41 protein-coding genes and 1 pseudogene are annotated in these 45489 nt (G+C 35.7%); 3 read left to right on the forward strand and 39 right to left on the reverse strand.

What is annotated here, in order from left to right; genetic code table 11:
• Positions 1-938: 938 nt before the first annotated feature.
• Together U859_RS0119620 and U859_RS0119625 are read left to right on the forward strand one after the other, a co-directional pair.
• Positions 939-1637 carry a ComF family protein gene (locus tag U859_RS0119620; protein WP_025145020.1) on the forward strand — a complete coding sequence of 233 codons (699 nt, stop codon included), beginning with the start codon at positions 939-941 and terminating at the stop codon, positions 1635-1637.
• Between the two features lie 56 nt (positions 1638-1693).
• Complete coding sequence (locus U859_RS0119625; protein WP_025145021.1) at positions 1694-3067, forward strand: hypothetical protein; 1374 nt, start codon at positions 1694-1696, stop codon at positions 3065-3067.
• A gap of 423 nt (positions 3068-3490) precedes the next feature.
• Here the strand turns inward: U859_RS0119625 and glmS are convergent, their stop codons facing one another.
• The 3 genes from glmS to U859_RS0119645 all read right to left on the reverse strand — a co-directional run bounded on the left by glmS (position 3491) and on the right by U859_RS0119645 (position 7558).
• On the reverse strand, positions 3491-5329 hold the full coding sequence (glmS, locus tag U859_RS0119635; RefSeq protein WP_025145023.1) for a glutamine--fructose-6-phosphate transaminase (isomerizing): 1839 nt from the start codon (positions 5327-5329) through the stop codon (positions 3491-3493).
• 150 nt (positions 5330-5479) lie between these two features.
• Positions 5480-6751: a serine hydroxymethyltransferase gene (glyA, locus tag U859_RS0119640; RefSeq protein ID WP_025145024.1), complete on the reverse strand. Its 1272-nt coding sequence runs from the start codon at positions 6749-6751 to the stop codon at positions 5480-5482.
• 63 nt (positions 6752-6814) lie between these two features.
• A complete protein-coding gene (locus U859_RS0119645; protein WP_025145025.1) occupies positions 6815-7558 on the reverse strand; it encodes a segregation and condensation protein A in 744 nt (247 codons plus the stop codon).
• A gap of 201 nt (positions 7559-7759) precedes the next feature.
• Here U859_RS0119645 and dxs point away from each other — a divergent pair, with 201 nt between their 5' ends.
• On the forward strand, positions 7760-9688 hold the full coding sequence (gene dxs / locus U859_RS0119650; RefSeq protein ID WP_025145026.1) for a 1-deoxy-D-xylulose-5-phosphate synthase: 1929 nt from the start codon (positions 7760-7762) through the stop codon (positions 9686-9688).
• 367 nt (positions 9689-10055) lie between these two features.
• On the opposite strand, the gene U859_RS0119655 is transcribed toward dxs, so the two are convergent.
• The 36 genes and pseudogenes from U859_RS0119655 to U859_RS0119825 all read right to left on the reverse strand — a co-directional run.
• The gene (locus U859_RS0119655) at positions 10056-11672 is read right to left on the reverse strand and encodes a hypothetical protein (RefSeq protein ID WP_029985980.1); all 1617 of its coding nucleotides are present in this window, start codon (positions 11670-11672) and stop codon (positions 10056-10058) included.
• 3 nt (positions 11673-11675) lie between these two features.
• A complete protein-coding gene (locus U859_RS0119660) occupies positions 11676-13616 on the reverse strand; it encodes a polysaccharide biosynthesis protein (protein WP_025145028.1) in 1941 nt (646 codons plus the stop codon).
• Positions 13617-13661: 45 nt separating this feature from the next.
• Positions 13662-14210, reverse strand: coding sequence for a transferase (locus U859_RS0119665; protein WP_025145029.1), 549 nt, complete (start codon positions 14208-14210; stop codon positions 13662-13664).
• Complete coding sequence (locus U859_RS0119670) at positions 14203-15180, reverse strand: MraY family glycosyltransferase (RefSeq protein WP_029985981.1); 978 nt, start codon at positions 15178-15180, stop codon at positions 14203-14205. The genes U859_RS0119665 and U859_RS0119670 overlap by 8 nt, the downstream gene beginning before the upstream one ends.
• Positions 15181-15274: 94 nt before the next feature.
• Complete coding sequence (locus U859_RS0119675; protein WP_084153116.1) at positions 15275-16333, reverse strand: mannose-1-phosphate guanylyltransferase; 1059 nt, start codon at positions 16331-16333, stop codon at positions 15275-15277.
• A gap of 16 nt (positions 16334-16349) precedes the next feature.
• The gene (locus tag U859_RS0119680) at positions 16350-17285 is read right to left on the reverse strand and encodes a GDP-L-fucose synthase family protein (RefSeq protein WP_025145032.1); all 936 of its coding nucleotides are present in this window, start codon (positions 17283-17285) and stop codon (positions 16350-16352) included.
• Positions 17286-17337: 52 nt separating this feature from the next.
• Positions 17338-18465 carry a GDP-mannose 4,6-dehydratase gene (gene gmd / locus U859_RS0119685; protein WP_025145033.1) on the reverse strand — a complete coding sequence of 376 codons (1128 nt, stop codon included), beginning with the start codon at positions 18463-18465 and terminating at the stop codon, positions 17338-17340.
• A gap of 11 nt (positions 18466-18476) precedes the next feature.
• Positions 18477-19391 carry an NAD-dependent epimerase/dehydratase family protein gene (locus U859_RS0119690; RefSeq protein ID WP_025145034.1) on the reverse strand — a complete coding sequence of 305 codons (915 nt, stop codon included), beginning with the start codon at positions 19389-19391 and terminating at the stop codon, positions 18477-18479.
• A gap of 2 nt (positions 19392-19393) precedes the next feature.
• Complete coding sequence (locus tag U859_RS0119695; RefSeq protein WP_025145035.1) at positions 19394-20503, reverse strand: glycosyltransferase; 1110 nt, start codon at positions 20501-20503, stop codon at positions 19394-19396.
• A complete protein-coding gene (locus U859_RS0119700) occupies positions 20500-21537 on the reverse strand; it encodes a glycosyltransferase family 4 protein (RefSeq protein ID WP_025145036.1) in 1038 nt (345 codons plus the stop codon). Before U859_RS0119700 ends, U859_RS0119695 begins: the two co-directional genes overlap by 4 nt.
• Positions 21534-22526, reverse strand: coding sequence for a glycosyltransferase (locus U859_RS0119705; RefSeq protein WP_025145037.1), 993 nt, complete (start codon positions 22524-22526; stop codon positions 21534-21536). The genes U859_RS0119700 and U859_RS0119705 overlap by 4 nt, the downstream gene beginning before the upstream one ends.
• A gap of 8 nt (positions 22527-22534) precedes the next feature.
• Complete coding sequence (locus tag U859_RS0119710; protein WP_025145038.1) at positions 22535-23638, reverse strand: EpsG family protein; 1104 nt, start codon at positions 23636-23638, stop codon at positions 22535-22537.
• 6 nt (positions 23639-23644) lie between these two features.
• Positions 23645-24937 (reverse strand): hypothetical protein, encoded by a 1293-nt coding sequence (locus U859_RS0119715; RefSeq protein ID WP_051584739.1) that lies wholly within the window; start codon positions 24935-24937, stop codon positions 23645-23647.
• The gene (locus U859_RS0119720) at positions 24937-25812 is read right to left on the reverse strand and encodes an alpha-1,2-fucosyltransferase (RefSeq protein ID WP_025145040.1); all 876 of its coding nucleotides are present in this window, start codon (positions 25810-25812) and stop codon (positions 24937-24939) included. Before U859_RS0119720 ends, U859_RS0119715 begins: the two co-directional genes overlap by 1 nt.
• Positions 25812-27038, reverse strand: coding sequence for a glycosyltransferase (locus tag U859_RS0119725; RefSeq protein WP_025145041.1), 1227 nt, complete (start codon positions 27036-27038; stop codon positions 25812-25814). The genes U859_RS0119720 and U859_RS0119725 overlap by 1 nt, the downstream gene beginning before the upstream one ends.
• Positions 27028-28344, reverse strand: a complete 1317-nt coding sequence (locus tag U859_RS0119730; protein ID WP_051584740.1) for an O-antigen translocase — start codon at positions 28342-28344, stop codon at positions 27028-27030. The genes U859_RS0119725 and U859_RS0119730 overlap by 11 nt, the downstream gene beginning before the upstream one ends.
• Positions 28338-29438 carry a DegT/DnrJ/EryC1/StrS family aminotransferase gene (locus U859_RS0119735; RefSeq protein ID WP_025145043.1) on the reverse strand — a complete coding sequence of 367 codons (1101 nt, stop codon included), beginning with the start codon at positions 29436-29438 and terminating at the stop codon, positions 28338-28340. Before U859_RS0119735 ends, U859_RS0119730 begins: the two co-directional genes overlap by 7 nt.
• Entirely contained in the window at positions 29435-29986 is a 552-nt protein-coding gene (locus U859_RS0119740; protein ID WP_029985983.1) for an acyltransferase, read from the reverse strand. Before U859_RS0119740 ends, U859_RS0119735 begins: the two co-directional genes overlap by 4 nt.
• A complete protein-coding gene (locus U859_RS0119745) occupies positions 29976-30389 on the reverse strand; it encodes a sugar 3,4-ketoisomerase (RefSeq protein WP_025145045.1) in 414 nt (137 codons plus the stop codon). The genes U859_RS0119740 and U859_RS0119745 overlap by 11 nt, the downstream gene beginning before the upstream one ends.
• Before the next feature lie 4 nt (positions 30390-30393).
• Complete coding sequence (locus U859_RS0119750; protein ID WP_025145046.1) at positions 30394-30801, reverse strand: sugar 3,4-ketoisomerase; 408 nt, start codon at positions 30799-30801, stop codon at positions 30394-30396.
• A gap of 86 nt (positions 30802-30887) precedes the next feature.
• Positions 30888-33233, reverse strand: a complete 2346-nt coding sequence (locus tag U859_RS0119755; RefSeq protein ID WP_025145047.1) for a GumC family protein — start codon at positions 33231-33233, stop codon at positions 30888-30890.
• Between the two features lie 14 nt (positions 33234-33247).
• Positions 33248-34054 (reverse strand): polysaccharide biosynthesis/export family protein, encoded by an 807-nt coding sequence (locus U859_RS0119760; protein ID WP_025145048.1) that lies wholly within the window; start codon positions 34052-34054, stop codon positions 33248-33250.
• 168 nt (positions 34055-34222) lie between these two features.
• Positions 34223-34963 carry a tyrosine-protein phosphatase gene (locus U859_RS0119765; RefSeq protein ID WP_025145049.1) on the reverse strand — a complete coding sequence of 247 codons (741 nt, stop codon included), beginning with the start codon at positions 34961-34963 and terminating at the stop codon, positions 34223-34225.
• 291 nt (positions 34964-35254) lie between these two features.
• On the reverse strand, positions 35255-35686 hold the full coding sequence (locus tag U859_RS32695) for a GDP-mannose 4,6-dehydratase (RefSeq protein ID WP_410477231.1): 432 nt from the start codon (positions 35684-35686) through the stop codon (positions 35255-35257).
• Positions 35658-36171: pseudogene (locus U859_RS32700) on the reverse strand (GDP-mannose 4,6-dehydratase). The gene U859_RS32695 and the pseudogene U859_RS32700 overlap by 29 nt, the downstream one beginning before the upstream one ends.
• A 79-nt stretch (positions 36172-36250) precedes the next feature.
• Complete coding sequence (locus U859_RS32705; protein ID WP_410477232.1) at positions 36251-36343, reverse strand: GDP-mannose 4,6-dehydratase; 93 nt, start codon at positions 36341-36343, stop codon at positions 36251-36253.
• Between the two features lie 39 nt (positions 36344-36382).
• Complete coding sequence (locus U859_RS0119775; RefSeq protein WP_025145050.1) at positions 36383-37660, reverse strand: nucleotide sugar dehydrogenase; 1278 nt, start codon at positions 37658-37660, stop codon at positions 36383-36385.
• Between the two features lie 284 nt (positions 37661-37944).
• A complete protein-coding gene (gene rfbA / locus U859_RS0119780; protein ID WP_025145051.1) occupies positions 37945-38805 on the reverse strand; it encodes a glucose-1-phosphate thymidylyltransferase RfbA in 861 nt (286 codons plus the stop codon).
• 60 nt (positions 38806-38865) lie between these two features.
• The gene (gene rfbD / locus U859_RS0119785) at positions 38866-39726 is read right to left on the reverse strand and encodes a dTDP-4-dehydrorhamnose reductase (protein WP_025145052.1); all 861 of its coding nucleotides are present in this window, start codon (positions 39724-39726) and stop codon (positions 38866-38868) included.
• On the reverse strand, positions 39723-40271 hold the full coding sequence (rfbC, locus tag U859_RS0119790; RefSeq protein ID WP_025145053.1) for a dTDP-4-dehydrorhamnose 3,5-epimerase: 549 nt from the start codon (positions 40269-40271) through the stop codon (positions 39723-39725). Before rfbC ends, rfbD begins: the two co-directional genes overlap by 4 nt.
• A complete protein-coding gene (gene rfbB / locus U859_RS0119795) occupies positions 40271-41323 on the reverse strand; it encodes a dTDP-glucose 4,6-dehydratase (protein WP_025145054.1) in 1053 nt (350 codons plus the stop codon). The genes rfbC and rfbB overlap by 1 nt, the downstream gene beginning before the upstream one ends.
• 983 nt (positions 41324-42306) lie before the next feature.
• Positions 42307-43383 (reverse strand): relaxase/mobilization nuclease domain-containing protein, encoded by a 1077-nt coding sequence (locus U859_RS0119805; RefSeq protein WP_025145056.1) that lies wholly within the window; start codon positions 43381-43383, stop codon positions 42307-42309.
• 33 nt (positions 43384-43416) lie between these two features.
• Positions 43417-43800 carry a plasmid mobilization protein gene (locus tag U859_RS0119810; RefSeq protein WP_162800003.1) on the reverse strand — a complete coding sequence of 128 codons (384 nt, stop codon included), beginning with the start codon at positions 43798-43800 and terminating at the stop codon, positions 43417-43419.
• A gap of 194 nt (positions 43801-43994) precedes the next feature.
• The gene (locus U859_RS0119815) at positions 43995-44486 is read right to left on the reverse strand and encodes a hypothetical protein (RefSeq protein ID WP_025145058.1); all 492 of its coding nucleotides are present in this window, start codon (positions 44484-44486) and stop codon (positions 43995-43997) included.
• A gap of 5 nt (positions 44487-44491) precedes the next feature.
• Positions 44492-44662 carry a hypothetical protein gene (locus U859_RS0119820; RefSeq protein ID WP_162800004.1) on the reverse strand — a complete coding sequence of 57 codons (171 nt, stop codon included), beginning with the start codon at positions 44660-44662 and terminating at the stop codon, positions 44492-44494.
• Positions 44663-44715: 53 nt separating this feature from the next.
• Positions 44716-45489: hypothetical protein (locus tag U859_RS0119825; RefSeq protein ID WP_025145060.1), on the reverse strand; the 774-nt coding region annotated here is incomplete at its 5' end.

Below are 45489 nucleotides of genomic sequence, written 5' to 3' on the forward strand. Positions count from 1 at the left end.
GTTAAAAATAGTCTTCTTTTTTGTTATGTTGTCTGTTAGACACCACCTTTAAAATAAAGCAAAATAATCATGTACTTTGATCAGTACTCCATTACCCCGCTACGCTACATTGACATCTCTTTTAAGAACTTATTGATCTGGTAAACCTCACGGTCGATCTTTATATATCATTTGAACCTCAGTTGCAGAAAGTCTTGTTCGTCTCTCCTGTGTTTCGGCCAATTTCAATCTTGTTTTTGTTATCTTTCCGACATCCGCCGTTCTGATTTTTTTGCCCTTCCTTTAGGTTGGGAGTGCAAAGGTAAGGATCTTTTCCGAACTTCCAAATAAAATAAATTTTATTTTTTCATTCTCTTTTTCTTCTTTCCTCTATTTCAATATGCCAGATTTAACTGGCTTTCCGTCCTTCCGAACCGGGCTGCAAAGGTAGCAATCTTTTTCTCTTTAGCAATATTTATTTTAAAATAAATCCTGCCCTCTTTATCACTAAGCCATCTTTTCAACTAAAACCCTTCCTCCGAAGCGGGATGCAAAAGTAGGAAAAATATCATTGCTTCCAAAGGTTTTTTATAGAATACCATAACGTTTAACGTAAACGCATGGTTTACAAGCAGAAAAAGTTTTGCCTAAAGCAAAACTTTTTGAAAGAACAGGTGTTTAGTGCTGGTTTACCAAACCTATCAGGTTTCGAAAACGGGATAGGTTTAGGCACAATAACCTTTAAAACTTCCGAAATACCTGCCCACCTAAACCCGATTGAAATGGAAAGCCCAAAGCGAAGCGAGGACCTGGAATGAAAAGCGGGAACAAACTTAGATAGTAGCACAATAACTGCTTTACTGAAAAATAAAATAAGAGCATACTAATACTATATATAATACTGAATCGGCTTTGCTAAACCATATGGTATCCTCATAAATATTTTATAAATTAGTTATATGTTACAGGTTAAACAATGGTGTGATGATTTATTTGGTTTGTTATTTCCAAACCTCTGCAATGCCTGTGGTGTATCGTTATACCATAGTGAGCATTTAATTTGTACAAAATGCCTGTACGATTTGCCTTTTACCGATTATCACCAGCATGCAGAAAATCGAGTAGCCAAACAATTATGGGGGAGGGTGCCGCTTAATGCTGCCATGGCAATGCTGTATTTTAGAAAAGGCGCGAAGGTGCAAAACCTGATCCATAACCTAAAATACAATGGAAGAACGGATGTTGGTGTACTATTAGGTAATATGCTTGGCGAAAAGTTAAAGATAAGTTCTCTTTATGGGGATGTTGATTTAATTATTCCTGTGCCCCTACATCATAAAAAGTATAAACACAGAGGATACAACCAATGCACTTCTATTGCAGAAGGGATAGCAGAAAAAATGGAGATCGGGTTTAGTGAAGAAAATTTAGTGCGTAATAATGCAACTGAAAGCCAGACTAAAAAGAGCCGGTACAATCGATATGAGAATATGCAGAACGTTTTTAACGTAAACGACCAGGCCCACATTGCTGGCAAACACATTCTATTGGTTGATGATGTAATTACTACTGGTGCAACTTTAGAGGCCTGCGCAAATGAATTATTAAATAGTGGCGCGGCAAAAATAAGCATTGCCGCACTGGCCTTTGCCGAATAGGCTTATTATGTGCTGATATTATTGTAAGTACTCAAACATTTTTCTAAGTTTGATTTATGCGTTCAAATATTAGTTTAGTGCTATTAATCTTGTTTCTGGTTTCTGCTTGCCGGAAAGGGGAACGTATAACAAACGATGCAGACGCAAAGCTAACCATTGCAAATCCGGAATTGCTGTTCGATACCATTTTTACATCAATTGGTTCTATAACGAAGCGGTTAACCATCGTAAACAATAATAAGGATGCGGTAAGGGTTTCAGAAATTATGCTGGCCGGAAGGAGTGGTTCTGCATTTAGTATTAATATTAATGGAGAAAATACATTTAATAAAAATGACCTGGTTATAAACGGACAGGATTCTGTTAATATTTTTGTTAAGGTTACCATTAACCCAAATACAGAGAATTTGCCATTTTTAGTGCAAGATTCTATCATATTGAATACCAATGGGAATAGACAGGTTGTAAATCTTTTAGCTTATGGCCAAAATGCGGTCTTTATTAACAGCCAAACAATTACGACCAACACCACCTGGACAAAATCTTTACCTTATATTATCAATGGAGCTTTAACAGTTAAAAGTGGATCATCGCTAACCATCCAACCTGGTGCTAAAGTTTATTTTCATAAGGATGCCAGCTTAAACATAGAAGGCAATTTATGGGTTAATGGAACGGTTACCGACCCGGTGGTATTTTGTAGCGATAGACTGGAAAAGCTATACGCTGAAGAGCCAGGCCAGTGGAAAGGAATTTTCTTGAAAAGGGCCGGGAACGGGATAGTCAAAAATGCAACAATCAAAAACGCTTCAGTAGGCATTACTTCTGATTCGTTATCATCAACTACCGAACCTAAATTAATTTTGAGCAATAGTATCATCAAAAATATGCAGGTAGCAGCCTATATTGGTTACCATTCGGAACTGTTGGCCTTTAATAATCTGATGTACAATTGTGGCAATTACCTTATATATGCTGTTGGAGGAGGAAACTATAATCTTAAACAAAATACATTTGCCGGTTATAATTTAAATTTTCCCCGTAAAACAGCTTCACTAAGCTTTTCAGATTATTTATCTACGAATGCCTACAATAAACTCCAGTTAGATTTAACAAATAACATTATCTGGGGCAGTTTAACTAATGAATTGGACATTCAAAAGAAGACCTCCGCAGCAGTTCAGGTTAATTTATGGAGCAATTTAATCCGATCTACCAACAGTACTTATAACAGCAACGGTAATATTTTGAATATTGACCCATCCTTTATCAACAAGGAAATGGAAAATTTTGAGCTCTCGGCGAATAGTCCGGCCAGAAAGAAAGGTGCTGATTTAAGTAACGATCCTTATTTTACCAGTTACCTTAATAAAGATATAAAAGGCAACGCAAGAATTTCTCCCTCAACCTTAGGGAGTTATGAGAAATAATCAGTTTTTTTTATTTTCCGAAAACAAATCGTCGAGAAATCTCGTTTATATATATGAGAGCGTTAATTTAGATGGTAAGGGTCGATATTTCTTCTAAAGAATATCGGCCCTTTACTTTTTACCAGGATTTTAAGATTGCAGGATTACCGCTCGATCCTTTCAGTTTAGTTTTGAATATCCATCTATTTCCATTAGTATTATTTTTGAAAGTGAACATTACTGCCCGTGGCGGCCTACATTCCCGCTTTTGCTCCTGCCGTTTTAATTTATAGGTATTAAAAACATAAAGTTCAAAACGGCATCCGTTCATCCGATACCTATCGGATCGGGCTTATTTAACAAAGTCAGTATTTAAATATTCTCAAAACGAAAAAAAGCAGCTACAAATTAATGCAACTGCTTATCTATTTGTTTTGTTGTAAATTATTCTACGGTTACCGACTTGGCCAGGTTTCTTGGCTGATCTACATTACAGCCACGCATTACTGCAATATGATACGATAATAACTGAAGAGGAATAGTAGCCAAAAGCGGTAAGAAAGCTTCATTAGCATCCGGGATTTCGATACAATAATCGGCCATTTTCTTTACTTCTGTATCGCCTTGTGTTACAATGGCAATTACTTTCCCTTTTCTTGCTTTTACTTCTTGTATATTGCTGATCACTTTTTCGTATGATGAGTTCTGCGTAGCGATAAACACTACTGGCATTTCTTCGTCAATTAAAGCTATTGGACCATGTTTCATCTCTGCTGCCGGATAACCTTCTGCATGGATGTATGAAATTTCCTTAAGTTTTAAGGCTCCTTCTAATGCTACAGGGAAACCACTTCCTCTACCTAAGAATAAACAGTTGGTAGAATCTTTGATTTTTTCTGCAACTTCCTTAATCAAATCGTTCGATTCTAAAGCAACCTGTATCTTTTCAGGAATATGATCCAGCTCAGTTAAAAGCTCGATTAATTTTGAAGTGGTAATTGTTCCTTTTTGCTGTGCCATGTAAAAAGCCATCAAAGTTAAAACGGTTACCTGTGCAGTAAATGCTTTAGTTGAAGCTACGCCAATTTCCGGACCAGCGTGGGTGTAAACACCTGCATGGGTTAAACGCGGAATTGATGCGCCGGCAACATTACAAATTCCAAAAATGGTTGCACCACGTTCCTTAGCCATTTCTATAGCGGCCATAGTATCGGCCGTTTCTCCAGATTGTGAAATCGCGATAACGACATCCTTCTCCGTTATAATTGGATTTCTGTACCTGAATTCTGAAGCATATTCAACCTCTACAGGGATACGGGCATATTCTTCGATCAGGTATTCTCCAACCAAACCAGCGTGCCACGAAGTTCCACAGGCTACGATGATAATCCGATCTATATTTTTTAATTTCTCTGCAAATTCTTTAATCCCACCAAGCTGCACTTTACCTTCTTCAGGGTAAATACGGCCACGCATACAATCTTTGATTGAACGCGGTTGCTCATAAATCTCCTTCAACATAAAGTGATCGAAACCACCTTTTTCCAGCATTTCGAGTTTTAGCTCTAACTCTTGTATAAGTGGTGTTTGGATAACATTATCCAATTGTTTAATTAGAAGATCCTGCCTGGTCATCAATGCAATTTCACCATCTTTTAGGTAAATTACATTTTTGGTATACTCAATAATAGGTGTAGCATCAGATGCAATAAAGTATTCTCCTTGTCCCACACCAATTACCATCGGACTGCCTTTTCTGGCGGCGATTAAGCGATCTGGATGATCTTTATCCATAATAACAATGGCATAAGCACCATTTACCTCGTGCAAAGCCAATCGAACGGCTTCTAAAAGATCAATCTGTTCAATTTTCTGAATTTCTTCGATCAGGTGGATCAATACCTCTGTATCCGTATCACTTTTAAACTCATGCCCACGGTTGATCAGCTCTTCCTTAAGTGTTGCATAGTTTTCGATGATCCCATTATGTATAATAGAAAGTCTACCGTTATTTGAAGTATGTGGGTGGGAATTACGGTCAGAAGGAACACCATGAGTAGCCCAACGGGTATGCCCCATACCACTTGTGCCAGATTTGTCTTCGTTTTCAGCAAACTCTTCCAAAACAGCAACTTTTCCTGCTTTTTTATAAATATGCTGACCACTACTATTCATCAGTGCAATACCAGCACTATCATAACCGCGGTATTCTAATCTTTTAAGACCTTTTAATACGATTGGCCAAGCTTCTCTATAGCCAATGTAGCCTACTATTCCACACATAAATTATATCACATTAATTCATCAAATATATAAAACAAACGTTTGTTTTATAGCATTACCATATAAAGAACTTTGACTAAATAAAAAAAAGCAGCTACAAATAAATGTAACTGCTTTTAGTGTATGAGTACTAAATCGAATTAGGTATTTTTATTTATAAAGTGGGAAGGCACTTACCAATTGAATAACTTCTGCTTTTACGGCATTTAAGTTAGCTTCATCTTCAGGATTGGTTAAAACCCTATCTATTAATTCAACAATCTGTTCCATTTCAGCTTCTTTTAAACCACGGGTGGTAATTGCAGCAGTACCCACACGGATACCAGAAGTTACAAACGGAGATTTATCATCAAAAGGAACCATGTTTTTGTTCACTGTAATTTCTGCTTTTTCTAAAGCATTTTCAGCTACTTTACCAGTGATATTTTTGTTGCGGAGATCGATCAGCATTAAGTGATTATCAGTTCCGCCCGAAATAATACCGTAACCTTTAGCTACAAATGCTTTGGCCATTGCCTGTGCATTAGCAGCAACTTGCTTAATATATATCCCGTACTCTTCGCTTAAAGCTTCACCAAAAGCAATCGCTTTAGCAGCAATAATATGCTCCAAAGGACCACCTTGTGTACCAGGGAAAACTGCCATGTCCAATAAGTTACTCATCAAACGAATTTCACCTTTTGGTGTTTTTAATCCCCATGGATTTTCGAAATCCTGTCCCATCATAATCATACCGCCACGTGGACCACGCAAAGTTTTGTGGGTTGTTGTTGTTACAATATGGCAGTGCGGAAGTGGATTGGCCAACAAACCTTTAGCGATTAGGCCTGCAGGGTGAGAAATATCAGCTAAAACCAGCGCACCAATTTTATCAGCTACTGAACGGATAAATGCATAATCCCACTCACGTGAGTAAGCAGATGCGCCGCAGATGATTAATTTTGGTTTTTCAGCTAAAGCTACTTCTTCTAATTTTTTATAATCGATCAATCCGGTTTCTCTTTCAACACCATAAAATAATGGTTGATATAATTTACCTGAAAAGTTAACTGGCGAACCGTGTGTTAAGTGACCTCCATGAGAAAGATCAAAACCCAATATTTTATCGCCTGGCTGTAAAACAGCAAGCATTACAGCTGCATTGGCCTGTGCGCCAGAGTGCGGCTGAACATTTACCCAAGCTGCACCGAACAACTCTTTTGCCCTATCGATCGCAATCTGCTCGACCACATCTACTACCTGGCAACCGCCATAGTAACGTTTTCCAGGTAAGCCTTCAGCATATTTATTGGTCAGTACCGATCCGGCAGCTTCCATTACCTGCTTACTTACAAAGTTTTCTGATGCAATAAGCTCTAAACCATGCTCTTGGCGGTTTAATTCTTTATCGATAAGTTCAAAAATTTGGTTGTCGCGTGTCATCATTATATGAGGTTTGTATTTTTTTGGCAAAAGTAAGAATTTCAAATTTAATATGTGCCGTATTTAAGATAATGCTTTCACATTAAAGTTATTAAAGCCGCTCCCAATGGTGATCTCTACGATTTGTTGTTGCAGCATTTCTAAAATAGCCAGGAAATTATAAACGAAATGCACTTTGTTTTCAGAATTTTTAAGTACTAATGCAAAATCGATCTGCTTATTGATATCGAGTAAATTGGCAATAAAGTGCTTTTGCTGCTCAATGGTATAAGGGTACTGTACCACGGTATGTTTAACTTCCTCACTACGCAGTTCATATTTCTGCATCGTTCGGTGGTAAACGGTTAGAAGTTTATAAAGATCCAGCGATAAAAGTTCATCCTGATGAGCGGAAGAGGCAGCAGCAAGGGTTAAATCGAATGTAATGTTTCCCCGATTATCCTGTTTTAAACGCTCCCCTTCAAAAATCTTCATCTCTTCTGCAGCAGATTTAAACTGTTTATAAGCAATAAGCCTCGCGATGAGGTCCTGTTCGGCATTGATTTCGTTTCCGGCTTCGTCAACCTCAATCCTCGGCAAAAGCATTTTAGATTTAATGCGCATCAGGGTTGCAGCCACCAAAATGAACTCGCTGGCTACTTCTACATTTAAGGCAAGGAGTTGATGAATATAGGCCAAAAAGTCGTTTGTAATCTTTGCAATCTCTACATCCTGGATACTAAGTTCGTCGCGCTCAATAAAGAACAACAATAAATCGAAGGGGCCTTCGAATACCGGAAGTTTTATTTCAAAATTCTCTGCCTGCATGTGAAGGCACAAACATAACGAAAAAATCGGGCCTTAAGGATATTTAACCCAAATGTAAATAGATCTTCCCAATTTATCTTCAGGCAATATAAACCGCTAAACATTAACCGCTTAACCATCAATAATAAACCAACATTTTTCTTTTCTATTTTAAAACAAAAATACCTTACTTTGTACCTTGTTTTTTACCATAAATTTCGAATGCAAGTAAAAGCTGGCCCCCTATTATCTAAAATCAACTATCCTGCTGATTTAAAGCAATATAGCGAATCTGACTTAGAACAAATAAGCCAGGAATTACGACAATACATTATTGATGTAGTAAGTGTTAACGGAGGCCATTTCGCTTCCAGTTTAGGTGTTGTTGAACTAACAGTAGCCTTACATTACGCATTGAACACCCCTTACGATAAGTTGGTTTGGGATGTAGGACACCAGGCTTATGGCCATAAAATATTAACTGGCCGTAGAGATTTATTCCATACAAACCGTGTATATAAAGGTATTAGCGGTTTCCCGAAAATTTCGGAAAGTGAGTACGACACGTTTGGCGTTGGTCACTCTTCTACTTCAATTTCGGCTGCGCTGGGTATGGCTGTAGCTTCGCAACTAAAAGGCGAAACTGACAGGCAACATGTTGCTATTATTGGCGATGGCGCTATGACAGCGGGTTTGGCCTTTGAGGGATTAAACCACGCCGGAATCGAAAACAGCAATGTGCTCGTTATTCTAAATGATAACTGCATGTCTATCGATCCAAATGTAGGTGCGCTTAAAGAGTATCTAACCAGCATCACTATTTCAAAATCGTACAACCGTTTCCGAGATGATATTTCTCATGTACTGGCCGGACTTTCTAAATTAGGTCCAAATGCACATAAGTATGTTAAGAAAATCGAGAAAAGCATTAAAGGAACACTACTAAAACAAAGTAATTTATTTGAAGCTTTAAATTTTAGGTATTTCGGACCTGTTGACGGGCACGATGTAAAGCGTTTGGCACAAACCATAAAAGACTTATCTGCCATTCCAGGCCCAAAACTTCTTCACTGCATTACAGTGAAAGGAAAAGGTTTCGCCTTAGCAGAGAAAGATCAAACGATATGGCATTCACCCGGACTTTTTGATAAGATTACAGGTGAAATCAAAAAAAGTGTTCCGGATAAGCCACAACCTCCAAAATATCAGGATGTTTTCGGACATACTATGGTAGAATTAGCTGAGGCAAATGATAAAATAGTAGGTATTACGCCTGCGATGCCTTCAGGATCTTCATTAAATATCATGATGAAGGCAATGCCAAAACGTGCCTTTGATGTGGGCATTGCAGAACAGCATGCGGTAACTTTTTCCGCTGGATTAGCTACTCAAGGATTAATCCCTTTTTGTAATATCTACTCGAGTTTTATGCAAAGGGCTTATGATCAGGTGATCCATGATGTGGCCATACAAAAACTGAATGTAGTTTTTTGTTTAGACAGGGCAGGCCTGGCTGGTGCTGATGGTGCAACACACCATGGTGCTTATGATATTGCCTATATGCGCTGCATCCCAAATTTAGTAATTTCTTCTCCAATGAATGAAGAAGAGTTACGCAACCTGATGTTTACCGCTCAACAGGAAAATGTTGGCCCATTTGTAATCCGCTATCCCCGTGGTAATGGTGTAATGCCTGACTGGAAAAGACCTTTCAAAGCTTTAGAAATTGGCAAAGGCCGTAAAATCTGCGATGGGGAGGATGTAGCTTTATTAACTATTGGTCACGCAGGTAATTTTGCAGTTGAAGCGAGGGCAGAATTGAACAGCGAAGGTTTTTACCCGGCGCATTACGATTTACGTTTTGTAAAACCACTGGACGAAGCTTTACTACACGAGGTATTTGCTAAATATAAACATGTAATTACAGTAGAAGATGGTTCACTGCCTGGAGGTGTAGGTTCCGCAGTATTAGAGTTTATGGCCGATCATGGTTATAATGCTAATGTAATCCGCTTAGGTATTCCGGACCATTTTATCGAACATGGCGAACAGGCCGAACTTTGGGCAGAATGTGGTTATGATAAAAATGCAATTATTGAGGCTGTGAGAAAAGTTGCGGTAAAAAGGACAACTAATACAATGGCTGGTTAATTTTCTACAGTCAAATTCCCGACGTAGTTTTATTTTAGATTATTAAATGGTTAAATTTTTATTGATTTTTCTAAAATTACCCAATAATAAGTATTTATATATGTCATAACTACTCACAGATGACCAGGATCGATTTTATTCTCGCCATAATCTACTTCGATCTGTAAACAATATTTAAGTTACTATGTTTAGTGGTATTATATTTGTTATAATACCACCAAACCCTAATAAAATAGTAATGACAACGTTTAAAAAATCAATCCTATTTACCAAAACTGTTCTTAATTTCTTTGGATATTTATTTAACCAATCTTTAAACAGAGATAAATTAAGCAAAAAGTCTGGATAAATCCAGTAATGCAAATCTTTAAAAATCGTGGTAGATATTTCTAAATGAGCTCCTTAATCCGATAGTTAGCAACCCAGTTTTATTTATACCCAACTCGTTACTTTCTCTTCTATATGTACCCGCCACCTCTAACCTTAAATTGTATTTAGGGTTTAGTAAATAAGCTACCTGTCCTTTTACATAGTAAAGGTCTGTGCCAATACCTTGCCCTATGTGACTACCATACTGGACAGACCTGGTATCATAACTCTTAAAAATATCGCCTCCATAATTCATCCCGGCAGGATCCAGTCCGTATCTTGAATACAGTGCTTCGCCCTGAAGATCAAATCTCTTATAGCTGTAATTTAAGATTCCCAAAAACTCTCTAAAGTTTGCACCACGAGGATGTGCTAAAGATTGATTGTAATTTGCATAGTTCGAAATTCTATCGAAGTGGGCATAAGTATAAGGCCTCGCGGTGTTAAATTCAGCAAGATAATTCAGGCCCTGTACTTTAAAAAGATCAGATCCCCGTACACCAAACTGAACAGCAAACTTATTTGCCCAGTAACCGTTTCCTTTAAAAAACTCTTTCGCCGTAAATTCATCAAACATAAACTGACCATATAACGTTGTTTTTTCCAACAACTCATACTTAAGGTTAATTCCTAAGCGCATTTTATCAGGTGAAGTGGTATTGGTATTTTCGACAGGGCGCAAAAATATAAAAGGATGAACATAGTTAAAATCAAATCCTCTTTTACCTTCTGGTTCAGCATCAGCCCAGGTAACTGCCTGAAAGAATCCAACAGAAAAACGTTTGGTAGCATTCCAGTCTACGTAATGCGCGGCCATCCATTTCCCACGGTCTCCCAGTCTTCTGTCGCTTGCCAATTTAGGCGCTCCTGGATCGAGCATATAAGCAAATATGGTTTGATATTGCACACTTCCTAAAGTTGCCCTAACCCTAAAAAAAGAATAATTAGAGGATACATCAGACAGCAACATTGAACGGTAACCATCACCAATAAAATTCTTATCATAGCCTAAAGCAAAATTTAAATACTTATTGGGTGTGTAAGACAATAAAGCAGTAACATAAGACCAATCTTGTGTATTTGTAGCTAACTTTCCATAGCCCTGACCAGGCACTACCTGATTAGCCACAATAAAGTTATTTACATAATCAACAAATTTGCCCTGGTTTTCGAAACCATTTAAATAGAAGGAAAACTGCTTGCCCACATTTCCACCAACCTGAAAGCCACGTGTATTTAACCAGGTTGATCTATTCCCGCTAAAATCTTTTCCGATCTGAAAATCGGGTAAAAAGTCTGCATATATATTATAATCTTCATTTTTAAACTCTATAAGATGCTCCTGGAATAATTTACGATGCACCCAGCTTCTTCTATTTAAACTATCCGTTCCGGCGTTCATTAATGAATCATAGTGCAGCTGTAAGGCACTGTCATCTCCATAAAAACCTTTAATAGCAGAGTGAAATTTTGATTGTTGATCATAAACAGCCGGATTTAGTTTTTGATAAAATTGATAATCGTATGGGATAATACGGTTGGGAGTAGGGTTTTGTGCAGCAGCAGCTAAAGCAAAAATGGCCATAAAGGCCATTAAAAAGATTCTTTTAATCATATTTTAGTTGTTTATTACCTTATCTAATTCTTCAAATATCGAATTTTTACTCTTAAATTCCGGAACCAGTTTTTTCATATTCATTACTACCTGCCGGTCATTATCAGATTTAGCAGAAGTAATCAATTCGTAAATCTGTTTTTCGACGTCAGCAAATACATATTCCCTTACTTTTCCGATCATAATTTTCTCATGATGGGTAGGCATCGTATTTTCATTATCGTTCAATAGTTCTTCATATAACTTTTCTCCTGGGCGTAAACCAGAATATTCAATCTTAACATCCACATTGGGCTCTAAACCAGCAAGTCTGATCATTTTCTTCGCCAATTCTACAATTTTAACTGACTTACCCATGTCAAAAACGAATATTTCGCCTCCTTTTCCCATACATCCTGCTTCCAATACCAAACGGCAGGCTTCAGGAATAGTCATAAAATAACGGGTAATTTCCGGGTGGGTTACCGTAACCGGACCACCTTTTTCAATCTGCTGCCTGAACCTTGGAATTACAGAACCATTTGAACCTAATACATTTCCAAATCGTGTAGTAATAAATTTAGTGATGGGTTTAACATTAAGATCGTTGATATATTGTAAACCATTACTGAAGATAAATCCATCAGTGCTCAACGAATTATTAAGTGATTGAACATATATTTCAGCAATCCGTTTTGAAGCCCCCATAATATTGGTCGGATTTACTGCCTTATCAGTAGAAATCATCACAAATTTCTGTACACCATATTTAACAGATTTATCTGCAATGGTTTTAGTTCCCAATACGTTGGCTTTAATGGCCTCTGCAGGATTATCTTCCATTAAAGGAACATGTTTATAGGCAGCCGCATGATACACATAATGCGGTTTATAGGTTTCAAACAGTTTATCCATGCGCTGCTCATCGCGAACATCACCAATGAAGGCGTGAAAGTTTTTATTGCCATTCGTTTCTTCCAACTCTAAATACAATTCATGCAAAGCCGTTTCCGATTGATCGCAAAGAATGACTAAACCAACATTAAACTTAGAAAGCTGACGAACAATTTCACTTCCGATAGATCCTGCCGCGCCTGTAATCAGAATCCGCTTTTTATCAAGCATCTCTCCAATTCCATCAATATCAATTTTAATTGATTTACGGTTCAACAAATCCTCAATATTTAATTTTTGAATCTGTGTGGATTTTAGCTGACCGTTTGTCCATACATCAGGAGGCGGGATGTTTAAGATTTTAATATCATTTTCCAGACACAAGTCAACAATTTGATCTTTTTTCTCATCTGGTATGGTGTAAGATGCAAAAATAATTTCATCCAGTTCATGTTCGCCAATCAGATAGGCAAGCTTAGCGGCGTCTAAAATTTTTACCCCATCTATCGTTTTACCCACTTTGCGTGGATCATCATCAACAAATGCAACAATATTTTTATTTACGCTACCATCATGATCAAAAGTACGTTTGGTAGCTAAGCCTGCTTCACCTGCTCCATAGATAATGACTTTCTTTTTATCAAGATTTAAATTTTTAACATAAATAAAGAAATATTTGATCAAAACCCGGTAAGTCATTAAAAACAAAAAGCTGGTTAAGCCATTTGTAATTAATATTGTGATAGAAATTAATGGATATTGAAAAAAGGTGAGTGCAATCAGGTTTAATACAAAAAAAGTACCGTTGCCAATTATAACTGCAATTAAAATACGGAATGAATCCTGAGCGCTGGTGTAACGAATGATGCCCGTAAATGTTCTAATATGAAAGAAAACAGCAATGTTAATTGTACCAATAATCAGGAGATTTCTGGCCAGCTCAGGCAATTCAATTGCTGTTAAATCTAAATTATGCTTAAGGGAGTAAGCAAATATTAAAGAACAGGTGCAAATGGTCAGGTCCAATAGGAAAATGACCCAGCGTGGAACAATATTAATTTGTGTAAACAAAATACAACAGGCTAAATTTCATTAAATATACGCATTATAACAAGATTAATACAAGTCTAATGCAACAACTTCTTCAGGCTCAAAGACCTTAGGGATGGTACTGAGTCTGGGAATCGCTGTGCATGCTTCTATGATTGCACCTGTACCAACTCTGGCGCCGCCCCCTATATAAGAATTTGGATAGACACAGCAGAAATCTTCAATAACCGCATCATGGTCAATCGTTACATTTGCATTAACAATTACATGTTTACCGATAATGGCACCTGATTGAATTACTGCTCCTGCTAAAATAACACTGCCTTCTCCTATAATTACATCATTAGCAACTATAGCCTTTGGATGAATCACTATTCCGAAATTGTGTACAATGTATTTGGCAATATTTCTGCGCACTTCGTTGCTACCAATTCCAATAATCATTTTAGCCTGCTGCTCAACATTTTCGTGGTATGGCTGTACAGGAGTATTATTAATGGATGATAAATCTTTATTATCATCAAAATAAGTGATTAACCGACATTTATTTAATGTAATTGCATTGCCAATTACTCTGGCATGGCCTCCGCCACCATAAACTACCCAATCATTCATTTGTTACTGATTTTATCAATCTCTCTTTCCCCTCCGTTGTGAAACGGACAACAAGGAAAACAATTCCTGACATTACAATCAAAAACAGTGCCGTTAGCGAATCTTTGCCCACAAGTAAAATAAGAAGGGTATTGATGATTAATTGGATTAAAATATAAATGCTCACCACTACTAAATGAGGCCATTTTTTTTCATTAGAAAGAAATTGATAAAAATGGCTTCTGTGCGCTTCAAAAATATTCTCTTTTCTGATTACCCTAAATACAATAGTGGTTACAGCGTCTAATCCATAAAACAATAATAATAGGATGTAATTAAAGTTCTGTGTTTGGATCACCAGCTGCCCCATCAGAAAAACAACAATGAAAGCGATGCTTACACTTCCCACATCACCGGCAAAACACTTGGCTTTTTTTCGGAAATTAAAAAAATTGAATACAAGTAAGGATAGTCCAACAGTAATCAATAAATCGGACGAGGTAAACGAAATAACCTGTTCGTTAATATAGAATAAGGTTGCTATTGCCAATAAACTATAGCCTCCTGTAATTCCATTGATTCCGTCCATAAAATTATAGGCATTAATTGTTCCGATAACAAAAATTAATGCAACCGGAATCCAATACCAACTTAAACTAAAAAGCTGCCACTGATAGAAAATCAAAATCACCGATAAAAGATGAATACCTAATCTTACTTTATTGTTTAGGGTGAAAATATCATCTAAAAAACTGATAAGACTGATTAGAAATAATCCCAGAATAAAATAAGGGTATTGAAGTCCAAAAGTAAAGAAAAAGATCAACGCAGCTAAAGTGAAAATGATCCCTCCGCCACGGATAGTCACTGTATTATGAGAGCTTCTGTGATTAGGCTTATCGATAATATTAAAGTGATCGGCGACTCTGAAATAAAAGAATTCGATAATAAAAAGGCCGGTTAAGGTAATTAGGGCAAAAACCACTGTCATAAATCTTTATTTTGGCGAAGATAGAGAAAATTAGGAGGGAGTACAAAAAAGAAAAAGCAGACTAAAAATTAGCCTGCTTTGTATGAAATGACTATTACAAATATTCATTTCCAAAGTTGCTCACCATTTTAGCCGCAACTTGTTTAATTTCCTGTTCATCAGACTTTGGATAAATCAGCAATACTTTACCGTCATCTACAATAATATAATTTTCCATTCCTTTAATTACAGCTGCTTTATCTGCTGGTATTTGTATAATACAATTCAAAGTATTCTCCAAATGTAAATGAGCACAGTTAACTGCATTCTCATGCTCATCTTTATTTGCAACACTATGTAGCGAAGCCCAGGTGCCTAAATCGGACCAACCAATATCAGCCGGAATGGTATATACATTATCAGCCTTCTCTAAAATGGCATAATCGATAGAAATATTTGGCGATTTTGGATAATTGTCAGCAATAAAACCAACTTCTTTATTCGTATTATAGAATTGGTTCCCTTGTTCAAAAATACTATCAATCTCGGCGGCATGGCTTTGAAATGCTTCTTTTATTGATTTTGCCGACCAGATAAAAATTCCTGCATTCCATAAATATTCTCCACTTGCTAAATACTCTTCTGCCTTTTCTAACGATGGTTTTTCTTTAAAGGCCAATACTTTGCGAATACCATCTTCATTCATCAACGTTTCTTCATATTGAATATAGCCATAGCCCGTATCTGGCCGGCTTGGCTGAATGCCTAAGGTAAGTAAAGCATCATGGGTAGCCGAAAAACTTAATGCTTGTTGAATTTTTCTTAAAAATTCTTTTTCCTTCAAGATCAGGTGATCGGATGGGGCAACTACAATATTTGCTTCCGGGTTGGTCTTTAAAATTTTATAGCACGCGTAGGCGATACAAGGGGCGGTATTGTTTCTGCTCGGTTCTAATAATACCTGTTCTTCATTTAACGCGGGAAGTTGGCTCAATACCAAATCTTTATAGTGCTCATTGCTAAGGATAAAAATATGTGCAGGATCACAAATTTTAGCGAAACGCTCATAAGTCAGCTGTAATAAAGACTTCCCTAAACCTAATATATCTATAAATTGTTTTGGGAATTGGTTACGGCTTTTGGGCCAAAAACGGGAGCCTACCCCCCCCGCCATGATTAAAACATAATTGTTATGATTTCCAGTCATTTTCTTTAATTTCTTGATATACTTGTTCTATTCCCTGATAAAGAGATATTTTAGCCTTCCAGCCCATTGAATTTAATTTTGTCACATCCATTAGTTTGCGAGGCGTACCATCCGGTTTGCTAGGATCTGTTAAAATCTCCCCATCAAAACCAACCACTTTTTTGACTAATTTAGCTAATTCTAATATAGAAAGGTCATCTCCTACACCAATGTTTACCAAACCTGGCTCATTGTAATTTTCCATTAAGAACACGCAAGCCTCAGCCAAGTCGTTAGCATGCAAAAATTCTCTTTTTGGACTTCCGGTACCCCAAATGGTTACCGAAGAATCTCCACTTTGCTTGGCCATAATAAATTTCCTCAACAATGCTGGCAAAACATGAGAATTGTTCAAATCATAATTATCATTCGGGCCATATAAATTGGTTGGCATTACCGATATAAAGTTACAGCCGTACTGGACTCTGTACGCATCACACATTTTGATTCCGGCAATTTTAGCAATCGCATAAGGCTCATTGGTGGGTTCTAATTGCCCGGTTAGCAAATAATCCTCTTTTAAAGGTTGAGGAGCTAGTTTTGGATAAATACATGATGAGCCCAAAAACATGAGCTTAGCTACCGAATTTACATAAGCCTGATGAATTACATGGTTTTGAATCATCAAATTTTCATAGATGAAATCCGCCCGGTAGGTATTGTTGGCTACTATACCGCCAACCTTAGCTGCAGCCAAAAAAACATATTGTGGTTTTTCTTGCTTAAAAAACGCAGCAACTGCTTGACCGTCTCTAAGATCTAATTCTGAAGATGTCCGCGTAATGATGTTAGTATATCCATTAGCCAATAAGTAACGCTTGATGGCAGAACCCACCATCCCACGGTGGCCAGCTATATAAATTTTATCGCTTTTATTCATTATTGTGGTTTGAATATGAAAAGCAACTCAGGTGTGCTCTCCACAAATAATTTTACTCGAACTGGTTTTTAACACTATAACCTGCTGTTTTCAGCATCAATTCTTTTCTGAAGTGATCCACGTCTGATGCCATCATATCTGCAACTAGGCCAGCCAAATCATACTGTGGTTTCCAACCCAATTTAGTTTTGGATTTGGTCGGATCACCAATCAATAAATCTACTTCTGTTGGTCTAAAATAAGTAGCATCCACCGCAACTACTTCTTTGCCAATTTCTATTTGATAATCAGGATTTGAGCAAGAAACTACATAAGCCCGTTCTTCTACGCCCTCACCTTTAAATTTCAGCTCAATACCTACCTCTTTAAAAGACATTTTAACAAAATCCCTAACCGAAGTAGTCACCCCCGTAGCAATCACATAATCTTCAGGAACATCTTGCTGTAAAATTAACCACATTGCCTCAACATAATCTTTTGCGTGCCCCCAATCGCGTAGCGCATCAAGATTACCCAAATAAAGCTTATCTTGAAGGCCCAACGCAATTTTAGCAGTTCCTCTCGTAATTTTACGTGTAACGAAAGTTTCTCCTCTTAGTGGACTCTCATGATTAAATAAAATGCCATTACAAGCAAATATGTTATATGCTTCACGGTAATTTTTAGTAATCCAAAAGCCGTATATTTTTGCTACACCGTAAGGTGAGCGAGGGTAAAATGCTGAATTTTCGTCGTAGAATCCCTTATCGTTTTTATTTTCCGGCATTCCACCAAATAATTCTGATGTTGATGCCTGATAAACTCTTGTTTTCTTTCCTAAACCTAAAATCCTCACTGCTTCTAATATCCTTAAGGTACCAATACCATCTACATTAGCCACGTATTCTGGCGAATCAAAAGAAACTTTTACGTGGCTCATCGCTCCCAAATTGTAAATCTCATCAGGCTGTACTTCTTGCACAATTCTGATCAAGTTTGTGGAGTCGGTTAAATCACCATAATGCAATCTGAACCGGACATTACTTTCGTGTGGATCTTGATATAAATGATCTATTCGATCAGTATTGAATAGTGAGCTACGACGCTTGATGCCATGGACTTCATATCCTTTTTTCAATAATAAATCTGCCAAATAGGCACCATCTTGTCCGGTAATTCCCGTAATAAGCGCTTTTTTCATTTCTTTTTATTTTATTTAAGTCCAGTTTCCTGTTTAAAGGAGTTTGCTGTTTTTAACAATCCCTCTTTAGCTCCAATTGGAAAAGGCACTCCAACTGCTTTTTTTATCTTTTCATTACTAACAACATAACTTTCTGTCAGTTTTTTAAGCCTTTCAGTATTAATAGGTAGTTTTATTATATCACCGATTTTAGCCAGCAACATTAAAAACTTAGAAGGAATTTTCCAAAAAATTGGTAGTCTATTTAAGGAGTTAGCTAGTATTGCGACTACCTCAGTCGTTGATAAAGTTTCGTCATCGGCTACATTATAAATGCCAGATGGTATTGGATTTTGCAAAATCTCTTTAATAACAAAACATAAATTCTCAATACTTAAAAAAGATCTTTCATTCTTGAAAGCAGCTAAAGGATACGGTATCCCATTGCTTACAAACTTATAAAGTAAATTCAAATTACCTTTATTTCCAGGCCCATGAATCATACATGGACGTAATATATAGTAAGATTTTCCTTCAGGAAGAAGTTGTCTTTGAATATATTCTTCTGCCAGTCGCTTGGATTTGCCGTAATGAGTTTGAGGATTCACTTCTGTTTCTTCCGTCAGAACACCAATAATAGTATCAGCTGAAGCCTTTACAGAACTAACAAAAACAAATTTTTTTGCATCTGATTTTAAGAAGGCATCATAAAGTCTTTTTGTAACCTCGAAATTAGCTTCGTAGTAATCTTCAGGGACAGAAGTCTTGTTCAGATCATGAGCTTTACCAGCCAAATGAATGAATGCATAAGTGTCTGTAAACCTATTAAAATTGTCATGGTATAAATCCACTCTAGAAATGACTTGTATGTCATTATTCTTTAAATAGAGAGTAAGATTTTTACCGACAAAACCACTACATCCAGAGATTGCAAGTCTATTATTCATGTTTATTTTCCATATAAATTTAAATAAGATTTCGCCATTTCCACTCTATTAAAATCTTTAGACCGCTGTAAAGCTCCTTGAGAGAAGTGCTCGTACATTTTTTGATTACTTATTATAGTAAGTATTGCATCAGATAATTCATTTACATTCTTAGGTTCTACTGTTAATCCAGAAATATTATGCAATGACACAAAAGGTACACCAGAGTTGAGGTTGGTATTTATTACAGGAAGACCATTACTCATAGCCTCTAATTGAACTACTCCAAATGCCTCAGCCTCGTTTATAGATGGTAAAACAAACAAATCAGAGTTTTTATAGAAAGTCTCAACCTCATTATCTGTTAATTCGGTAAAAAAAGACACTTTATTCGTAATGTCTAGCTTTGTTACCAAATCGATTAATTCTTGTTTGGTTTCACCATTACCAATAATGCTTAATTCAATATCTAAATCTTTCACTGCCTCTATTAAAAAGTTCACACCTTTATAAGCTCGAAGCTTACCAACAAAAAGCAATCTAAACTTGCGCCCTATGGGATACGAACGGTTCTTATCAGCGCTTGAAATAGTAGGCTCAAAGCTTAAAGGAATAACCTTTACTTTATGGGCATATTCACCGAGTAAAGTAGAATTTTCCAGTAATTGTGGTGAGGTCACTATAATATGGGACGCAACATCTAATAACCTTTTAATCATTGGATCGTAGTATTTTGCAATCCAACTCCATCTAGAATTTTTAATGTTTGCATGCCAAGTTATAATCAACTTTTTATCCTTAATTATCTCTAAATTTCGCAGGAGTGCATATTCCATATTTGGAAATGGATAGTGATGATGTATTATATCTGAATCTGAGATAAGTTTTGCTAATAAAGGATATCTGAAATTAAGTGGTTGACTTTTTATTATAATTGGAGTGAATTCTTTAACTGAATTCGCATTTCCTATTCGCGTTATCTGCTTTTTAAATTTTGGTATATGACTATTTGAATAAACTACAAAACTAAAATCGCTATCAGCCAAAGATATCCCTTCAACAATACTCTTGACCACAGATTCCATCCCTCCCTTGGAAGGATCATAGTATTTAACTGTCTGAAGAACTTTCATTTATACTGATTTAAAATATTAATAATTTTTTTTGATGAGGTGTCCCAACTGAATTTTTCGATCTGAGAATATCCATTTTGAATAAGCTCACTTCGAAGAGCGTCATTATTTAACAGATTGGTAAGTTCTTGCGCAATAGACGTCGAAGATAATGGGTCAATGTATCGTGCCGCATTACCACAAACCTCCCTCAAAACTTTTATATCTGAAACAATTACAGGGCAACCATGAGACATGGCCTCTAAAGGAGGTATACCAAATCCTTCATATAATGATGGGTAAACAAAAGCACTTGCATTATGATATAATTTGTTAAGTGCCACATCTCCAACATAGCCTTCAAACTGTACGTTGCTGGTATTTTGTGCTGAAAAGTCTTGCATGAAATGATTTCCAGCTTTACCAACAATAATTAATTTCACATTTTTTAAGGAGTCTAATTTAAATGCATCAATTAAACGCTTAAAATTTTTTCGCGGATCAAGCGATGAAACACCTAATACATATAATCCCGACTCTCTCTCACTAGATATTGGTTCTTTGGATTTGGTAACAGCGTTATAAACAACTTCAACTTTGCCTGCATCGACCTTCATTAATCTAACAATTTCTCCTTTTGAAAACTCGCTTACCGTGATTATTTTCAATGAATGCTTTGCAATTATGGGCGTGGTGATTGAATAAAAAAGAAAATACCACCTTGAAAACCATTTTGGATTTTCAATGAAGGACAAGTCATGAATAGTTACAATTTTCCTATTATACCATAGCGGGCCAAGTCCCGAGAGATTCAATAAAAGAGGTGTACCATTCTTTTTTAAGAACTTCAGTAAGTCTAACTGCTCCCAAAAATGAGATTTAGATGAACCAAATTTTACGATATCAAACCCCTCATCATTATCAAATTCTACCCATTTTGGAATAACAATTTTAAAATCAAGTCCGTTCTTTTTCAAATGCTTGCATATCTCTAAGGAAAATCGACTTATACCATCCATTTTGTTTCCCAGAAATCTCCCATTTACATATATCATTTACTCTTTTCCATTTTTGTATATAAATTCTTGTAGCTAGCAGAAATTGTTTGAACATTAAATCTTTCTACATTCCTTAATCCATTACTCACCAACGAATTTCCTAACTCCGGGCTTTGTAAAATTTCTTTTATTGCGCTTCTCACGCTAATCGGATCTCTGCAGTCAACTAAATAAGCCGCATCATTAGCAATTTCTGTCATAGGAGATATATTTGATGTCACAACAATCCTACCAACTCCGTTCCCTTCAATAATTGGCATTCCAAAACCTTCATAAGTTGAGCAAAAACATACTATATCACAATTCTTATATTCATCCAAAATCTCAGTGTCCGTCAAGTCAATTTTAACTTCATATGATTGATTATTCTCTTTCAGTCTATTTTCAATAATCCCATCAATCTTTCCAATAATAACTAGATGACTTGAAATAGTTTTTAACGCTTCTACAATGAGGAAGAGGTTTTTATTCCAAGCAGTACCAATCTGTAGAATGACTGGTTTTTGTATATTAATTAACTTTGGTAAATAGCCAAAAGATGGATCTATTGGATTGTATACTACCTCGAGATCAGTCCGTTTAGTAATCTTGTATAATTCATCTCTAGTATGTTCAGAGATACAAACAACTTTATCCGCCAATCTTACTGGAAGAGTAAACCAAAGAAATCTAATAATTGCCTTTTTCAAAGGGTTTTTCGCACAGTCTAAAGCACTTAAATCGTGTACTGTTAAAATAGATTTGCAGCCAATTAGACCAAGAATACAGTAGTGAATGTCTCCTGTTATATGATTTATCCCTAATTTATCTCTATTCTTTAATACATAATAAATGTTCTTGCAAACACTAATTAAATCAGACCTACGAGCAGGCACGCTGAGTTCTCTTACAGGAAGCGTTACCCGCATTTCAGATATTAGTGTTGTGAAAACTTTTAGGATACTATATCCAGCAGCTGGGTTTCTGTAAAAATATGTTACTTTCATTCTTTTGTTTACTGATCGTAAGCATTGTAATTACTATCCCATAAAACTGAATTATAGGGCCTATAAATATCGAAACCCAAATCCTCCTTATAAAAATTCATACCCTTTTGAATTGTTAGCATTCCATAAATAGCCACTAAAATAAAAACAAGTTTTCTAGTAAAATCATTTTTAAAAATTGTGAGTATATATGGAATTAAAAATATCTCAGCAATATTAAAATACAATACACCACGTGCAACTACTACCTGTAAAATGGTATTATTAAATAGGATGTAAATTATAGCCCCAATAAAATAAAGGTTAAAAAAGAAATTAAAATGAGCATCCATATTTTTAATGCGACTTCTAAAGGCCACTGCAAGCATTATCCAAATTGAGCGCTTGAGAAGGGCAAGGATTGTCAAAAATACGTTTGTAGTTAAAAAATTGGACTCAGCATAGAAAGTCACTTTGTCGCCTATCGACTCACTAAACAGAAAAAATATATCTAAAGGCAACTTATTCATTAGGCCAAATAGTGAAATTATTAACACTGTACCCAAAATAGAAATTAGGTATTTGTTTTTAAACTCTCTATTTAGAAAATATGCAAAAATAAAAAACAAGGCTGATTTGTGAAACAAAAATGCAATAGCTATACACGCTAAAAAATTAATTATTTTTTTATCAAAAATAAATTTATACGAATAGATACAGATAGCAAAAGAGATATATTGCCTATTCATACCCAAATAAGTGAGCATTATACAGTAAAAGAAGAATATTGAAAATAATGGATTCACTGCAAATCGAAAAATTGATTTGCTAATAAGTCCATATACAATTATCGCATGAACAACTAGAAAAACAGAGTAGTTACTAGTAAAAATCCTAATCGCTTGACTGAGTAACATATAACCAATTTCGAAATTGTCACGGTTATTATCCAGGCAATCTTCAAAATATTCTCTGTAGATGTTCCAATCGGTTCCGATCCCCCATCTTAAGCCATCATGAAAGATAAGTAAGACAATAGCAAAGAAAAAAAAGGCCATAGCATATTTACCCTTTTTCAGAAACACATCATCAATCGCAAACAGCCCCAATAGGGAAAAGGTAAATATATACATAACTGATTAATTCCAGATCTTAAAATGTTTAATATATTCTTTATCAATAAGGTAAACGTGATTTTCCGGTTTGGAATATAGGCGCATCAATCTTGTTAGAAGGAAAAACCTTTGAGCACCGATCAGTTTGAATAGAAGAGTAAAAAATTTATTTATTTTAATTGTTTTACTCTCTATATCTCCAATGTTACTGGCATTCGTCTTATCATTAACCGCCATTTCGCTTGTAAGTAGTTTATGATTAGCTAAGGCTTTATACAATGTTGCACTCTCTTCAAAAGGATTATAGTTAACTTTTCCATCATCGAGCAACCTCCTAAATAAGCGTCTATAAACCAATGAAATACTTTGGTTATTCGAAAAGAAATTATAGCTATAGCTCAGCGAAATGAACTTCGAAATATTACTTGTTTTGAGAGCTTTGGTATAATGAGAAAAAATAATGTCTAAATCCGATGGCATGCCGAGGCCTTTTATGTTTCCTTGAATAACCTCATCTTTTATCAACGCTTTGTAATTGAACCCTGAAAAGTGAACAAATGTTAATGGATATAGCTCATCTTTAGCTAAAATTCTATTTTTAACATATAATTTGTTCTCTACTTGAAAAACTTCCCGCTCATAAAAATTCCATGGAGCCAAGTTCAGTCCCAAATCTGTTGAAATCAATAAGTTTGTCGGAAATAATGAAGGTAAAAAATCCATCCATTTTTGATCAGTAAAATAGTTTTCCATCATATTCTGAAAACACCTATCTTTTAATCGTTCTTCCCACCAATTAAGAAGTTTTATAGCCGTATCTCCATTCCGTAATGCTAAAAAACCCAAATTAAACATGCCCGAATAAAGTAAGTTTCGCTCATTTAAACTTCCTGTATAAATGGTTTCGATCGTTGTTATATGTGGCGTTACTAAAATATCATAATCGTTTAGTTTTTCATAAATTGCATCCAGCGTATTGAACACTAAAATATCTGGATCAAAATAGATACAGGCATCAACGTCGTAATTTTGGAGGATATATTTAAAACATGATGGTTTGATAGATGTACAAAATTCGGTTAGATCATATTTAAAAGCCATTTCATACCACTGTGACTTTGGAATTGCCAATTTCTCTCCAGCAATTATTACATTATCCGGAAGTTGAATTGCTAATCCTTCTCCAAACTCATCAGCTACAAAAATCAGGAAAAGAACATCGTCTTGGATAGCCTTAATAGAAGCTTCCAACGTTTGAGCTAGTCCAATGTAATTCTTGGCACAAATGGTAAAAGCTATTTTCTTTATATCTTCCATTACTTATTATTAATTTTAATCCAATCTTGGGGGTAAACATCTGTGGATTTATCATCGTTAAGAAATCTGTTGGGGCAAATAACAATTTTATCTTCATTTTGATTTAACCACGCTCCCCACCAACTGAAAGTACTATTTGCAATAATATTGTGTTTACAAATGCTCATCAGGTACATATCAATATAAGAATTAGTACCCCTGTTATTGTCTATATAAGTTACATTTTGCAATTTAAGATTTTCTTTAACCCAACCCATATCATTTGAGAAAACAAAATAATGAACGTCCCTTACCCGTTCTTCAATAGCATCTATCGCCTTCTCATAATATTCCTGTGTACATACTCCACCAAACAAATTAATATTTGAAGCATTTAAGTAATCACCCCGCCGAACGTGTACAGCAACACTTTCTGTATTACTAATTTTCTTAATAATTTCTTGATTTACGTTATCTGTTGGGATATTAAATTTAAATTTTGAGATAATCTCTTCTCTGCATTCTGCAAAATATAACTCTGAATGCCATCCCCCATAATAATATGTCAAACCTCGTGAGGGTTGGAGGTATTGTTCCTTAAAGTTATAGTCAAAATTTTCTTTAACTATTCTTATATCAAAAAAGTGGCTAATTCTGTTTTTGATGTTATTCAGCCCCCATCCTTTATCAGTCAGCAAAATGCGGAATAAAAGGTACAGATTTTTTTGAAAAAGAGCTGGTTTAACATTTATATTAAAAACCTTATCTAGTTCCATTCCATTGTGATCACTACAAAAGGAAATAAAATAAGCTTTTCCAAGACTTCTCTTCTGAAGGAAGTAGGCATACTGTGACATTTGGTTACCTAACCCATTGAAAACTACAATTACATCCATTATTTAAATTTGAATTTGTTAGTCATCCAAGTAATAATTAAGGTTAAGTAAGACATTACCCAATTTACCCTAAACTGTAATTTATTAGAAATAGGATTGCTATATGATGCTAATTGAGTAGCGATTTCATCAATGTTATAGTTTTCTATTAACACGTCTTTACTATTGTTAGCCATTAAGAGAAATTCAGAAGGACTTGAATTTATCACATCTTGAATGAGCACGTCAAAGGTCAATAGATGTGAATTTGCATCGAAAATCTCTCCTATTGACCGAAAATTATTATGAAAAAATCCGCTTGAATAATTCGACATTTGATAAGCTACCGCACTAATTACAATTTTATTCTTATTGGCCGCATCTAATATAGTTGTACCCATTCCGACATAAACGTCACATTTTTCTATGTAGCTATTTATTTCACTGTAAGGAACTTGATCTAAAACGTGAATTGAATCCGAATAGGTCTCTCCAAGTTTGTTTACCTCCAAATTAACTTCATCTCTTCCATCTCCATAACCGATTATTGTTAAAGATATATTTTTGTTATCAATACGAAGCTTGTGAAAAGATTTTATTAATCCTATCACATAGCCTTTAAAAGGAAACTCAAATCTCGCAATCGTTAATATATTGAAAACATCATTTTTTGCAGAAGTTAATGTACTATAATCTTTATCAATAAAAATTGGTAATCTTAAGATTTTATAATTAGTATTACTTTCCTTCAATAAATAAAAAGAAGTAAAAGTTTTAACACAAACCTCATCCATGAAAATAAGCGTTTTATTTTTTAACATCATTTTAACCATCCAACGTCCTAAAAATAATATCTTTCTAGAAGCCAGATATGTGGAGTGAGGATGGACAATATAAATGGTATGGGTAAAATTTATATGATATTTTCCCTTTGTTAAGAGTAAAAATGCCTTAAAATATTCCGGGAAAAATTGAGTTATAATCAGAGGATTTTCTGCATCCTTGAAAGACAACATATCACCACTAATATTAAAAAAATTTGACTTTGCTTTTTCATACAAAAAATATTCAAAATCAATATTTTTGATATCTGATATTATTGCGGAGTTCGTAATCATGTTCTGTGTTAACAATATGGTTCGGCAATGCTGCTCACTAAACCATTTCATTAAGCGTAGGATTAACGTTTCAGTTCCCCCCATACCAAAGTTATCACAATAAAATATAATTGTACGCTTAGCGTTCATCTGATGAAGTTGTAAATAATAGTTTTCTAAAGAGAACTAACATACATAGAAAATATATAAAATAATTTATTGCATAAGCTTGTGTAATCCCTAAAATTCCATTTTGTCTAACAAACAGATATGCCAAGCCCATGAAGACAATTGAAAAAATTATTTCAGTAGAGATGAATGACTTTGTCATTGTTTTAGCAACCATTAAATATGCTAATATCCAACTAGTTATTTTAAAAAAGTCTCCGATGAGTTGCCACAAGAACAGATTTTCCATATGTACAAAGTCTTTTGTGAAAATTAATCTAATAATCAAGAATCGACAAATATATAGAGTGAGAAATGCTACAATTAACGTCGGTACGATAATTTTAAATGCCTTTAAAATTTCTACTCTAAGTTGTCTTCGATCTACTAACTCAGACAGTCTTGGGAGATAATAAACACTGAAGGATGTTGTTATAACCATTAAATACATAGTGGAAATACGATTCATCCCTTCCCACCAGCCAGCCTCTATGCTTGAGATATTTGATATTACGTAGCCACGTAAAATTAATTGGGATACAGGAGCTGTAACAGCTGTTACTAAAGTCATAACCGAATACTTCATGTACTTTTTTGAAAGCAATAGGTCAATTTTTCTATTAAAATAATCTAATGAGAACCATGGTAGTTTCCTGATCATCCAAATTGACACGAAAAACATAATACTCTGAAATGTGACAGCTCCGATGAGAGCCCCTTTTAATCCTTGCCATAAAACCAGAATTATAGTAAAAATAAGACCTACGATACTTCCTACGATGCTTATAAAAACATACTTTCTAAAATCCTTAAATCCATTTAAAATTGAAGCGATAAGTGCATTCAGTGCATAGAATACAACGGTAATGCCGAAAATAACGAACAAGTAATCATATTTTTTGTCAAGCATTAACTTTTCACTTAAGTACTCGTTAAAAATAACCATTGAAAGCCCACAGACAAATGAGCAAATAAGAGTTATTTTAAATGCTGTAGCCATTAAGTTTTTAATGGTTTCACTAGATTCTCTATATTCTGCTATATACTTTGTAACTCCATTGTTTATACCTCCACATGCTAAAAGCATAATGATCGTGGAAAAATTATTTAACTGACCTACTAAAGCTATTCCACTGGGCCCAATCAACAAAGCAACAAGTTTAATACTAACTAATGCAGTGAACATCTTCACAACCGTAGCCATTGCTGTAAATGAAAATACTTTAACAATATCAGTTTTTAAAACAGATATTATCACTTTCCACTTATCTTGAATAGTTTTTACCATCGATTCAGTATAGATATTATGGTATCTACTTCGTTATCTTCTAAGACAGGGCTTAAGGGCAAACTTAAAACTTCAGCATGAATATTTTCAGAAATTGAGAAACTTAATTCGCTCCATTCCTTATAAGCTTCTTGTTTATGGGGAGGAATAGGGTAGTGTATGACCGTCTGAATACCTTTATCAAAAAGATATTTCTGTAACTCATATCGCTCTGGAGTACGAATAACAAATAAATGCCAAACGTGTGCCGTCTGTAATTGAATTGTTGGCAATGTAATTTTCGGATTATTAATCTCGCTTAAATATCTGTTTGCAATCTTCCGTTTTACGGCAGTCTCATCATCAAGGGTCATGAGCTTCACGCTTAGCAAAGCTGCTTGTAACTCATCCAATCGACTATTCACCCCCTTATATTTGTTTTCATATTTAACATATGATCCATAATTTAATAGTGCCTTTATGGTCTCTGCTAGCACATTGTCATTTGTAGTAATTGCACCAGCATCACCTAAAGCACCCAAATTTTTACCAGGATAAAAGCTAAAGCCAGCAGCATCACCAAAATTACCGGCTTTCTTGCCCGATAAATCAACGGCACCATGAGCTTGTGCGCAATCTTCAATAACCTTTAAGTTGTTATTTTTTGCAATTGCACATATGGTTTGCATATCGCAAAGTTGTCCATATAAGTGCACAGGCATGATAGCCACAGTTTTATCAGTTATTTTAGCTTCGATCAATTCTGGCGCAATATTATAAGTATCAATATTCGGCTCCACTAAAACAGGCACCAATTGATTCGCAGAAATAGCTAAGATACTCGCTATGTAAGTATTTGCTGGTACAATGATCTCATCTCCATCCTTAAATAATCCCAATTCTTTATAGGCTCTTATCACCAAAATTAAAGCATCAAGCCCATTTGCAACTCCGATTGCGTGTTTAACTCCACAATAATTAGCAAATTCACTCTCAAATTTCTTTAGTGAGTTTCCCATGATATACCATCCTGAATCCAATACATCTTCAAAGGCTTGAACTAGGTCTTTTTTATGACGCTGGTTTATTTTATATAAATCTAAAAATTTAATCATTTCTTTATCGGTTTAAATCCATCTAGGAAGTACTGCTCTCCTGTAATTTTATCGACTAATTTCAAATCAAGTAATTGCGAGCTCTCTGTAATATACCCACGATGAATAGCGGGATTACCATACCAAACAGTATATGGAGCGATTGATTTAGTGAGCACGCTTCCCGCACCAACAAATGCAAATTCACCCACTTGTATTCCTGCAACTAATGTAGAATTAGCACCAATTGAACAGAACTCCATTAATAAAGTTTTTTGGAAACTAGCAGGGTAAATCTTTGATCTAGGAACTAAGTCATTAGTAAATGTTACATTCGGTCCAACAAAGACATTATCTCTAATCTCAACGCCATCCCAAAGCTGAACTCCTGACTTAATTGTCACATTGTTACCAATTAACACATTGTTTTCAATAAAACAATTACAATTTATATTACAATTATTACCGATTACTGCATCAGCCAATATGACAGTAAACTGCCAAACATAGGTATTTTCCCCAATTTTATCGGACAGAACATCTGAAAGAGGATGTATTTTATTTTCCATTAATATAGTTTAGGTAAGATTCATAATTTCTAATATAATCCTTTTCATCATAACTATGTGATGCATGAACTAAACAAATTGATCCTGATGAAAAATTAATTTCAGAAGCCCATATTCCTGGCGGAATATGTAATCCAATATATGGTCTATTTAATTGTATAAGCCGTTTAGTTCTCCCATCATCTAATAATACCTCAAAACTCCCACTCGCGGCAATTAAAAATTGGTGGCACTCTTTGTGAGCATGCGCTCCTCGAGATTCTCCACCTGGTATATCATATAAGTAAAAAATCCTCTTAATTTCAAATGGAATTTCCAAATTATTGTGCACAGGAGTTATATTACCAGCACGACTCTTTATTTGAGGGAGTTCGAAGATAGAACAATCATATGTCGTAGTCATCAATTTACTTTTTAGTTAATGAAAGGTATTTTTCAAAGTCCCTTTCATAATCATTTGCTGAGAACTTCGTCGACGCAACAATGAACCCTAAGGCATTGGTGGAGAAATTTTCCATATGTCTCCATATACCATTAGGTACATAAAGGCCGTAATAAGATCTATTTAAAGAAAAAACTTTCTGAATCATGCCATCATTTAAAACAATATCGAAACTGCCACTTAACGCTATGATAATCTCTTCATTTTCATAATAACTATGCCCACCCCTTACTTCGCCGCCTGGCACATCATATATCCAATAAGTTCTTTCAATCTTAAATGGTATATGTTTTGTTTCTTCTAAAAAAGATAGATTGCCTCTTTCATCTAAAATCTTTGGTAAATTTATTTCCTTTACTTTTTCTAATCCCATCAATAAATAAGTGATTTTAATGCAGTATTAGCATTGTTAATTAATTGAATTGACATTTATTAAAGAGGTCAATCTTTAATCGCTTTTTATCGTTTAAAGATCCTCTTAAACCATTTCTCATCGGCGACCTGGCCATAGGCACCGTAACCATAGCCATAGCCATAATACTTACTGATAATATCATTAACTACAATCCCAAGATTCTTCATCTTATTCGTCATATACAAATCTTCAACAATTTTAAGCTGATCTTTTTGTGTAATTTTTTGCCTCACAAGATAAAGTGTTACATCAGCATACTTAGAAAGCAATTGGGCATCGGCAATAATTCCAATTGGTGGCGCATCCATAATTATATAGTCAAACTCTTTTTTTAATTCCTCAATAAGATTAGGTACATTTTCATTCATCAATGTTTCCGCAGGATTGGGAGGCAATGGACCAGATGAAACGATGAACATGTTTTTATTAATAGATAGCGGTTTTACAATATCAGCCATTTTAATTGATGGGCTAATAGTAAAGTTGCTAAAACCAATATCATTCCGAACGCCCAATTTTGCCGAGAGTCCAGGCTTTCGAAGATCTAATTCCATTAATAATACCTTTTTCCCTGCTAAGGCAAGAATATTCCCAAGATTAATCGCAGTAAACGATTTGCCTTCCCCACTCATACTAGATGTCAAAAGGATAACTTTTTCCTTTTCGGTTTTCAAATAGAAAGATAGATTAGTTCTTAATGCCCTAAACTGCTCTGAAATCGCAGATCGGCTTTGATTTGCAACAATCAAGTTGTCATCACTAGAGTTATGACTAATCTCTCCAATTACTGGCACACTCGTTTTTGAAATAATCTCTTCTTTTGTTTTTATACTTGTATTGAGAAGTTCCTGCCCAAAAATTAATACGATAGGAACGATTAGGCCAGCGATAAACCCGATTAAATATATAAAACTTTTTTTCGGACTAACAGGAATGACATCTGACTTTGGTGGATCAATAGTTTTTGCAATTGCTATGTTAGACGTTTTAGAAATGCTGGTCTCTTCAGCCTTTTGCATTAAAAATATATATAATTCCTGCTTAATCTGTTGATTACGTGCCAATTTCAAATAATTCTTTTCGATTTGAGGAACTCCAGAAATTTGATTTTCAGCACTTTTTAGTTGACTTTTGAGTTTTTCTCGCGTAAGCAAAGCAGATTTTTTAGTACTTTGAATATTTGCAAGCATGTTACTCCTCAATTCTGATATCTGTTGGTCTATGTTTTGAATAAAAGGACTCTGCTCGGTGACACCCAACAATTGTTTTTCTCTTTCTATGATTAAGGAATTATAATGCTCCATAATGTTGGAAAAAACCATATCTTGGGGAATAAGAGAAGAAGGAAAAACACGTTTATTATTTACATTGTCTTTTAAATATTTCTCTAATTCATTTAATACCGATACTTGAGTCTCAGCCTTAGCCAATTCGGTAGAAAATTCTCCAGAGCTTTGCACCAACAATTTGCCCTGCTCGCTCATATCAGCCAGTTGATTATTCTGTTTAAAATTCTCAACTTTATTTTCCACATCTCCCAATTCGGAGGCAATTACATTCAGTCGTTCTTTGATAAAACGGTAAGTACTGTCAGCGACAGCATTTTTATCGTTAAGGTTGGATAGGGTATATTTCTTTATTAATGTATTCAAAATATCTTCACCTTTATTTGGCAGTGGGTAAGACAATCTTAAATCGATAATGCTAACTTGTTTATTACTTGTAGCAACAGATAATTGCGTCATTAGCGATGCGACCTTAGAATCGATAGAACTAATTGTAACATAATACTCACCATTACTGACTTTCTTATTTTCACTTGGTTGTAGACGTAAAATTCCGATTCCTTGAATAAGGAATTGTTCATTATAACTTACTTCTCTTTTGAAGTCTTTTGTACTGACTAGGAACTTATTTACAGCTATTTTGATAATATCTAGCCTTGTATTTTTTATGGTATCAACACTTTTAATAATATCAATTTTAAATGGTGCAGAGTATAATTCTCGGCTAACAAAGTCAGTTTTTCTGGAATATACAATATTCAGCTGCATTTCTCTTACAACCTGTTCCATTAAAAACCGAGTTTTCAAGATCTCTACTTCATTTTCAACAGAATTTTTAGTACCCATTAATCCCCCTAAATCCATAAGGGCTCCAGAAGTCTTACCCATGCCGCCACCTTTCTGATCATCATTAACAATTAATTTTGCTTTGACTTGATAAATTGGAGCAGTATATCTACCGTATATGAAAGCAATTAACAAACAGACAAAAACACTAGCCGCAAACCAACTCCATTTATCTATAAGTTTACTAAAAATATCTTTTAAGTTAATTTCAACCTCTTCACGCTCGTGTACGATATTCATTTCAGGATGATTATTCATTTAAACAGCTACTATTATTTAAAATTAGAAATGGCCAAAACAATTACCGAAACTACTGAGGCAATCACGCCTATGGTTTGGATTTGAGCAGAATTAGAAGCCGAAACTTTGCGTTTATTTGGTTCTACGTAAACCACATCATTCTGCTTTAAATAGTAGAATGGGCTACTAAAAATATTACTAGAATTGAGGTCCAATCGGGCAAATTCCTTCTTACCGTTATTATCGCGAACAATTAAGACATTTTCTCTTCTACCATAAATGGTTAAATCGCCAGCTAAACTTAAAGCATCTAAAATAGTTACTTTTTCATTAGGTAAAGTATAGGCGGATGGCGCGTTCACTTCTCCCAGTACGCTCACTTTAAAATTAGCAAAACGCAATTGTACGTTTGGCTGTTTGTAAACATCTGTGGCCTTTTCACGGATCAGTTCCCTCGCTTGGTAGGTGGTTAAACCTGCCACTTTCAATTTGCCGATTAAAGAAAGTTCGATTTCTCCATTTTTGTCAACTAGAAATCCGGTACTTTGTGTTGATACGCTATTATTAGTGTTACCACCTAATGTTGGTGTTGAGGCAGCTTGATTAATAATAGCCCCACTCTGCGGATTAAGCGTAAAGATGTTGATACTTAAAATATCATCCGGTTGTATTACTGGTTCTGTAAAGGCAATGGCACTATCTAAATTAGCTTGTTTAACAGATTGAATGTCTTGGAAGTAAGCAATTTTCTTATTGCTAACGCAGGAACAAGAGAGAGTAATCGCAAAAAACAAAATTGCCAACTTCGATCCCTTATTCACATTATTTTTTTTATTCATATGTATAAATCTGTTCTTATAATATTGTGGATTATGAACAGCTTGCAAACTTAATCATTTAATTGTAATATCTAAAAAGCATAATTTCAGATTAATTCTAGTAAATTTAATTTGAGCGTTAAGTATAAAAATGATGCCAATTTGCATTTACTATTATATAAATAAAAATTAAATCAAAACCGATCCAAATATTTCTTGATTTTTAAAATCATAAGAACCAATCAGGTCATAAAGTTTACCGGACTGAACTGCGGCAGTTAAGGCACTTAAATGTTTTTCATGATGTAAATCAGTTCCCGCTAAATCGTACATCTTTTCTTTTAAGAGCGATTCCGAGAGTTGTTTTACATCTTTACCATAATATCCCAAAACCGACAACAAATTCAACTGTAACAAACAGCCTTTTTCTTTAAAGCGTTTTAAGCGACTTTTATCTTTAAAATAGAAGGTATAACGCTCTGGATGTGCGAGGACAGGCTTAAAGCCTTTAATTTCTACATCAAATATAGTTTGGCTGATTCCCGGGGTTTCAGATAAGTAAGACATTTCTATCAGCAGATGCTTTTGATCCAGTGTACATAGACTTTCATTCAGATCAAAGTCCTGATCTATCATATATTCTGCTCCGGCGCTTAACTTTGTCGAAATACTGGCGTTATCAAGTGCTGTTTGTAAATCCCGTTTGGCCTTATTTATACTTTCTGGTGTATTGGGATATAATTCCTTTAAAATGTGAGGGGTAGCAATTAACTGTTCAAAACCCAGTTCGGTAAGTGATTTCACAAGTCGAACAGAGGTTTCTATATCTGGTGATCCATCATCAATACCTGGCAAAATATGAGAGTGTATATCTACCCCGAGCCATGAGATATCGGTAATTTTATTTTTCTTACTAAAAAAGCTTAACATATATTATTAAATCAATTCACTTATAATTAATTATTACGAATTTCATCCAAACCCTGATCATCTATAGGCTGAAAAGGAAAAAGATGATTACTTAAATTAACGGCATAAATTTAAACATTTTAGACTGTTTTCCTATAAAGAGTAGATTAAATCAGACAAATAGTCGAAATGATTTTCCCTAAAAATTGATACCTTAATCCTAACTCCAGAAATGAATCAATATCAATTGTTTAGAATATAAAATATTATTCAAAATAATTCACGGTTTTAAACCCACCCTCTTTTAAATATTCATCTTTTTTTCATTAAATGAAGATCAGAGATCATCATATCTTTAACTAAAGTAGCAAGATCATATTTAGGCTCCCAACCCAATTGCGTTTTAGATTTGATTGGATCTCCCAATAATAAATCTACTTCTGTTGGCCTGAAATATTTAGGGTCAACCTCTACAATGGCGCTGCCTAAGAATAATTTATCACTTCTCAATCCATATTGATTCAAGAGTTCTTCATTCAAACCAATTATTACACCTTTTTCATTTTTATCTTTCCCCGAAAATTCGACATCAATACCTGACTCGGCAAAGCTCATTCGAACAAAATCGCGAACAGTGGTGGTAATACCTGTAGCTATAACGAAATCTTTTGGCTTTTCTTGTTGCAGAATTAACCACATGGCCTCGATATAATCTTCAGCATGGCCCCCAATCCCTTTGAGCAAAAAGATTACCTAGATATAGACATTTTTGCAGACCTAAAGCAATTTTAGATGCAGCCCTGGTAATTTTGCGAGTAAGAAAAGTTTCGCCCCTTAACGGACTTTTATGATTAAATAAAATTCCATTGCAGGAAAATATATCATATGCTTCACGGTAATTTACCATAATCCAATAAGAATACATTTTGGCAACAGCATAAGAGAACTAGGATAAAAAGTAGTGGTTTCACTCTGAGGAACGGCTTGCACTAGTCCATATAATTCAGACGTACTGGCTTGATAAATCTTGGTTTTTTTGTTAATCCTAAAATGCGTACTGCTTCTAATCAACGTAAGGTACCAATACCATATGCATTAGCGGTGTACTCAGGCATATCAAAGCTTACATGTACATGGCTCATTGCCGCCAGACCGTAAATTTCAACAGCCTGTATTCCATGAACTATTCGGATGAGGTTGGTAGAATCTGTAAAATCGCTATAAAGTATTTAAAACGAATATTTTGCTCATGCTGATCCTGATAAAGGTGATCAATGCGATCAATCTTAAATGATGATGAACGTCTTTTTAATCCATGAAAAAATATCCCTTCTTCAGTAAAAATTCAGCCAAATAAGCTCCGTCTTGTCCTGTAATGCCTGTAACTAAAGCAACCTTCATATTTATTGATATTATTTTAAAATAGCAATTGATGGACGATTATAATCTAGCATCCGTCAAATCTCTATCTATAAAAGATTTCGTATCAAAGATTATGGCACCTTTTTTCCTAAAGCCCCCGTAATCAATTTCTAAAAACTGCCGATGTGCAACGGCCAAAATTACTAAATCGTAATGTTCAAAGCGGTTATTTTCAATCATTTGGATATTGTACTCAGCTTTCACTTCATCTGCGTTAGCCCAAGGATCATGTACGTCAACATGCATACTAAAAGATTTAAGTTCCCTATAGATATCGATTACCTTTGTATTGCGAGTATCGGGGCAATTTTCTTTAAAAGCAAAGCCTAATATCAGGGCTTTGGAACCATTAATCGCTTTATTTCTGGCTACCAACATCTTGATTACTTTATTGGCTACAAACATGCCCATATTGTCGTTTACTCTACGCCCGGATAAAATTACTTCAGGCTTGTAACCCAGGGCTTCTGATTTATGGGCCAAATAATAAGGATCTACCCCAATGCAATGACCACCCACCAGGCCCGGCTTGTAATTTAGAAAATTCCATTTAGTTGCTGCTGCAGCCAATACATCAGCTGTATCAATACCCATACGATCAAAAATTAACGCCAATTCATTAACAAAAGAAATATTTACGTCTCTTTGCGCATTCTCGATAGCTTTAGAGGCTTCGGCTACTTTAATGCTCGGCGCCAAATGGGTACCTGCAGTAATAATCGAGGCATAAAGTTGATCGATTTCTTCAGCAATAGCAGTAGTAGAGCCAGAAGTTACTTTTTTAATTTTGGTAAGGGTATTGATTTTGTCTCCAGGATTGATCCTTTCTGGTGAATAGCCACAAAAAAAATCGATATTATATTTTAGTCCAGAGATTTTTTCTAAAACAGGTACGCAATCTTCTTCTGTACAGCCAGGGTAAACAGTTGATTCGTAAATTACAATATCACCAACTTTAAGTACAATGCCCAACATTTTACTTGCTGAAAGTAAAGGTTGCAAATCTGGCCGCTTGAGGTGATCGATAGGAGTAGGTACGGTTACAATGTATACAGTGCAAGCTGCCAGATCGGCTAAATTAACACTAAGTGTTAAGCCTACTTCAGCCTCAGAGAAAACGGCTTGCAAATCATCCAAATTAGCTTCATGTGTACGGTCTTCTAATTTATTTAGTTCGGCTACGCGACTTTCATTGGTATCAAAACCGATCACCTGGTGTTTTTTGGCAAATTCTATTGCCAATGGCAGTCCAACATAACCTAAACCAATAATGGCAATCTGCTTTTTCGTATTCATTTTTCTTTCGGTGATTCGGCAAAGATAAGATAAATCGAGGATGCTTTAATCTGATATCATTACGGTATGAAATGTTTTTAACCACGAAGAACACAGAGAAAAATCACAGCATAAACAAATCTGGAAACAGATTAGTGCTTAAATGACCTTATATCTCTAATATATTAAAATTGCAGATTCAGCTGTAAAAATTCTCCGCTTCACTCAAAATGACAAAAACACTAAAATGAAAATCGCTGATAAATATTTTTATATTCATCAGCGATAGCAATATTTAAATAAAATTATTTGATCTGTTTCAACAAATAACTGCCATAACCGCTTTTAACCAATGGGGTAGCAATAGCTTTTAGTTGTTCTGTATTAATAAAGCCCATGCGATAAGCAATCTCTTCGATACATCCGATTTTTAAACCCTGGCGCTCTTCTATAATTTGTACAAACTGTCCGGCCTGCATTAAAGAGGTAAAGGTCCCTGTGTCTAACCATGCTGTTCCACGACTTAATACCCCTACTTTTAGTTTACCACGCTCTAAATAAACACGATTTACATCGGTAATTTCATATTCACCACGAGGAGATGGTTTGATATTTTTTGCAATTTCGACTACTTCGTTATCGTAAAAATACAATCCAGGTACGGCATAATCTGATTTTGGTTGAAGTGGCTTCTCTTCAATGGAAATGGCTTTTTTATTGGCATCAAACTCCACTACGCCATAACGTTCAGGATCTGCTACCTGATATGCAAATACCACACCGCCGTCAGGGTCTGAACTGGCCTGTAATAATTTTGCCATTCCATCACCATGAAAAATATTATCACCTAATACCAGTGCTACTTTATCTTTACCTATAAACTCTTGACCAATTACGAAGGCCTGTGCTAAACCATTAGGCTCAGCCTGTACTGCATAGCTAAACTTACAGCCCAGTGAAGCCCCATCACCTAATAATTTCTCGAAATTAGGCAAATCGTGAGGGGTCGAGATAATGAGGATTTCTTTTATACCAGCCAGCATTAGGGTTGATAAGGGATAATAAATCATCGGTTTATCGTAAACCGGCATCATTTGTTTACTACAAGCCAAAGTTAAGGGGTGCAAACGTGTTCCGCTGCCACCAGCTAAGATTATACCTTTCATATTAGATTTGAGATTTGAGAGATTAGATTTGAGTAAATACTCAAGCTAACAGCTTATTATTTATCTATTATTAATTTGTTTTATACATTCTACCAGGCTATCTCTCCAATAAGGGATTTCGATATTAAAAGCCTCTTTAATCTTGGTTTTATCCATTACCGAAAATGCCGGACGGGTAGCTTGAGTTGGATAAGCAGATCCTGGAATGGGATTTACTTTAACACTTGCTTCATTGATATCAAAAATTGCTTTAGCAAAATCAAACCATGAGGTTACGCCTTCATTACTATAGTGATATATGCCATAAGCTTTTGAGGAACTAGCAATCACATCAAAAATAGAATTCGCCAGATCAATGGCATAAGTTGGTGTACCTACCTGATCAGCTATGATATTCAATTCATCACGTTCAGCGCCAAGCTTTAACATCGTTTTCACGAAATTATTTGCATATTCAGAATATAACCAACTGGTACGAATAATGAAATATGCAGGTAGTATTGAGGCAACAGCTTTTTCGCCATCTAATTTAGTTACTCCGTAAACATTGATCGGCCTAGCTTCATCTTCCTCTTTAAGCAATTTCACTTCATTTCCCTCGAAAACGAAATCGGTAGAAATATGTACAAGTGTTACGTCATTGGCCAAACAAGCCGAGGCGAGATAAGTTGCGCCAGTTTCATTAATGGCTTTAGCTAAATCAACATCTTCTTCTGCTTTATCAACTGCGGTATATGCTGCGCAGTTGATTACATAAGCAGGGTTTTCTTTTGCCAAAAGAGTATTTAGAGCACTCTCATTTAAAATATTTGCATCTTGCTCAGTAGGAAAAACAATTTCTATAATTCCCCTTCGTTCTGCAACTACCTTTAAACACTGGCCCAATTGCCCGCCAGCACCAATAACTAATATTTTACTCATATATGCTGTAGTTCGGAAAAAGGTTTTAAAAGTAGGTCTTTATCCGATATGGCCTTATCTTTTTCTGGGATTAACCAATCGATATTCAAATCCATATCATTATAAATTACCCCAGTTTCTGAAGCTTTATTGAAAAAATTATCACATTTATATAAAAACTCAGCGGTTTCACTTAATACTGAAAAGCCATGAACAAATCCCTTGGGAATATACAGTTGCAATTTATTTTCAGCACTTAAACGTACTGCAATATGTTTACCATATGTTGGTGAGCCTGGGCGTACATCAACGGCAACATCCAGTACTTCGCCTTTAGTTACACGAACCAGTTTTGCCTGAGCAAACTCTCCTGTCTGCGCATGTAAGCCACGGATTACACCATAGGAAGAATAAGATTGATTATCCTGAACAAACCGACCTGATAAACCAGTTTTTTCTTCAAAAGTATTTTGGTTAAAACTTTCGAAAAAATAACCTCTTGGATCTTCGAATACCCTTGGTTTAATAATCAGGCAGTCTTTTAATCCTGTTTGTTCAATTTCCATTATTTATTGCTATACTGTTGTTCGTAGTAAGATTGATAATTTCCAGAGGTTACATTGTTTAACCAGTCTTCGTTTTGCAGATACCAGTCAACCGTTTTCGCTAACCCTTCTTCAAACTGTAAACTTGGTACCCAGTCTAATTGGTTTTGCAACTTACTCGAATCAATGGCATATCGTAAATCATGGCCAGCGCGATCAGTTACATAAGTGATTAGTTTAGCCGATTCCCCAGCTTCGCGACCTAATTTTTGATCCATGATGGTGCAAAGTAAATTGATCAGGTCGATATTTTTCCACTCGTTGTGTCCACCAATATTGTAGGTATCACCAGTTTTTGAATTGTGGAAAATCACATCGATTGCCCTGGCATGATCTTCTACCCATAACCAATCGCGTACATTTTCACCTTTACCATATACTGGCACAGCTTTGTTATTTTTAATATTATTAATGGCTAATGGGATCAGTTTCTCTGGAAAATGATGAGAACCATAATTGTTAGAGCAGTTAGAAATAACGCAATCCATGCCATAGGTATCGTGGTAAGCCCTCACAAAGTGATCTGAACTGGCTTTTGAAGCCGAATATGGACTATGCGGATCGTAAGCAGTGGTTTCAGTGAACATACCTTCTTCACCTAAAGCACCATATACTTCATCGGTACTTACATGGTAAAAACGTTTTTTATCGTAATCGCCTTTCCAATATTCTCGGGCTGCATTTAATAAATTTACTGTGCCAATTACATTGGTAATTACAAAAGCTGTTGGATCAGAGATAGAACGATCTACATGACTTTCTGCGGCAAGATGAATCACTGCATCGAAATTTTCTGTTTTAAACAGGTCAAACATCGCATTTGCATCTGTAATATCTTCTTTTACAAATCTATAGTTTGGCTTGTTTTCAATATCTGTTAAATTAGCAAGATTACCGGCATAGGTAAGTTTATCTAAATTAACAATTTCGTACCCGGGATAGTTATTGACAAAACGGCGGACTACATGGGAGCCTATAAAGCCCGCTCCACCAGTGATTAAGATTTTTTTCACAGTTATTAAATGATTTTCAATTCGCTAAAGTAAGGTAGATTTAATTGATTTACAAGTAATTTTACCTTTCATGGCAGCTATTTTCACAGAAAGCAAAATAATAGCAGTCAGAATATCCAATTTGTTTTTAGCTAAAATAATTTTTTGTTAATCATTAATAAAGCATCAATGCACAAGTATTAATAATTCCAAATAACCCAGAGTTGTGATTAGATTAACCAAATAAATCAAACATATGGGCACTTTTTTGGTCACAGAGGAATTTTAGTTTACTTCTTTTTGATTAATATTACTGCTTCTCCTCTGAGCAGATTCCAAGTAATGATGAAAATTTCCAATTAACCTTTTCGTCATCTAAATTAACCTCTTTTAAAATTACTCTTAAAACTCCTTCATAAGGACGCAACGAATCAATGGACAGTTTTAACAAAAGCGACTTATTGAATATACTTCTTTTATTTGCTACCCACTTTATCAAAATCCAGCGCCTGTACATCATAATACCACGAAGAATTAAATTTCGCGATTAAAATTCACAAGATAGGCCATCCTTCGGAAAGCGGCATAAAGGAGGGATTTTAAGACAGATCGAGTTTATGTGGGCTTATTTCTTCGCATCACCACTTTTCTATTGGTTCCGGATTGAAGATATCGCTCATGAAATATCCAATTAAAAATACAAAGCTACATTATAAACCTATGATTAGTTTCATCCTACCTGAATCTAATGCAAAGGTAATATGTTAACCACCAAACAGTCTTAGAGAACTAAAGAATCCAAGAATTTATTGTTTACTTAACCAACCCCGCTATTGATTATGGCTTTCCTGCCTGTTTGGGATAATAAAGGCTAATATTTTTTTATTCCAATTGAAAAAAATTAAGATAAAGATGAAAAACAGAGTGCGTTTCAATAACTAGTAGCTGATGCAATTATGATAAATACATCTGAAGAATATGATGTAGCGTGGGGCGTCAAGGGATTATCTTCCCCTCCCCCGCGTTTTATTTTTTGAATCAAAATCTTCGCTTGAATTCTTAATTGCAAGGTCGGGAACATTATTAGGTTGATATATATTCTGATCGTCATTAAATATTATCCTATCACCCTGAAAAAATCCTTCGGGACGAACTGATGGCCTTACCAAGCGCCTAAAATCAATAATCTCATTTCCGTCATAGACATTTTTTGTACGATGATTAATTAATGTAAACCCGGTAACAGTCGCACCGTTGGTATGATAAATGATATCAATATTTAGCTTCTTACGGAATACCTCAGAAAGATCAGATTTATAGTTTTTCCTCAGATAAGAATGCCAGAAGGCAGGGTGGCGGACCGGTTCACCGGAAACAACCTTTAAGTTCAGCTCGATTGCCTGTTTAATTGCACCAACTTCGATGCTGTCACTTTTATAGTTTTTTATGATTTTATCAATAATGTTCAGATCTACCTTCCAAAGTGTTCTGGAGTGCCTCACCATATACAGGGCTGAAGAACCATTAATGTAGGCTGAATAGCCCATAGTCTTTAATAGAATCTTGAACTGGTCCATTGTTGAGAATTGATAAGTAACTGCTTTTGAATAATCTATCACGGCCTGGGCAACAGGGTCAAAGCCTATGAGCTGGTGTAATGCCAGAGATGCCCTCATTTTTTCATATCGGGATTCAACAGATTTCCTATTTTTACACACCCTGACCGAAACTATGTGTATATGATTGTTTGTATTATCATTATGAAAATAGATCAGGTGGGGATTATCAGCATAGCCCATTTTTTCGAGCCAAAGCCCGGCAATATGCGTTAACTGATGTTTGTCATATGAGCGGCCTTTAGCCATTATAACTGCATGAAGCTGCTTGTTTTTAACTTTTGGGTTAAGCACCCCAATCATCTGCAGGTAAGACCTATAATCCGAGGGTTTAGGCTTATCCAGTATTGATAGAGATTGGAAGTTTTTAACACACATCAGCTCGGCCTTTCCTGCGGAGACCTTGTCTGCATTATATTTAATTGCCGCAAACCGGCTATTAGATGAAAGAAACTGAACTATCATGATTTCGGATCTAAATAAAAACTAAACTTATGATTAATTATTGCCAATAAGCTTAATTAACTTTTTCATGCATTTCCCTATATTATATTGTGTTTCATAACACTTGGCGACCAAAGAAATTAATTTATTCATATAATATTTATCGGTCGGTAAATCGATAGCGCATTTTTGCACGAAATTTCGAATGGCCAAGGTCGAGGAAGCCGACTCGACCGCAACGCGATCCAGCCACTCGACCAGATGAGCTGAGTCATGTAAAAGATGTGCCCTCTTATCAAATAATATTCTCCGGATATATTCGGACATCGTAACGCCGAGCTTTTTGATTTCTTTTTTCATCTCGGTGTACTCTTTATCTGTCATACAGCATATCGCTTTTCGGTTTCGCAATTCATTAACTTTATATGGTTTCTTCATAACATTTTTTTTCTTTAAGGAGCGAGCCTGAAGTCCGGCCAACGCCGACAAATGCATCGGTCTTAGGGTAAATGTGATCCAGGCAACGAGCGTTCCGAAATATTATTTTTTGGGATCGGTTATACATTATCAAACGCTGACATGAAACCCGCCATTGCCTGCATTATCTATAGGCTAGTAAGCACAGGGATGCCTCACCCTACGGTCCTGACCAGTTCCCTTACCAGATATTCATTGCGGTTCCCTTGCAAATCCTTTCCGTAGCATATCAGATCACCAGCTTTAAAAAAATCAGAGAGCTGATCATCGTGCCGGAAATTTAGGTACCGCTTGGGAACTCCGGCGCATAGCAAGATACTCCGGACGCGAGATGCGTCCAGAGCTTTACGAGCATCTAAAATGCTGGCATTCTTGCTGAGTGTTATTTTAAAGATTTTGGCAAACCCGAGGTTATCGAAAGCTTCCTCTCCTTTTAATCTTGATTTCTGCAAAACCAAATAACTAAAAAGGCATGCTGAATCAATTACCTCAACCTGTGATGGCTCTTTTAGCAAAAAACACCGCTGCACCGCGAGTAAAGGCTCACAATAACGCACATATGGCGGAATGACCGAAACAATACGTTTGGCCAGCTTTTGTTTACCCCCATAAAAGCTTATGGGCGCTCGTAATTTTAGTTTGCTCATAAATTCTAATACAAGTCGTCAATACTCAAATCAACTTTTTCACCTTCTATCATTACAGAAACCCTACATTTGATGTCAGGGGTGGCCATACTTTCTAAGGGATAGCGCTTGCCGTTTAAGTTTTGTAACGGGTGCCCCTCTTTCAGGTCAAGGGTAACCCATCCGCTTGCGCGCATGTGTTCTATCTTTGCTAAAAGTTTTTTCATTTTTCCTTTGCCGCTCAGAGAGTTTAACGCCCTATTTCCTCACTTGGTGAAATATTATCCTCGCGCTGGTTCTCCCAGGGAAACCGCTCTTCTTGCTTGTTGGGATCGATTTCGCTTAGAGAAGTTTTTTGGATGGCTGAGGCTACATTTTCTTTCTCCTCCTCCCTCTTTGGAAAAATTTCGTCCTGGCGGATAATGGCCATATTCTTATCATAAACGTCAAGACCCTTATACTGAGGATTAGCGGTTACCAATACTGAAACAGCTTTCTTGCCTACCATCATTTCAGCAGGAGCCATATGGCCACTTCTCAACATCTTCATCATACCATCCTTTCCCGGTTCAGTCAGGCCTTTAAACGGATACTTGTCAATGGCATCAGAGAGTTCAAATTTGAATTCCGGATAGAATTTCTTCAGCGGATGATTGCCGTATGCATCCTGCACCTCAAGATTGAGCTTAAACCATACCTTTTTCTTTTCGGGGCTCTCACCATTTTCGGATTTAGTGTAAACATCCCGTTCCAGTGAATTCCCTGAAAGCAATTTATAGGCCTGCAATGCCGTGATGCGGTTATCCCTTTCCAAATCAAAGACCTGCCGGATCGGCAAAGCGCTCCCAGCCTTATTCAGGGTCACTTCATAATCGTTGAGAAAATACATATCACTCTGCTTGGAGCGGTTGAAGTTCAGCATAAACCTGACCTGGTCTGAGCCAGGTGCAGGATTCTTTTTCGCCCGTGGCGATGTGTAGCTCTGGGTTACTCCAAGGGTAAAGTGGGGATTATTCCAAAAGTG

The organism is Pedobacter jeongneungensis, assembly GCF_000633455.1.
GTDB classification, from domain to species: domain Bacteria; phylum Bacteroidota; class Bacteroidia; order Sphingobacteriales; family Sphingobacteriaceae; genus Pedobacter; species Pedobacter jeongneungensis_A.

Bases quoted from the DNA above. Each gene is read 5' to 3' on its own strand.
- rfbA (WP_025145051.1), bottom strand. From the start codon at position 38,805: ATGAAAGGTATAATCTTAGCTGGTGGCAGCGGAACACGTTTGCACCCC.
- U859_RS0119810 (WP_162800003.1), bottom strand. From the start codon at position 43,800: ATGAAGAAACCATATAAAGTTAATGAATTGCGAAACCGAAAAGCGATA.
- glmS (WP_025145023.1), bottom strand. From the start codon at position 5,329: ATGTGTGGAATAGTAGGCTACATTGGCTATAGAGAAGCTTGGCCAATC.
- U859_RS0119765 (WP_025145049.1), bottom strand. From the start codon at position 34,963: ATGTTAAGCTTTTTTAGTAAGAAAAATAAAATTACCGATATCTCATGG.
- U859_RS0119655 (WP_029985980.1), bottom strand. From the start codon at position 11,672: ATGATTAAAAGAATCTTTTTAATGGCCTTTATGGCCATTTTTGCTTTA.
- U859_RS0119755 (WP_025145047.1), bottom strand. From the start codon at position 33,233: ATGAATAATCATCCTGAAATGAATATCGTACACGAGCGTGAAGAGGTT.
- U859_RS0119745 (WP_025145045.1), bottom strand. From the start codon at position 30,389: ATGACTACGACATATGATTGTTCTATCTTCGAACTCCCTCAAATAAAG.
- U859_RS0119775 (WP_025145050.1), bottom strand. From the start codon at position 37,660: ATGAATACGAAAAAGCAGATTGCCATTATTGGTTTAGGTTATGTTGGA.
- U859_RS0119645 (WP_025145025.1), bottom strand. From the start codon at position 7,558: ATGCAGGCAGAGAATTTTGAAATAAAACTTCCGGTATTCGAAGGCCCC.
- gmd (WP_025145033.1), bottom strand. From the start codon at position 18,465: ATGAAAAAAGCGCTTATTACGGGAATTACCGGACAAGATGGTGCCTAT.
- U859_RS32705 (WP_410477232.1), bottom strand. From the start codon at position 36,343: ATGAAGGTTGCTTTAGTTACAGGCATTACAGGACAAGACGGAGCTTAT.
- U859_RS0119670 (WP_029985981.1), bottom strand. From the start codon at position 15,180: ATGACAGTGGTTTTTGCCCTAATTACCTTAACCGGCCTTTTTATTATC.
- U859_RS0119760 (WP_025145048.1), bottom strand. From the start codon at position 34,054: ATGAATAAAAAAAATAATGTGAATAAGGGATCGAAGTTGGCAATTTTG.
- U859_RS0119740 (WP_029985983.1), bottom strand. From the start codon at position 29,986: ATGGAAAATAAAATACATCCTCTTTCAGATGTTCTGTCCGATAAAATT.
- U859_RS0119695 (WP_025145035.1), bottom strand. From the start codon at position 20,503: ATGAAAGTTCTTCAGACAGTTAAATACTATGATCCTTCCAAGGGAGGG.
- U859_RS0119820 (WP_162800004.1), bottom strand. From the start codon at position 44,662: ATGCGCGCAAGCGGATGGGTTACCCTTGACCTGAAAGAGGGGCACCCG.
- U859_RS0119720 (WP_025145040.1), bottom strand. From the start codon at position 25,812: ATGGATGTAATTGTAGTTTTCAATGGGTTAGGTAACCAAATGTCACAG.
- U859_RS0119735 (WP_025145043.1), bottom strand. From the start codon at position 29,438: ATGATTAAATTTTTAGATTTATATAAAATAAACCAGCGTCATAAAAAA.
- U859_RS0119805 (WP_025145056.1), bottom strand. From the start codon at position 43,383: ATGATAGTTCAGTTTCTTTCATCTAATAGCCGGTTTGCGGCAATTAAA.
- U859_RS0119730 (WP_051584740.1), bottom strand. From the start codon at position 28,344: ATGGTAAAAACTATTCAAGATAAGTGGAAAGTGATAATATCTGTTTTA.
- U859_RS0119690 (WP_025145034.1), bottom strand. From the start codon at position 19,391: ATGAATAATAGACTTGCAATCTCTGGATGTAGTGGTTTTGTCGGTAAA.
- rfbD (WP_025145052.1), bottom strand. From the start codon at position 39,726: ATGAGTAAAATATTAGTTATTGGTGCTGGCGGGCAATTGGGCCAGTGT.
- U859_RS0119700 (WP_025145036.1), bottom strand. From the start codon at position 21,537: ATGATATATGTAAATGGGAGATTTCTGGGAAACAAAATGGATGGTATA.
- U859_RS0119625 (WP_025145021.1), top strand. From the start codon at position 1,694: ATGCGTTCAAATATTAGTTTAGTGCTATTAATCTTGTTTCTGGTTTCT.
- U859_RS0119815 (WP_025145058.1), bottom strand. From the start codon at position 44,486: ATGAGCAAACTAAAATTACGAGCGCCCATAAGCTTTTATGGGGGTAAA.
- glyA (WP_025145024.1), bottom strand. From the start codon at position 6,751: ATGACACGCGACAACCAAATTTTTGAACTTATCGATAAAGAATTAAAC.
- U859_RS0119675 (WP_084153116.1), bottom strand. From the start codon at position 16,333: ATGGCGGGGGGGGTAGGCTCCCGTTTTTGGCCCAAAAGCCGTAACCAA.
- U859_RS0119750 (WP_025145046.1), bottom strand. From the start codon at position 30,801: ATGGGATTAGAAAAAGTAAAGGAAATAAATTTACCAAAGATTTTAGAT.
- U859_RS0119665 (WP_025145029.1), bottom strand. From the start codon at position 14,210: ATGAATGATTGGGTAGTTTATGGTGGCGGAGGCCATGCCAGAGTAATT.
- U859_RS0119620 (WP_025145020.1), top strand. From the start codon at position 939: ATGTTACAGGTTAAACAATGGTGTGATGATTTATTTGGTTTGTTATTT.
- rfbC (WP_025145053.1), bottom strand. From the start codon at position 40,271: ATGGAAATTGAACAAACAGGATTAAAAGACTGCCTGATTATTAAACCA.
- dxs (WP_025145026.1), top strand. From the start codon at position 7,760: ATGCAAGTAAAAGCTGGCCCCCTATTATCTAAAATCAACTATCCTGCT.
- U859_RS0119705 (WP_025145037.1), bottom strand. From the start codon at position 22,526: ATGAAAGTAACATATTTTTACAGAAACCCAGCTGCTGGATATAGTATC.
- U859_RS0119725 (WP_025145041.1), bottom strand. From the start codon at position 27,038: ATGAACGCTAAGCGTACAATTATATTTTATTGTGATAACTTTGGTATG.
- U859_RS0119715 (WP_051584739.1), bottom strand. From the start codon at position 24,937: ATGGAAGATATAAAGAAAATAGCTTTTACCATTTGTGCCAAGAATTAC.
- U859_RS0119710 (WP_025145038.1), bottom strand. From the start codon at position 23,638: ATGTATATATTTACCTTTTCCCTATTGGGGCTGTTTGCGATTGATGAT.
- U859_RS0119680 (WP_025145032.1), bottom strand. From the start codon at position 17,285: ATGAATAAAAGCGATAAAATTTATATAGCTGGCCACCGTGGGATGGTG.